We start from the raw sequence: 57,246 nt of genomic DNA, 5'->3' as shown, positions 1-57,246 counted from the left end.
AGGGCGCCTGCCCCGCCATGAGCCGGTCACCGATGGCCCGCAGCCCGGCGAGGTCGTGCACATCGCCGGGCAGGGCGGCCACTTCGGTCACCGCCACCTCGGGGTGGAGCGCGGTGAAGCGGTCGCGCGTGCGCTGCTCACGCGCGAGCACCCGCATGCGCTCGGCATGGAGGCGCAGAAGTCCCGCGGTGAGCTGACGGACGTCGACGTCCGGTGTGTCTGTCTGCTGTGCCGGTGTTTCCTGTGCCGGGTCGGCTGTGGGGGCAGCCTCGGATACGGACAGTGCGGCGGCGGTGGCGAGATCGTTCGGCTCGTGCTCGGGGTCGGGCTCGGGCTTGCGCTCGGTTCCGGTGGCCGGGGAGCCACCGTGTCCAGCCTTCCCGCCCCCCTGATCCACAATGCGCCCCTCGTCAAGATTTTCCGCGGCGGCCCGCGCCCGCTCGGCCGACAGCAGGGCGGCACCACTGCCGTGGACGCGGTTGAGGACGAGGCCGGCCAGCGGCATCTCCTCCGCGGCCAGCCGCTCCACGAAGTACGCGGCCTCGCGCAGCGCGTCCCGCTCCGGCGTCGCGACCACGAGGAAGGCCGTACCCGGGGCCTGGAGCAGCTTGTACGTGGCGTCCGCGCGGGTCCGGAACCCGCCGAACATCGTGTCCATCGCCGCCACGAACGTCTGCACGTCCTTGAGGAACTGACCTCCCAGCAGCTTCCCCAGGGTCCCCGTCATCATCGACATGCCGACGTTGAGGAACTTCATCCCGGCCCGGCCGCCCACCTTCGCCGGGGCCATGAGCAGCTTGATGAACTTCCCGTCGAGGAAGGACCCGAGCCGCTTCGGCGCGTCCAGGAAGTCCAGCGCGGACCGGGACGGCGGGGTGTCGACGACGATCAGGTCCCACTCGTCGCGGGCCCGGAGCTGGCCCAGCTTCTCCATCGCCATGTACTCCTGCGTACCGGCGAATCCGGCCGACAGGGACTGGTAGAAGGGGTTCTCCAGAATCGCCCGCGCCCGCTCGGGATCCGCATGCGCCTCGACGATCTCGTCGAAGGTCCGCTTCATGTCCAGCATCATGGCGTGCAGTTCGCCGCCGTCGGACCCCTTGATGCCCTCGACCTTGCGGGGCGTGTTGTCGAGGGAGTCGATGCCCATGGACTGGGCGAGCCGGCGCGCCGGGTCGATGGTGAGCACGACGACCCGCCGCCCCCGCTCCGCCGCCCGCACCCCGAGCGCCGCCGCCGTGGTCGTCTTCCCGACCCCGCCCGCGCCGCAGCAGACGATGATGCGCGTCCCGCGATCGTCGATCAGCGGGTCGAGCTCCAGAACCGGCGCACGATCGATCCCGCGCTCGGTGGCGGGACCCGGCTCGGCGCCGTGACCCGGCTCGGCGCCGTGACCCGGCTCGGTGGCGTGACCCGGTTCGGGGCCAGGGCCCGGTTCGGTGACGCCCGCGCCCGCGCCGGCGCCGCGGCCCGGCTCGGCGGCGCGACCCGGCTTGGTGGCGTGACCCGGCTCGGTGGCGTCCGCCCCAGCGCCGCGACCCGGCCCGGTGGTGCCCGCCCCGGCGCCGCTGCTCCCGGCGTCGGCCGGCTCGGCGCCCGCTTTCTTCGTCACGCGCCCACCCCTTGCTTCCGCAGTTCCTTCGCCAGCCGGTAGAGCCCGGCGATGTCCGCCCCGTCCCCGAGGAAGGGGAGTTCGTACGAGGGGACGCCGACGCCGTCCAGGACCGCGCGCTGCGTCCGCTCCAGCTCCACCCGCCGCGCGTGCTCGGCCGCCTGGCCGAGGAGCGGCTCGACCAGGGCGGTGCCGCCCGTGACGCCGACGGAGGCCAGGGTCCGCGCGATCGCCTCGCGGTGGTCGCCGGAGGCGGCCCGTACCGCCGCCTCGTCGAGGACGTGCGGGCGGACCATGTTCACCACGACCCTGCCCACCGGCAGCTCGGCGGCCCTCAGCTCCGCGATGCCGTCCGCGGTCTCCTGGACCGGCATCTCCTCCAGGAGGGTCACCAGGTGCACCGCCGTCTCCGGGGACTTGAGGACCCGCATGACGGCCTGCGCCTGGTTGTGTATCGGGCCGATCCTGGCCAGGCCCGCGACCTCGTCGTTCACGTTGAGGAAGCGGGTGATGCGGCCGGTGGGCGGCGCGTCCATGACCACGTGGTCATAGGTGGGGCGGCCGTCCTTCTCCCGGCGCCGGACCGCCTCGCACGCCTTGCCGGTCAGCAGCACGTCCCGGACGCCCGGCGCTATCGTCGTCGCGAAGTCGATCGCGCCGAGCTTCTTCAGGGCCCGCCCCGCCCCGCCCAGTTTGTAGAACATCTGGAGGTAGTCGAGGAGCGCGCGCTCGGCGTCGATCGCCAGCGCGAACACCTCACCGCCGCCCGGCGCGACGGCGATCTTGCGCTCCTCGTACGGAAGGGCTTCCGTCTCGAAGACCTGTGCGATGCCCTGCCTGCCTTCGACCTCGACGAGGAGGGTCCGCTTCCCCTCCGTCGCGAGGGCGAGGGCGAGGGCGGCGGCGACCGTCGTCTTACCGGTACCGCCCTTGCCGCTGACGACCTGGAGCCTGCTCACGTTGTCGAGCCTAACCACTGGCGGCCGCGCGCAATCAGCAGGCCGCCCCGGAGAAGCCACCTAGGGGCGGCCTCGGGGGAGCCGGGACGGGAGCCGGGGCGGCAGCGGATACAGTCGGCCCCATGACCAAGTGGGAGTACGTCACGGTGCCGCTTCTGGTGCACGCGACCAAGCAGATTCTGGACACCTGGGGCGAGGACGGCTGGGAGCTCGTCCAGGTCGTGCCCGGGCCGAACAACCCCGAGCAGCTCGTGGCCTACCTGAAGCGGGCCAAGTCGTGAGCGGGGCCGTCGAGGCGCGGATCGCCGAGCTCGGCCTGACCCTGCCCGAGGTCGTGCCGCCGCTCGCGTCCTACCAGCCGGCCGTGCAGTCCGGCGTGTACGTGTACACCTCGGGCCAGCTCCCGATGGTGGCGGGCAAGCTTCCCGTGACCGGCAAGGTCGGCGCCGAGGTCACGCCGGAGGAGGCCAAGGAGCTCGCCGCCACCTGCGCGCTCAACGCGCTCGCGGCCGTGAAGTCGGTCGCCGGTGACCTCGACCGCATCAAGCGCGTCGTGAAGGTCGTCGGCTTCGTCGCCTCCGCCGCCGACTTCACCGGCCAGCCCGCCGTCATCAACGGCGCCAGCGAGCTGCTCGGCGAGATCCTCGGCGAGAAGGGCGTGCACGCCCGCAGCGCCGTCGGCGTGGCCGTGCTGCCGCTCGACGCGCCGGTTGAGGTCGAGGTCCAGGTCGAGCTCGTCGAGGCCTGACATCCGGAACGGATGCGGAGAGCCGGTTTTCCACAGGCGTGGGAAACCGGCTCTCGTGCATTCCGATGCTTGCGCATAGCATCCGGCCATGTCGAATGGTCAGTCGAAGCAGTCGAACGGTCAGTGGTACCCGCCGGAGTGGCCCGACCGCATCCGGGCCCTCGCCGCCGGTGAGCTCACCCCGGTGACGCCCCGGCGCGCCGCCACCGTGCTGCTCCTGCGGGACGGGGCCGCGGGGCCCGACGTCCACATGCTGCGCCGCCGCACCTCGATGGCCTTCGCGGGCGGCGCGTACGCCTACCCGGGCGGCGGTGTCGACCCGCGCGACGAGCAGCCGGTGCGCTGGGCGGGCCCGTCCCTGGAGATGTGGGCGGACCGGCTCGGCCTCGACGACCCGGCGCAGGCGCAGGCCGTGGTCTGCGCCGCCGTGCGCGAGACCTTCGAGGAGGCGGGCGTGCTGCTCGCCGGGGAGACCGCGGACGGCGTCGTCGGCGACACGACCGGCGCGGACTGGGAGCGGGACCGGGAGGCGCTCGTCGCCCGGGAGCTGTCCTTCGCCGACTTCCTGGACCGGCGCGGGCTCGTCCTGCGCTCGGACCTCCTCGGCGCGTGGGCCCGCTGGATCACCCCCGAGTTCGAGCAGCGCCGGTACGACACCTGGTTCTTCGTGGCCGCGCTCCCGGCCGGGCAGCGCACCCGGGACGTCTCCGGGGAGGCGGACCGCACGGTCTGGATCCGCCCGGCACAGGCCGCGGCCGGCTACGACCGGGGCGAGCTGACGATGATGCCGCCGACGATCTCCACCCTGCGCACCCTGGAGCCGTACGGAACGGCCGCCGAGGCGCTGGCGGCGGCGGAGCGGCAGGACATGACCCCCGTCCTCGCGCAGGCGCGCCTGGAGGGCGACGAGCTGGTCCTGAGCTGGCCGGGGCACGAGGAGTTCACCAAGGTCATCCCCGCAGGGGCCACCGGAGCCACCGGGGCCACAGGGGGTGCGGCATGAGTGACGCCGCCGCCCTGCCCGGGCAGCCGCGCGGGCTCGTGGTCTCCGGGCCCGCGACCGAGCGCGCCGTGAACGTCCTGGCGCCGAACCCCTCCGCGATGACCCTCGACGGCACCAACACCTGGCTGCTCTCCGAGCCGGGCTCCGGCCTCGCGGTCGTCGTCGACCCGGGACCGCTCGACGAGGACCATCTGCGCCATGTGATCGACACCGCGGAGAAGCTCGGCAAGCGGGTCGCGCTGACCCTGCTGACCCACGGTCACCCGGACCACGCGGAGGGCGCGGGCCGGTTCGCGGAGCTGACCGGGACGGCCGTGCGGGCCCTCGACCCGGCGCTGCGCCTCGGCGACGAGGGCCTCGGCGCGGGGGACGTGGTGACGGTCGGCGGCTTGGAGCTGAGGGTCGTCCCGACCCCCGGGCACACCTCGGACTCGCTCTCCTTCCACCTGCCGGCCGACCGCGCGGTGCTGACGGGGGACACGATCCTGGGGCGCGGGACGACGATGGTCGCGCACCCGGACGGGCGGCTCGGCGACTATCTGGACTCGCTGCGGCGGCTGCGCTCGCTGACCGTCGACGACGGGGTGCACACGGTCCTGCCGGGGCACGGGCCGGTCCTGGAGGACGCGCAGGGGGCCGTGGAGTTCTACCTCGCGCACCGGGCGAGCCGGCTGGCGCAGGTCGAGACGGCGGTCGCGGCCGGGCACCGTACGGCGGCGGAGGTCGTCGCCCATGTGTACGCGGACGTGGACCGCTCGCTGTGGCCGGCGGCCGAGCTGTCCGTACGGGCGCAGCTGGAGTACCTGCGGGAGCGTGGTCTGGCCTAGGGGCTGCTCCGCCCCTGGTCCGCGGGGCGTCACGATCCTGTCCCGAGGGGGCCCCGGCCCTTGGGTGTTCCTGACCAATGTTTTACGCTCCGCTTACTTCTGGCCGTAGCTTTCGGGGGGAACGCCCGTGTTCGTCATCGCCATCCTGCTGGTCATAGCCGCAGTGGTGCTCTTCTTCGTCGGCCGCGCCAACGACTCCGCGGGGCTGAAGTTCGGCGCCCTGGGCGCGGTCCTGGCCGGCGTCTTCTCGCTGATCGTGAGCATGACGTACGTGATCAGCGCGTACGAGGTGGGCGTGCCGGTCGCCTTCGGCAAGGTGGGTTCGCCGATGACCTCGGGCATGCACATGAAGTCGCCGTTCACGGACGTCACGACCTTCTCCACCCGCCCGGTCGACCTCAACCTCTCCGACAAGGACGTGGTCGAGGTCCGCTCCTCGCAGGGCGGCGTCATGTACGCCGAGGTGACGGTGAAGTGGGCCGTCGACCAGGCCAAGGCCGTCGAGCTGTACAAGCTCGCGGGCAGCGAGGACGCCATCCAGCAGCGGCTCGTCTACCCCGACAGCCGCGAGATCGTCCGCAACGTCTTCGCCCACTACACGAGCGAGCAGGGCTACGCCTCCGACCGCGAGGGGATCAACGCCGAGATCGGCCGCCTCATCAAGGAGCGCCTGGCCCCGCGCGGCATCGACGTGACCACGGTCAACCTGCGCAACGTGAAGCCCTCGGACTCCCTCCAGGCCCAGATCGACCGCAAGATCCAGCAGGAGCAGGCCACCGAGCGGGCCCTGGAGGCCTCCCGCACGGCGAAGGCCGAGGCCGACCGGCGCCGCATCGAGGCGGAGGGCATCGCCCGCGCCAACAAGATCCTCAACGACTCGCTGACGGACAAGGTCCTGATGAACCAGTGCATCGACGCGTACCGGGAGGCCGCGGCGAAGAACCCGGTCTACGCGGTGCCCTGCGGGAGCGGCGGCTCCGCCCCGGTGATCGTGGACGGCTCGAAGCGCTGACCCCCGCCTCGCACACACGCGGAAGGCCGCCCCGGTCCGACGACCGGGGCGGCCTTCCGCGTATGCCTGGGTACTAGCGCGAGCGCTTCGCGAGGCGCTCCACGTCCAGCAGGATCACGGCGCGGGCCTCAAGGCGCAGCCAGCCGCGCTGGGCGAAGTCGGCGAGCGCCTTGTTGACCGTCTCGCGGGAGGCGCCGACCAGCTGGGCCAGCTCCTCCTGGGTGAGGTCGTGGACGACGTGGATGCCCTCCTCCGACTGCACGCCGAAGCGGCGCGACAGGTCGAGGAGCGCGCGGGCGACACGGCCCGGGACGTCGGAGAAGACCAGGTCGGACATCTGGTCGTTGGTCTTGCGCAGTCGGCGGGCGACGGCGCGCAGCAGCGCGGTGGCCACCTCGGGGCGGGCGTTCAGCCAGGGCTGGAGGTCGCCGTGGCCGAGGCCGAGCAGCTTGACCTCGGTCAGCGCGGTCGCCGTGGCGGTGCGCGGGCCCGGGTCGAAGAGGGACAGCTCGCCGATGAGCTCGCCGGGGCCGAGGACGGCCAGCATGTTCTCGCGGCCGTCGGGGGAGGTGCGGTGCAGCTTCACCTTGCCCTCGGTCACCACGTACAGGCGGTCGCCGGGGTCGCCCTCGTGGAAGAGCGCGTCGCCACGGGCGAGCGTCGCCTCACTCATCGAGGCGCGCAGCTCGGCAGCCTGCTCGTCATCGAGCGCCGCGAAGAGCGGGGCGCGCCGCAGAACGTCGTCCACGAGTTCTCTCCTACTGTCGACCTGCTCAAAGGACCTGGGTCCCATGATGCCGGACGCACAAAACAGTGCGATCAATCACAACAAGTTTGACGCACCGAGCCGCCCGGTCGTACGCCAGGTGCCCGATTGGGCTCCGATCGGCGGTGACCGGGGCGGATGTCGGTGTCGGCGCCTAGGCTGGCCGGGTGTCCAACTCGCCGGTGAGAGCGCAGGCCAAGGGGGCTGAAAGAGTGTCGGCCGAAGGTAATTCCGCTGTGGGCGAACACGGCGTGTCGAAACGGGCGAAAGCCGCAAAACGGAAGCCCGTGGGGCCGGTCGACCCCGCCGCGCCCAGCACGCCCGCCGCGCCCGCCAAGCCTTCGAAGGCCGCCGCAGCCGCGAAGCCCGCCGCGTCGGGCAAGGCTGCCGCCACCAAGCCCTCGAAGTCCGCCAAGCCCTCGAAGCCCGCCGCGGCCGCCAAGCCCGCCAAGCCCGAGTCGAGGCTCGCGATGGTCCGCCGGGCGCACCGGATCAACCGCGAACTGGCCGAGGTCTACCCGTACGCCCACCCGGAACTCGACTTCCGCAACTCCTTCGAGCTGCTCGTCGCCACGGTCCTCTCCGCCCAGACCACCGACCTGCGGGTCAACCAGACCACCCCCGCCCTCTTCGCGAAGTACCCCACCCCCGAGGACCTCGCCGCCGCCGTGCCCGAGGAGGTCGAGGAGCTGATCCGGCCGACCGGCTTCTTCCGCGCCAAGACCAAGTCGATCATGGGCTTGGCCGCCGCCCTCCGGGACGACTTCGGAGGCGAGGTCCCCGGCCGCCTGGAGGACCTCGTCAAGCTCCCCGGCGTCGGCCGCAAGACCGCCTTCGTCGTCCTCGGCAACGCCTTCGGGGTCCCCGGCATCACCGTCGACACCCACTTCATGCGCCTCGCCCGGCGCTGGCGCTGGACCGAGTCCGACGACCCGGTGAAGATCGAGGCCGAGGTCGCCGAGATCTTCCCGAAGAGCGAGTGGACGATGCTCTCGCACCGGGTGATCTTCCACGGCCGGCGGATCTGCCACGCCCGCAAGCCCGCCTGCGGCGCCTGCCCGATCACCCACCTCTGCCCCTCGTACGGAGAGGGCGAGACCGACCCCGAGAAGGCGAGGAAGCTGCTCAAGTACGAGAAGGGCGGCCTCCCCGGCCAGCGGCTCAACCCGCCGCCCGACTACCCCGGCCGCCCGGCGCTCCCCCTGGGCGGCGCCGCCGCGCCGGACGATGACGCCTGAACGCCGGCGACGAGCCCCGGGAGCGAACCCTGGGAACGAACCCCAGGGACGAACGCCGGGAGCGAACCCCGGGAACGAACCCGTCCACCGATCGCGTTGTGAACCACGGGGGTGCCTATGACGCGCACTGACGAAGACATCCACGGGCCCGGCCCGGCCGGCCTGCTCAGCCGCGACGGGCTGCCCGACTGGCTCGCGCCCGTCGACCGGGCCGCCCGCACGGTCCGGCCCGAGCAGCTGAGCCGCTTCCTGCCGCCCGAGAGCGGCGACGGCCGCCAGTCCGCCGTCCTCGTCCTCTTCAGCGAGGGCGAGCGCGGCCCCGAGCTGCTCCTCATGGAGCGCTCCGGCAGCCTCCGCTCGCACGCCGGACAGCCCTCCTTCCCCGGCGGCGCCCTCGACCCCGAGGACGGCGACCCGGCGGACGGCGGGCTGCTGCGCGCCGCCCTGCGCGAGGCCCAGGAGGAGACCGGCCTCGACCCGGCGGGCGTGCAGCTCTTCGGCGTGCTGCCCCGGCTCTACATCCCGGTCAGCGGCTTCGTCGTCACCCCGGTCCTCGGCTGGTGGCGCGAGCCCAGCCCGGTCGGCGTCGTCGACCCCGCCGAGACCGCCCGCGTCTTCACCGTCCCCGTGGCGGATCTCACGGACCCCGCGAACCGCGCGACCGCCGTGCACCCGCTCGGCCACGAGGGCCCCGCGTTCCTCGTCGCATCCGCTCTGGTCTGGGGTTTCACGGCCGGCGTCATCGACAAGCTGCTCCATTTCGCCGGCTGGGAGCGCCCCTGGGACCGGTCCAAGAAGGTCCCGCTCGACTGGCGGTCATGACAGGCTGGCTCCCGGGCCGGCCCTCGGGCGGACCGACCGACCCCGGGCGACCGGAAACGAATCTGCGAGGCTACTGACGGTGAACGTGCTGGACATCCTGTTGCTGCTCGCCGCCGTGTGGTTCGCGATCATCGGCTACCGCCAGGGATTCGTGGTCGGCATCCTGTCGGTGATCGGTTTCCTCGGCGGCGGTCTCGTCGCCGTCCTGCTGCTCCCGATCCTCTGGGACCAGCTGACGGACAACAGCGAGGTCTCGACCACGGCCACCGTCGTCTTCGTGATGGCGGTCATCGTCTGCGCCTCCATCGGCCAGGCCTTCACCACCCACCTCGGCAACAAACTGCGCCGCCACATCACCTGGTCACCGGCCCGCGCCCTGGACGCCACCGGCGGCGCCCTCGTCAACGTCGTCGCGATGCTGCTCGTGGCCTGGCTCATCGGCTCCGCCCTCGCCCGTACGTCGCTGCCCACCCTGGGCAAGGAGGTGCGGAACTCCAAGGTGCTGCTCGGCGTGGAGCAGGTGATGCCGGATCAGGCCTCCAGCTGGTTCGAGGACTTCAGCTCCACCCTGGCCCGCAGCGGCTTCCCCCAGGTCTTCAGCCCCTTCGCGAACGAGCCGATCACCCAGGTCACCCCGCCCGACCCGGCGCTCGCGGACAGCCCCGTCGCCGCCCGCGCGCAGCGCTCCATCGTGAAGGTCGTCGGCACCGCGCAGAGCTGCGGCAAGGTCCTCGAAGGCACCGGCTTCGTCTTCGCCGACCGCCGCGTCATGACCAACGCCCACGTCGTCGGAGGCGTCGACGAACCGACCGTCCAGATAGGCGGCGAGGGCAGGCTCTACGACGCCAAGGTCGTCCTCTACGACTGGCAGCGCGACATCGCCGTCCTGGACGTGCCGGGCCTCAGGGCCACTCCGCTGGCCTTCACCGACGAGGACGCCCGTAGCGGCGACGACGCGATCGTCGCCGGATTCCCGGAGAACGGCTCGTACGACGTCCGCTCGGCCCGCGTGCGGGGACGCATCAGCGCCAAGGGTCCCGACATCTACCACCGCGACGAGGTGCGCAGGGACGTCTACTCGCTGTACGCGACGGTCCGCCAGGGCAACTCCGGCGGCCCGCTCCTCACCGAGGACGGCGAGGTGTACGGCGTGATCTTCGCCCGCTCCCTCGACGACGCGAACACCGGATACGCCCTGACGGTCGACGAGATCCGCGAGGACATCGAGCGCGGCCGGACCGCCGACCAGCAGGTCGACACCCAGGGCTGCGCCCTCTGAGCCAGGCCTGACAGGGGCCCTACGCGGTGTCTCTGGGGTGCCGGAGCCGGGCCGAGACCCAGCGGGCCCGGCGGCGGAGGATACGGGAGATCCCCACCTGCCCCGCGCCCTGGTCCGGCGGGCCACCCCGCTCGCGGGAGCCCGGCCCCGTGGCCGAGCGGCGGTCGCGTGCTGTCGTGTCACCGTAGTCGTGCGTCCAGCCCATACCTCGACGTCTGCCCGGGGTCCGAGGTCGGTAACCGCTTCCGGGCCCGCCAATTGGAGTATGCGGGGGGCACATGGCCGTTCGACGGACGCCTGTACCCCGACGCGGCCGTGACAAAGGCTCAGCGGTCGGGCTCGGGATCCTTCAGCCAGCTGACGAGCTCCGTGGTGAAGGCCACCGGGTCCTCCTCGTGCGGGAAGTGCCCGAGGCCGTCGAAGAGCCGCCAGCGGTACGGCGCCTCCACGTACTCGCCGGACCCGGCGGCGCTGCGGGTCCGCATCACCGGATCCAGGGAGCCGTGCAGATGCAGCGTCGGCACCCGCACCGGCCGCTTCATGCGCCGGTTGAACTGGATGCCGTCCGGGCGGGCGAGCGACCGCACCATCCAGCGGTACGGCTCGATCGAGCAGTGCGCCGTCGACGGGACGCACATCGCCCGCCGGTACACCTCGACGGCCTCCTCGTCGACCGGCCTCGGCCCCGACCAGTCCCGGATCAGCTCACCCACGAGCGCCCCGTCGTCCGCGACGAGCTGACGCTCCGGCAGCCACGGCCGCTGGAAGCCCCACACGTGCGAGCCGGCCCGCGACTGGGCGAAGTCGGAGAGCATCGCCGAGCGCCAGCGGCGCGGGTGCGGCATCGAGGAGACCACGAGCCGGCGCACCAGTTTCGGCCGCATCACGGCGGCCGTCCAGGCGAGGTAGCCGCCCAGGTCGTGCCCGACGAGCGCCGCGTCCGGCTCGCCCAGGGAGCGGATGACGCCGGTGATGTCGAGCGCCAGGTTGGCGGGGTCGTAACCCCGCGGCGTACGGTCGCTGCCGCCGACCCCGCGCAGGTCCATCGCGACCGCCCGGAACCCGGCCTCGGCCAGGGCGGGCAGCTGGTGGCGCCAGGTCCACCAGAACTGCGGGAAGCCGTGCAGGAGCAGCACCAGCGGGCCGTCGCCCATCTCGGCGATGTGGAAGCGGGCGCCGTTGGCGGCCACGTCACGGTGCGTCCACGGCCCGTCGAGCCGTACGGGCCCGCCGTTGCCGCTGCTGCTCTCGGGGAGGGTCATACGGACGAGCGTCCCACAGCGGATGCCTTCTCAAGCGCCGGACGCTGCTCCGGACGGGGGTGCGGCTTCGCGTTCCCCATGATCGCCGCCGTCTGCTTGGCGGAGGCGATGGACCTCTCCGGCGGCTTGACCTTCTTGAACTTGGCGACGGCGATCGCTCCGAGGAGGCCCGCCAGCAGCACGTTGAACGCGAAGGACAGCAGGAAGCACCAGACGAGGTTCCAGCCCCCGTTGCCGTTGTGCCCGCCGGTCCAGGTGTTGATGGCGTACGCGAGCGCGAAGCTCAGCATCGGCAGCGAGAACAGCAGCACCACGAGGGCGCCGATGCCCATGATGCTGCCGAGCGCGCCGCGCTTGACGTCCTGCCGCAGTTCGGCCTTGGCCAGGGCGATCTCGTCGTGCACCAGCGCGGACATCTCGGCGGTCGCCGAGGCGACCAGCTGGCCGAGGCTGCGCTCGGTTCCGTCGAACGGGTCGCTCATCGCTGCTCCCTCTTCTCTTCTGCGGTCCGAGGTCCTCTTCTTGTGGTGCGAGTCCTCTTCTACGGTCCGAATCAGATCATGCCGGACGGTCGGCCTCGTCGCGCGATGCCCCCGCCAGTTGGGCGCGCTCCCGGTGCTCCGCGGCCTTCCGCTCGTAGATCTCGGCCATCCGCAGGTGGTACTCCGGGTTGTCCTGCTCGTAGATGTCGGGGATGCCGTCCTCGTCCTCGTCGCGCTCCTCGTCGGAGACGAGCGCCTGGTACTTCCGGACCCGCAGCTTCAGCAGGACGGAGGCGAGGACGGCCGCGATGAGCGAGCCGGTCAGGACGGCGGCCTTCACCTCGTCGGTCAGGACGGCGTCCCCGGCGAAGGCGAGTTCGCCGATGAGGAGGGAGACGGTGAAGCCGATCCCGGCGAGGGTGGCGACGGCGAACACGTCCGGCCAGCTCAGGTCCGGGTTGAGCTCCGCCCGAGTGAAGCGGGCGGCGAGCCAGGTGCCGCCGAAGATGCCGATCGCCTTGCCGACGACGAGACCGAGGACCACGCCGAGGGTGACCGGCTGGGTGAAGACGTCGTGGAGCGCGCCGCCGGAGACGCTCACACCGGCGGAGAAGAGCGCGAAGAGGGGCACGGCGAGACCGGCCGAGAGCGGCCGGACCAGGTGCTCGATGTGCTCGCCGGGGGAGTGCTCCTCGCCCTCCCTGGTGGTGCAGCGGAGCATCAGGCCCATGGCGACGCCGGCGATGGTGGCGTGGACGCCGCTGTTGTACATCAGGCCCCAGATGACCAGGGCCAGCGGCACGTACACGTACCAGCCGCGGACTTCCTTGCGGAGCAGCAGCCAGAAGACGACGAGTCCGGCGACGGCGCCGCCCAGCGCGGCGAAGTTCAGGTCGCTGGTGAAGAAGATCGCGATGATCAGGATCGCGAACAGGTCGTCGACGACGGCGAGGGTGAGCAGGAAGGCGCGCAGCGCGGACGGCAGCGAGGTGCCGATGACGGCGAGGACGGCGAGCGCGAAGGCGATGTCGGTCGCGGTGGGCACGGCCCAGCCGTCCATGGAGCCGCCGCCGACGGCGTTGACCAGGGCGTAGACGAGGGCGGGGGCCGCCATGCCGCAGAGCGCGGCGACGACGGGGAGCATGGCGGCCTTGGGGTCGCGCAGCTCGCCCGCGACCAGCTCGCGCTTGAGCTCGATGCCGGCGACGAAGAAGAAGACCGCGAGGAGGCCGTCCGCGGCCCAGTGCTGGACCGACAGGTCGAGGCCGAGGGCGGCGGGGCCTATGTGGAAGTCCCGTACGGCCTCGTAGCTGTCGCTGAGCGGGCTGTTCGCCCAGACGAGGGCGGCGACGGCGGCGAGGAGCAGCAGGACGCCGCCGACGGTCTCGGTGCGCAGCGCGTCGGCGAGGTAGCGGCGCTCGGGGAGGGAGAGCCGTCCGAGGAACTTGCGGTCGCTGGGGGCGGACACTGGGGGGACCTCCGGTCGGTGGGCAGGGCAGAGCACATGCCGACCAGACTTCCCGGCGCACCTAGGTCTTTCTGTCGCGTTCCTGACGCGATCCTTACTTTACCTAACGAGCTCGGGGTGTGTCCGGCGGGATTCACTTTAGGTGGGTAAGAGGCGTTTTGCCCTGCCCGTGGAAGCGCCCGTGCACACGGAAGCGCCCGCCCCGAGCGGTGGCTCGGGGCGGGCGCTTCCGTGTGCGGGAGGGGCTCAGTCCTCGCTGGGGGCGGCCGGCAGCTGGTTCTGGATGAGCGACATGACCGAGGAGTCGGTCAGGGTGGTGACGTCGCCCAGCTCGCGGTTCTCCGCGACGTCGCGCAGCAGACGGCGCATGATCTTGCCCGAGCGGGTCTTCGGCAGCTCCGCCACCGGCAGGATCCGCTTCGGCTTGGCGATCGGGCCGAGGGTCGCGCCGACGTGGTTGCGCAGCTCGGCGACCAGACCCTCGTCCTCGCTCGCCGTGCCCCGCAGGATGACGAAGGCGACGATCGCCTGACCGGTGGTCTCGTCGGCGGCGCCGACGACGGCCGCCTCGGCGACGGACGGGTGCGAGACGAGGGCCGACTCGACCTCGGTGGTCGAGATGTTGTGACCCGAGACGAGCATGACGTCGTCGACCCGGCCCAGCAGCCAGATGTCGCCGTCCTCGTCCTTCTTGGCGCCGTCACCGGCGAAGTACTTGCCCTCGAAGCGGGACCAGTACGTGTCGATGTAGCGCTGGTCGTCGCCCCAGATGGTGCGGAGCATCGACGGCCACGGCTCGGTGAGGACCAGGTAACCGCCGCCGCCGTTCGGGACCTCGTTCGCCTCGTCGTCCACGACGGTGGCGGAGATGCCCGGCAGCGGGCGCTGCGCGGAGCCCGGCTTGGTCTCGGTGACGCCCGGCAGCGGCGAGATCATCATCGCGCCGGTCTCGGTCTGCCACCAGGTGTCCACGATCGGGGTCTTGTTCGCGCCGATGTGCTCGCGGTACCAGACCCAGGCCTCGGGGTTGATCGGCTCGCCGACCGAGCCCAGCACGCGGAGGCTGGAGAGGTCGAACTTCGCGGGGATGTCGTCTCCCCACTTCATGAACGTGCGGATCGCGGTGGGCGCCGTGTAGAGGATCGTGACGCCGTACTTCTGCACGATCTCCCAGAACCGGCCCTGGTGCGGGGTGTCCGGGGTGCCCTCGTACATGACCTGCGTCGCGCCGTTGGCCAGCGGGCCGTAGACGATGTACGAGTGTCCGGTGACCCAGCCGATGTCGGCGGTGCACCAGTAGACGTCGCTCTCCGGCTTGAGGTCGAAGACGGCGTGGTGGGTGTAGGCGGCCTGGGTGAGGTAGCCGCCGGAGGTGTGCAGGATGCCCTTCGGCTTCCCCGTGGTGCCCGAGGTGTACAGGATGAAGAGCGGGTGCTCCGCCGGGAACGCCTCCGGGGTGTGCTCGGTGGACTGGCGGGCGACGATGTCGTCCCACCAGACGTCCCGGCCCTCGGTGAAGGCGGTGTCCTGGCCCGTACGGCGGACCACGAGGACGTGCTCGACCTGCGGGCACTTGGCGACGGCCTCGTCGATGGCCGGCTTGAGGGCGCTCGGCTTGCCGCGGCGGTAGCCGCCGTCGGCGGTGACGACCAGCTTGGCGTCGGCGTCCTGGATGCGGGAGGCCACGGCGTCGGCCGAGAAGCCGCCGAAGACCACCGAGTGGGCGGCGCCGACACGGGCGCAGGCCAGCATCGTGATGGCCGCCTCGGGGATCATCGGCAGGTAGACGGCGACCCGGTCGCCCTTGCGGACGCCCAGCTCGGTCAGGGCGTTGGCGGCCTTCGAGACCTCGTCCTTGAGCTCGGCGTAGGTGAGGGCGCGGCTGTCGCCGGGCTCGCCCTCGAAGTGGATGGCGACCCGGTCGCCGTGGCCGGCCTCGACGTGCCGGTCGACGCAGTTGTACGCCACGTTCAGCTCACCGTCGGCGAACCACTTGGCGAACGGCGGGTTCGACCAGTCGAGGGTCTCGGTCGGCTCGGTGGCCCAGCTGAGACGCCTGGCCTGCTCGGCCCAGAAACCCAGCCTGTCCGCCTTGGCCTGCTCGTACGCCTCCGCCGTCACATTGGCGTCCGCGGCCAGCTCGGTGGGCGGCGCGAACCGCCGCTCTTCCTTGAGCAGGTTGGCCAAGGATTCGTTGCTCACGACATCTCCCTTTCCCAGGGCGTCCTCTGTGCGTATGTGTCCCGCGTCATAGCTCATCAGTCAGACGGCCGGGTGACAAGAGCCTCCAGGGAATTGGTTTAGACCTGTGAGCGGCTTGACGCGAAGTGGCCCCTTCTTCCCGAGCGGTGGGAGAAGGGGCCACACAGTCTCACGGCCGGAGCGGCCGGAAGGTTCAGGACGCGCGTGCCGTTTCGAGCTGGTCCGTCGGCACGACCTGGGTGAAGACGTCGTCGTAGCTGTGCACCTCGTCCGTCCCGGAGAGCAGGTACGCCTGCGCCTCGCCCACGTGGAAGTACACGCCGTGCAGCGTGAGCGTGCCCTCGGCCAGTCGGCGCGCGACCGACTCGTACGCCCTCAGGTGCTCCAGTTGCTGGACCACATTGGTCAGGCAGAGCTGCTCGACCGCGTCGGCCGGCAGGCGCCCGGAGATCCGGGCCCAGGCATGGCGTCGACTCGCCATCCGCTCCAGGCTGGGTCTGCCGTGGCGCAGCCAGCGGCGGAGCGGGGTCGGCGGGTCGTCCGGGCTGCCGCTCAGCAGGGCCTGCATCGCACCGCAGCCGGAGTGGCCGCAGACGGTGATCGACGAGACCCGCAGCACCTCCACCGCGTACTCGATCGCCGCCGCCACCGAGTCGTCCCCGCTCTCCTCGCCGGGGAGCGGGACGAGGTTGCCCACGTTGCGCACGGTGAAGAGGTCGCCGGGGCCGCTGGAGGTGATCATGCTGGTGACGAGCCGGGAGTCGGCGCAGGTCAGGAAGAGCTGCGAGGGCCGCTGCCCCTCCCGGGCGAGCCGCGCGAGCTCCTCCCGCACCAGTGGGGCGGTGTTCCGCTGGAACTTCCCGATGCCGCTCGCCAGGTGAAGCCCCGTCGTCGGTCTGCTCGTCTCCGGTCCGCTCGCCTCCGCTCCGGTCGTCTCCGGCCCGGTCGTCGCCGGCCCGTTCTCCGAGGGCTGCGCCTCCCCGCACTGGTGGTTGTGCCAGGGCGTCCAGGGTCGGCAGCAGGGGTGCGCGGCGGAGGCGGTGACGGGGGCGGGCTCGGCGATCCGGACACCGGTGGGGCCGGTCGTCTCGACCGTCCCGCCGTGGGCGAGGTGCCCGGTGGTCCAGTCGCTCAGCGCCTCGTAGGCGGCGTGGTCCATGAAGGACCCGTCGAGCTCGACCACCACGTCGGAGCCCTGCGGCAGCTGGTGCAGGGCCCGGCTGAGCCGGGGCACGGCGAGGAAGGTCAGCTGGCCACGGACGCGCAGCAGTTGGCGCCCGTCCCGCTCCTCGCGGGTGATCCGGGTGCGGGCCAGCCGGTGCAGGGCGACCGCGATGGCCACGGCGATGCCGAGGGCGACGCCCTCCAGGATGCCGACGAGGACGACACCGGCCAGCGTCACCGCGTAGACGACGACCTCGCGGTGGCGCGTCACCGTACGGATGTGGGTGATGCTCACCATCTGGATGCCGACCACCATGACGAGCGCGGCGAGCGCGGCCAGCGGGATCAGGTCGAGCACCGGCACGAGCAGCAGGGCCGCGAGCACGATCCACAGGCCGTGCAGCATGGTCGAGGCGCGGCTCACCGCGCCCGCCGAGACGTTGGCGACGCTGCGGACCGCGACCCCGGCGACCGGGAGGCCGCCGAGCGCCCCGGAGACCACGTTGGCCGCGCCCTGTCCGGCGAGCTCGCGGTCGAGGCGGGAGCGGGGGACGCCCTTGCCGTGGTCCGCCCGGGTGGCGACCAGCTTGTCGACCGCCACGGCCGACAGCAGTGACTGCACGCTGGTGACGAGGGTGATCGTGAGCACGCCCGCCGCGATGCCGAGGACCGGGCCCTCGGGCAGGCCGGGCAGCGCGTGACTGCTCCAGGACGGCAGGTCCACGCGGGGCACGGCGAGTCCGGCGAAGGCGGCCACGGCCGTCGCCCCGGCCACCGCGACGAGCGCGGCCGGAACCTTCCGTACGAGCCGTCCCGCGCGGCCCGGCAACCGGGGCCAGCACAGCAGCACGGCCACGGTGAGGGCGCTGATGGTCAGCGTGGCCGGGTGCGCGCGCGCCAACTGGGCGGGCAGACCGAGGGCGTTGTCGACGGCGGAGCTCTGCGGGGTGCCGCCGAGCACGATGTGGAGCTGGGCGAGGGCGATGGTGACGCCGATGCCGGCCAGCATGCCGTGCACGATCGCGGGCGAGACGGCGAGTGCCGAGCGGGCCACGCGCAGGGCCGACAGGGCGAGTTGGGTGAGGCCGGCGAGGACGGTGATGGCGCAGGTGGTGCGCCAGCCGTACCGCTGGATGAGCTCGGCGGTCACGACGGTGAGTCCGGCGGCGGGGCCGCTCACCTGGAGCGGGGAGCCGCCGAACCGGCCGGCGACGAGGCCGCCGACGGCGGCGGCGACCAGGCCGGACTGGAGCGGGGCTCCGGTGGCGAGCGCGATGCCGAGGGAGAGCGGCAGCGCGATCAGGAAGACGGCGACGGACGCGGAGAGGTCGGCGCCGGCGAGGGGGAAGCGGAAGCGGCGCGGCCCCTCCGGCGGGCTGTGGGGCCGCTGGATCCGGGGTCGGCTGGTCGTGCGGGCAGGGGCGTAGAGGGTCATTCCCGTCTCCTCCGGGGCAGCGCGGTCGCGGCTCGTGCGGGGTGCAGCGGCGGGATTCCCGGCGAGGCCCCCAGAACAGGGGATCAACGCTCGGTAAATGGATCGTAATGGAGAGTAAAGACTGCGGCATTATTTTCAGGGCAAACAGGGCAATAATTCACCGGTTCCGGTGACAGAGCGTGCGTAAACCGGCTTGTCGTTGACGCCCTCCGGTCCTCGTGGTGCGACGTTGGCGCCGCTTGTAGGGAAATCCGAGGATCTGAGGAAAGGTGCGCGGATGTCAGCCGCCCGCAGAACGACCACTGTCCGGAGGAAGGCGCTCACCGTCGGCGCCCTGACCCTCACCCTCGCCGCCGGCCTCGCAGGCTGCTCGGACTCCGGCGGCACCACCACGAAGGGCGCACCGGGCGGTGCGGCCGCGGGCGCCAGGAAGGGCCCGGCCGCGGCCCCGCAGAGCGCACCCCGGCTGATCGGCGACGGTTCGACCGCCTTCACCGGCGCCCAGCCCCACCAGCCCGTCTGGCACAGGCTCAAGCCCGGCGAGACCCCGCCGCAGTTCGTGGTCTTCTCGTGGGACGGCGCGGGCGAGGACAGCCAGAAGCTGTTCTCCCACTTCCGCGCGGTCGGCAGGAAGTACGACGCCAAGATGACGTACTTCCTCAGCGGCGTGTACCTCCTGCCGGAGGAGAAGAAGGAGCTCTACGACCCGCCGCAGCACAGCGCCGGCCGCTCCGACATCGGCTTCAACGACGTCGAGGGCATCCGCGCCACCGTCCGCGAACTGCGCGGCGCGTGGCAGGAGGGCAACGAGATCGGCACCCACTTCAACGGCCACTTCTGCGGCCCCGACGGCGGCGTCGGGAACTGGTCCGTCGAGGAGTGGAAGAGCGAGATCAACCAGGCCAAGTCCTTCGTCAAGAACTGGCGGACGAACGCCGGCCTGCGCGCCGAGCAGCCACTGCCCTTCGACTACGACAAGGAACTCGTCGGCGCCCGCACCCCCTGCCTGGAGGGCCGGAAGAACTTCGTCGAGGCCGCGTCGCAGATGGGCTTCCGCTATGACACCAGCGGCGTCAACGACCAGATCTGGCCCAAGAAGGACCAGGGCCTGTGGGACCTGTCGATGCAGCTCGTGCCCGTCCCGGGCCGCGCCTTCCAGACGCTCTCCATGGACTACAACTTCCTGGTGAACCAGTCCCCGGGCACGACCCAGGGCGACCCGTCGCAGCGCGAGTACTGGGGCGACCAGATGCGGGACGGCCTGGTGCAGGCCTTCGACCGCTCCTACAAGGGCAACCGTGCGCCGCTCATCATCGGCAACCACTTCGAGTCCTGGAACGGCGGCGTCTACATGCGGGCCGTCGAGGAGACCATCGCCACCGTCTGCGTGCAGAAGGACGTCAAGTGCGTCTCCTTCCGCCAGCTCGCCGACTGGCTCGACGCCCAGGACCCCGAAGTCATCGCCAAGATGCGCACGTTGAAGGTCGGCGAGGCCCCGCAGGGCGGCTGGCAGGCCTTCCTGTCGGCCCGGCCGCCCGCCGCCCCGGCGGGCGGGCGGCACTGAGCCTTCTCTCCCGTACGAACCCGGGGTCGACCCGCGTCGCCAGGCCGACCCCGGTTCCTCCCGCCCCGGTTCCTCTCGCCCCGCCCCGCCCCTCCGCCCCGCCCGGTGCCCTCAGCCGAACTGCGGCACGGCGAGCGCCTCGTCCAGGACGAACCCGGGGTCGACCTGCGCCGCCAGATCGGCCCCGGTCTTGGCGTTGCCCCAGCTCTCCGCGTTGCGCAGGTGGAAGTGGACCATCTGGCGCGTGTAGCGCTCCCAGTCGCGGTGGGCGTACGAGTCGTCCGCCGCGTCCTGGAGGGCCTGGAGCGCCATGCGGTTCTCCGCCTCCAGAAGCTCGAAGCGCGGCGGACGGCCCTTCTCCATCGCGCGGACCCAGTCCGAGTGCCCCACCGTCACGAGCAGGTCCTCGCCCACCTCCTCGCGCAGGAAGTCGAGGTCGTCCTGCCCCTGCACCTTGTTGCCGACGACCTTCAGCGCCACGCCGAAGTCCCGCGCGTACTCCTTGTACTGGCGGTAGACCGAGACGCCCTTGCGGGTCGGCTCGGCGACCAGGAAGGTCATGTCGAAGCGGGTGAAGAGACCGGAGGCGAACGAGTCCGAACCCGCCGTCATGTCGACGACCACGTACTCGTCGGCCCCGTCGACCAGGTGGTTGAGGCAGAGCTCCACCGCGCCGACCTTCGAGTGGTAGCAGGAGACCCCGAGGTCCGACTCCGTGAAGGGGCCGGTCGCCATCAGCCGGATCTCGCCGTCGTCGAGCCGGACCGTACGCGCGCACGCCTCGTACACCGGGTTGTCCTCGCGGACCCTCAGCAGCCGCGAACCCTCCCCGGGCGGCGTCGTCTTGATCATCGTGTCGGCGGAGGCGATCCGCGGATTGCTGCCCCGCAGGTACTCCTTGATGAGCGGCAGGTGCGCACCCATCGCGGGCAGCGCGGCGGCCTCCGCCTCGGGCAGGCCGAGCGCGGCGCCCAGGTGCTGGTTGATGTCGGCGTCGACGGCGACGACCGGTGCTTCGTTGGCGGCGAGGTGGCGGATGAAGAGCGAGGACAGCGTGGTCTTGCCGCTGCCGCCCTTCCCCACGAAAGCGATCTTCATGTTCACCTAGCGTAGTGGCACGCTAGCTCCTCGTGGTCAAGGTGCGTGAAGAAGACCACTCCATCGTGGGGCGGGCCCCTGAGGCGCGTAGCCTCCCTACTTATGAGTACGCACGCCTCTGACCCCTTGGCCGCGCTCGGCTCCCTGCCGGGCGTCGCCGAAGCGGTGGACTCCGTACGCAAGGCCGTCGACCGGGTCTACGGCCACCGCGTGATGCGCCGCCGCAGCAACGAGATCTCCTCCGAGGCGGCCCTGCGCGGCGCGCGCGGCTCGGCCGCCCTGTCCGGGGCCGACTGGGCCCTGGAAGAGGTCCGCCGGCGCACCGACTTCAGCGCCGACGCCGAGGCCCGCACGGTCGGCGCCGCCCTGCGCCTCGGCGCCGAGGCCGGGCAGCTGCTCTCCATCTGGCGCCAGTCGCCGCTGCGCGTGCTCGCCCGGCTCCACCTGGTCGCGGCCGGGGACGCGGGCGTCCCGGGAGGCACGGGCCCCGGCGACTCCGTGGGCCGCCCCCGGCTGGACGGTGAGACGGTCGACGAACCGCTGGTCGACGCCCCGCTGCCGACGCCCGCAGAGGTCGCGGGACGGCTCGACGGGCTCGCCGAGCTGATCGTCGCCGGCAGCGAGGCCCCGGCGCTCGTGACGGCTGCTGTGGTCCACGGCGAGCTGCTCGCGCTGCGCCCGTTCACCTCGTACAACGGTCTGGTCGCACGGGCGGCGGAGCGGATCACGCTGGTCGGCAGCGGTCTCGACCCCAAGGCGATCTGCCCGGCCGAGGTCGGCCACGCGGAGCAGGGCCGGGCCGCGTACCTCGCCGCGTTCGAGGGGTACCTCTCGGGCACCCCGGACGGCGTGGGTGCCTGGATCGCGCACTGCGGCCGCTCGGTCGAGCTGGGAGTCCGTGAGTCGACGGCCGTCTGCGAAGCCCTCCAGCGCGGCGCCGCCTGAGAAGCCGGGCCCTTCGGGGGATCGGGGCTTTGGGGCCTCGGGCCCTTGGGTTGGGGCCTCGGACCTCGGGCTTTGGGGAAGGGCCTGAGCCGGGAGGGGTCTGGGCCGGGCCGAGGCCGGGGATACGGGCCGGGCCGGGGCCGGGGATACGGCCCGGGTTCGAAATGGGTTGCGGCGGCACCAATCCTGGTACCGCCGCTGGCACGTCCACCCAGTTACCAAGCGTCCTCGATATGTGCCCATCAGGCCGGGAACTTTGCCCGTGGCCTGGTGCGGCTGGCCCGTAATCGACGGGTCGACGTCGCGTGGGTGCCCGGTTTCAGTGCTTAGGTCCGTGGGGCCTTCATGCTCAACAGGTGATCCTCTCGGATGTCCTCGGTCTCGCGGGCCTGATTCCTTTCTACTCCTGTCCGGGTGGAAGCGAAAGTGGTGGATCCGCTTCTCGGCCAATCGTTCAAATCCGGGCAAATTCCCCGGCGAGCCGCTGGGTGAGGGCGGACTGCCGGCGCCGGGCCGCGTACCAGACGAGTCCGGCCCCGACGGCTGCCGCTCCCACCGCCGCCGCGGCGACCAGCGTGGGGCGGGGCGGCATCCGGAACTCCGGCAGTCGCTGCTTGAGACGCACCGGCTTTTCGAAGGCGAGCACGGGCCATTCCCGCGCCACGGCCTCACGGCGCAGCGTCCGGTCGGGATTGACCGCGTACGGATGGCCGACGGCTTCCAGCATGGGGATGTCGGTCGCCGAATCGCTGTACGCGTAGCAGCGCGAGAGGTCGTAGCCCTCCGACTCCGCGAGCTCCCGGACAGCCTCCGCCTTCGTCGGCCCGTAGGCGTAGTACTCCACTTCCCCGGTGAAGCACCCGTCCTCGCCGACCACCATCCGGGTGGCGACGACCCGGTCGGCGCCGAGCATCTCGCCGATCGGCTCGACGACCTCGGCACCGGAGGTCGAGACGATCACGACGTCGCGGCCGGCGGCGTGGTGTTCCTCGATGAGGGACGCCGCTTCGTCGTAGATGATCGGGTCGATCAGATCGTGGAGGGTCTCGGCGACGAGCTCCTTCACCTGGGCGACGTTCCAGCCTTTGCAGAGCGCGGAAAGATATTCACGCATCCGCTCCATCTGGTCGTGATCGGCTCCGCCCACCAGGAAGACGAACTGGATGTAGGCCGTCCGCAGGGCGGCGCGGCGGCTGATCAGTCCGCCCCGGTAGAAGGACTTGCTGAAGGTCAGCGTCGATGACTTCGCAATGACCGTCTTGTCCAGGTCAAAGAAGGCGGCTGTGCGCGGCAAGGAGTGGTTTTCCACGAGCCCGAGCATAGGTGCCCGCCATTCGGCGTACGCTGGGGCGCGTGGGTTTGCCTGAGAAGGCTCTCGGGTACACCATGGAAGTCACGGATCGTTCGCGACCGTGCTAACCCGGTCCGGCTCCTCCCCCCCCGAGTCGGCCGGAGAGACGACCCCCGCTCTCCCCCCCGGCGGGGGTCGTCGCATGTCCGGAGCCGTTTTGGCTCTGCGTGCCATCGGCTGCTCCCTTCCTTACGCGTATCGGTCATGAGCTGATCGAGGCCCCGCCCGCCCCTCGATTCATCACTCACAGTAATCGGTGGGCTGCGTTCCGGACAGTCCCCGGAGGGGTGGTGGAGTTATTCACAGCCCCCCGCTTATCCACAGTTTTTCGGCAAGATCGGCACGATTTCCGGGACGGCCCCACGGTGATTCCTGTCGCGAAGTTCGCGGACGGCAGGAATCACGAGAGGGGTGTGCGCCATGGAGACTTCCAGGACTTCCGGGACGGGGGGTACGACCCGCGGTCCGGCGGCGTGGGCACGGGGCCTGAGGGGACCGGAGCCGCGGGAGACCGGGGCGCGGGGAGCGGGCTCGCCGGCGGGGGACGGACCGCGCCGGGCCGGGCCGCTGATCGTCACCGAGGACCTCGGGCTGCTCGACGACCTCCTGCGGCTGTGCGCCGCGGCCGGGGTCGAGCCCGAGGTCCACCACCGGGTGCCGGAGCGGCGGGCGAGCTGGACCGATCCACCGCTCGTCCTGGTCGGCGACGACGCCGCGGCCCGCTGTCGGGGAGCGGTGCGCCGGCCGGGGACCCTCCTCGTCGGCCGTGACCGGGACGATCCGGAGCTGTGGCGGCTGGCGGTCGAGATCGGCGCGGAGAGCGTGCTGAACCTCCCGGGCGCCGAGAGCGTCCTCGTCGACCGCCTGGCCGACGCGGCCGAGGGCGCGGACCGGCCGGCACTGACGGTCGGCGTCGTCGGCGGCCGGGGCGGCGCGGGAGCCTCCACCCTGGCGTGCGGTCTCGCGCTGGCCGCCGCGAGGGCCGGGCACCGCACGCTGCTCGTCGACGGCGACCCGCTGGGAGGAGGGCTCGACGTGTTGCTCGGCGGTGAGCGCGAGGAGGGCAGACGATGGCCCGACTTCGCCGCCTCCAAGGGCCGACTGGCCGGCGGAGCCCTGGAGGAGTCCCTGCCGTCGGTGCGCGGGGTCCGGGTGCTCAGCTGGGGCCGGGAGCCGGCCGCGCCGGTGCCGCCCGAGGCCGTGCGGTCCGTGCTCGCCGCCGCGCGCCGCCGGGGCGGGGCCGTCGTGGTCGACCTGCCGCGCGGGACCGATTCTTCGGTCACCGAGGCCCTGGCCCAGCTCGACCTCGGACTGCTCGTCGTCCCCGGGGAGTTGAGGGCCCTCGCGGCCGCCCACCGGATGGTCTCGACGATCGGCCCGGCCGTGCGCGACCTGCGCGCCGTGGTCCGCGGGCCGTACGCGTCGGGGCTCGACGAGCGATGGGTCGCCGACGCGCTGCGGCTGGCCCTCGCCGGTGAACTCCCTTACGACCCGGGGATCGTGGCCGACCAGGACGCGGGGGTGCCGCCGGGAGCCGAGCCCCGGGGTCCCCTCGGCCGGTTCTGCACCGCCTTCTGGGAGCGCGCCGGCGGTGCGGCATGACCGGGGCAGGGGGCGCGTCCCGGGCCGAGGGCGGCGGGGCGGGGCTCCTCGACGCCGTGCGGCAGCGGCTCGCGGCGAGCGGGGCCGAGCCCACCCCGGCGCGCGTGGCGGCGGCGCTGCGGGCCCAGGGCAGGCTGCTCGGCGACGCGGAAGTGCTCGGCGCGGCCGAGGAGCTGAGGTGCGAGCTGATCGGCACCGGTCCGCTGGAGCCGCTGCTCGCCGATCCGGCGGTCACCGACGTCCTGGTCTCCGCACCCGACCGGGTGTGGGTGGACAGGGGCACCGGTCTGGAACGGGCCCCGGTGTCCTTCCCCGACGCCGCCGCCGTCCGCCGGCTCGCGCAGCGGCTCGCCGCGGTGGCCGGGCGCAGGCTCGACGATGCCCGGCCCTGGGTCGACGCCCGGCTCCCCGACGGCACCCGGATGCATGCGGTACTGCCGCCGGTCGCGGTCGGCTCGACCTGCCTGTCACTGCGGGTGGTCCGCCCGCGCGCCTTCTCCCTGGAGGAACTGGTCGCGGCGGGCACCGTCCCGCCGGACGGCGCCCCGATCCTCCGGGCCCTGATCGACGCCCGCGTGTCGTACCTCGTCAGCGGCGGCACCGGGACGGGCAAGACCACGCTCCTCGCCTCGCTCCTCGGGCTCGTGGGGGAGCGGGAGCGGATCGTGATCGCCGAGGACTCGGCGGAACTGCGGCCGGACCACCCGCACGTGGTGCGCCTGGAGGCGCGCCCGGCGAACCAGGAGGGCGCCGGGCTCGTCACCTTGCGGGACCTGGTCCGCCAGGCGCTCCGGATGCGCCCCGACCGGCTGGTGGTCGGCGAGGTCAGAGGCGGCGAGGCGGTGGACCTGCTGGCCGCTCTCAACACGGGCCACGAAGGCGGTTGCGGAACCGTCCATGCCAATACGGCGGCGGACGTGCCCGCGCGGCTCGAAGCCCTGGGAACGGCGGCCGGACTCGACCGGGCCGCCCTGCACAGCCAGCTGGGCGCGGGCCTGTCGATCGTGCTGCACGTCGTACGGAACCGGGACGGGCGGCGGCGGATCGCCGAGGCACACGTCCTGGAGCGGGACCGGGACGGCCTGGTCCGGACGGTGCCCGCGTTGCGGTGGGGCGCGGCCGGGTTCGAGCGGGAGCGGGGCTGGGAGCGGCTGAGGGCATTGATCGGAGGGGGAGCGCGGTGACAGTGGAACTGGTCCAGGTGAGGGGCGTGGCACACGGGGCGGCGACGCTCTGCGCGGTGCTCGCCCTGTGGTGGGCGGCCGAGCGGCGGCGCGGTGCGGGGCGGGCGCGGGCGGTGCTCGCCGGTGGAGCGCCCGGCGGGCGAGGCGGCGATGAGTGGCCGGCGGCGGTCGCGCGGTGGTGGGCCGTGCTGAAGGAGCGGCGCGCATGGCTGTGCCTGCCGGTGGCGGGGGTTCTCGCCCTCCTCGGCGAGTCACCGCTGCCGCTGGTGGCGGGGGCGCTCGCGGTGCCCCTCGTGGGGCGGCGACTGAGGGCCGCCGGGCGCCGAAAGGAACGGGAAGCGCGGGCCGAGCGGGTGGTGGCCCTGTGCGGGGCGGTCGTCGGGGAGCTGAGGGCCGGCTGGCAGCCCGCGCAGGCGCTGTCCTTCGCGGCCCGCGAGACGGGCGCGCTCGGCGCCGCGGAGGCACCGGTCCTCGCAGCGGCCCGGTTCGGCGGGGACGTGCCCGAGGCACTGCGGCGGGCGGCCCGGCAGGACGGCGCCGACGGGCTCGCGGGCATGGCGGCCTGCTGGCAGGTGGCCGTGGACGGAGGCGCGGGCCTGGCTGCCGGACTCGACCGGCTGGAGGCCGCCCTGCGGGACCACCGCGAGCAGCGCGACCGCCTACGGGCCGAACTGGCCGGCGCCTGGGCCACGGTGACCGTCCTCGCACTGCTCCCGGCGGCCGGACTCGCCCTCGGCGCCGCCCTGGGCGCCGACCCGCTGCGGGTGCTGCTGCACACGCCGGCCGGCCTGGGCTGCCTGGCCGTGGGCGGGGCGCTGGAAGCGGCCGGACTGTGGTGGGCCGCGCGGATCGTACGAGGAGGGGAACGGGCATGACACCGGACGTCGTTCGGGTGGTGGGCCTCCTGGCCCTGGCGGTGGTCGTGTGCGCGCAGGGCGCCCTGGAGGTGCTGCGCGGGCTGCGGGCGCGCCGGACACGACGGCGAGCGGGAGGCCTTCTCCCGAGCCCGGAACCACGCCTCCGGAAGGCCCGAGGCGCGCTGCCGCCGTGGATGGGGCTCTGGTTGCCGCCTCTCGCGGGAGTCGGCATCGGCTGGGTGCTGTTCGGCGGGATCGGCGGCTTGTGCGCCGGGGCCCTGACAGCCGCAGGGATGAGATGGCGGGCTACGAGGAAGGCCGTGCCGTCCACCGGCGACGAGGAGGCGGCGCACCATCTTCCGCTCGCCGCAGATCTGTTGGCGGCCTGCGCCGCCTCCGGAGCCGGGCCCGGAGCGGCGGCTGAGGCGGTGGGCCGGTCGCTCGGCGGACCGCTCGGCGAACGCCTGGCCCGCACGGCCGCGGAACTGCGGCTCGGCGGCGAACCGGCCGAGGTGTGGGGGAGGTTCGGTGCGATACCGGGCGCCGAAGGACTGGCCCGCTGCATGGAGCGGGCCGGTTCCTCGGGAGCGCCGGCGGCGGAGGCCGTCGCCAGGCACGCGACCGCCCTCCGCGCCACCCGCGCCCGCGCCGCGGCGGCCCGGGCACGCCGGGCCCAGGTCCTGATCAGCGCGCCCGTGGGGCTCTGTTTCCTTCCCGCCTTCCTGGCGGTGGGGGTGGCCCCGGTGGTGATCGGCCTCGCGGCGGGGCTGCTGGACGGATGAAGCACGACGGATGAAGCACGACGGATGAACACGACTGGCGACAAGAGCGAACACACGACAGGCCCGGCAGGGCCGGACGAGGAGGTCGGTATGGCGGTCAAGGTGTGGCTGCGCGGTTGGTGGGCGGCACGACGGGCGGCCGCGCGACGCGACGCGGGGATGACGACGTCCGAGTACGCGGTGGGGACGATCGCCGCGGCGGCGTTCGCCGCCGTGCTCTACAAGATCGTGACCAGCGGGGCGGTCTCTGGAGCCTTGGAGTCGGTGATCGGGAAGGCTCTCGATGCGCCGTTCTGACCGGGGGTTCGTGACGGTGGAGGCGGCGATGGTCCTGCCCGTCCTCGCCCTGTTCACGGTGACCCTGCTCTGGGCGCTGGCCGCGGCCGCCGCGCAGATCCGGTGCGTGGACGCGGCACGGGCGGGGGCGAGGGCGGCGGCCCGCTCGGAACCGGTGACCTCCGCCGAGGCGGCCGCCCGGGCCGCCGCGCCCGAGGGGGCCCGGGTGTCGGTGGCGAGGGAGGGCGACCTGTGGCGGGTGACGGTGGAAGCGGCGGCCCCGGGCCCCCGGGGCATGGGAGTCACCCTGAGAGCCGGCGCGGCGGCCCTCGCCGAGGACGCGGTGGCCGGGGGAGCGCCATGACGGCCCCCGAACGCCGGGCCGCCACCCCCGGCCGTATCCGCCCGGGGCACCGGGACTCCGGTCGGAGAGCCGTTCGGCCGGTGGGCTGGGGTGCCGGTCGGTGGGCGGCCTGGGCTGTGGGCCGGAGAGTGGCTCAGCGGGCCGGCGGGGGTGGGGACCGTGGGGCGGCGACCGTGTGGGCGGCGTTCGCGGCGTGCGCGTTGTGCGTGGTGTTCGGGGCGGTGCTGGTGCTGGGGCAGGCCGTGGCGGCCAGGCACCGGGCCGGTGGGGCCGCCGACCTGGCCGCCCTCGCCGCCGCCGACCGGGCCCTGTGGGGTGAGGCCGTGGCATGCGACGCGGCCTCCCGGGTGGCCGTCGCGCAGGGCGCCGAGCTGGCACGGTGCGTGGTGCGGGACGGGATCGCGGAGGTGACCGCCAGGAGCGTGCACGGGCCGTACCGGCCGGAGGTCAGGTCGCGGGCGGGTCCTCCGGGGCAGCCTCCGCCGCCGGAGACGGCTCCGGGGCAGGGCCCCGGGTCGACTCCTGAGACGGGTTCTGAGAGGGGCCCGGGGATGGCTCCGGGGCTTCCTTCAGGAGTTCCGTGAGGAGGCGGACGGCGCCGCGTTTGTGGAGCGGATCGTTGCCGTTGCCGCACTTCGGGGACTGGATGCAGGAGGGGCAGCCCGCCTCGCACTCGCAGGAGGCGATGGCCTCCCGGGTGGCCGTCAGCCAGGCGCGGGCGGTGTGGAAGGCGCGTTCGGCGAAGCCCGCGCCTCCCGGGTGCCCGTCGTACACGAAGACGGTGGGCAGCAGGGTGTCGGGGTGGAGGGGTACGGAGACGCCGCCGATGTCCCAGCGGTCGCAGGTGGCGAAGAGCGGCAGCATGCCGATGGAGGCGTGCTCGGCGGCGTGCAGGGCGCCGCCGAGGATCTCGGGGGTGATCCGGGCGGCGTCGAGCTGGTCCTCGGTGACCGTCCACCACACGGCCCGGGTGCGCAGGGTGCGGGGCGGCAGGTCGAGCTTGGTCTCGCCGAGCACCTCCCCGGTGATCAGACGGCGGCGGAGGAAGGAGACGACCTGGTTGGTGACCTCGACGGAGCCGTAGCAGAGGCGGCCGGCTCCCCAGGGGATCTCGATGTCGGTGTCGAGGACGGAGATGGAGGTGGTGTCGCGGGCGGTGGTGGAGTACGGGGGGACGGCCTCCTCGACGAGGGCCACGGAGTCCTTGAGGTCGAGCTCCCGCACCAGATAGGTGCGGCCCTGGTGGAGGTGGACGGCGCCCTCGTGGACGGCGGTGTGGGAGGCGGCCTCGTCGACCGTGCCGAGGAGGCGGCCGGTGCCGGCCTCCACGATCCGGACGGGGCTGCCGCCGCCGCCCCGGATGTCGGTGAGGTCGGCGGCCCGTTCGCGGCGGGTCCAGTACCAGCCGGTGGAGCGGCGGCGCAGCAGCCCGGCGCCTTCCAGCTGGGGCAGCAGGTCCGGTGCGGCCGGGCCGAAGAGGGCCAGGTCCGGTTCGGTCAGCGGGAGCTCCGCGGCGGCGGCGCACAGATGGGGGGCGAGGACGTAGGGGTTGTCGGGGTCCAGGACGGTCGTCTCGACCGGCTGCTCGAAGATCGCCTCCGGGTGGTGGACGAGGAAGGTGTCCAGCGGGTCGTCCCGGGCGACCAGGATCGCGAGGGCGCCCTCGCCCGAGCGGCCGGCGCGGCCCGCCTGCTGCCACAGGGAGGCCCGGGTGCCGGGGTAGCCGGCGATCAGGACGGCGTCCAGGCCGGAGACGTCCACGCCCAGTTCCAGGGCGGTCGTGGCGGCCAGCCCGAGGAGCTCGCCGGAGTGCAGGGCCCGCTCCAGGGCGCGGCGCTCCTCGGGCAGGTAGCCGCCCCGGTAGGCGGCGACGCGGCCGGCGAGCGCGCGGTCGGTCTCGGCCAGCCGTTCCTGGGCGATCACCGAGATCAGCTCGGCGCCGCGCCGGGAGCGGACGAAGGCGACCGAGCGGACGCCCTGCCGGGTCAGGTCGGTCAGCAGGTCGGCGGTCTCGGCGGTGGCGGTGCGGCGGACGGGCGCGCCGCGCTCGCCGTGCAGCTCGGTCAGCGGCGGCTCCCACAGGGCGAAGACCAGTTCGCCGCGCGGGGAGGCGTCGTCGGAGACCTCGGTGACCGGCAGGCCGGTGAGGCGGCCGGCGGCCAGGGCGGGTTCGGCGGAGGTGGCCGAGGCGAGGAGGAAGACGGGTTCGGAGCCGTACCGGGCGCAGATCCGGCGCAGACGGCGCAGCACCTGGGCGACGTGGGAGCCGAAGACGCCCCGGTAGGTGTGGCACTCGTCGATCACGACGTAGCGCAGGGAGCGCAGGAAGGAGGACCACCTGGGGTGGGAGGGGAGTATGCCCCGGTGCAGCATGTCGGGGTTGGTGAGCACGTGGTTCGCGTACTGCCGGACCCATTCGCGCTCCTCGACGGGCGTGTCGCCGTCGTAGACGGCGGGGCGGATCCGGTTGCCGAGCGGGGCGGCCAGTTCCCGTACGGCGCGCCGCTGGTCGGCGGCGAGGGCCTTGGTGGGCGCCAGGTAGAGGGCGGTGGCGCCGCGGCCGTTCGGGGCCTCCGAGCCGTCCAGGAGGGTGCTGAGGACCGGGGCGAGGTAGGCGAGCGACTTGCCCGAGGCGGTGCCCGTGGCGATCACCACGGACTCGCCGTCCAGGGCGTGCTCGGCGGCCTCCGCCTGGTGCGCCCAGGGGTGCTCGATGCCGGCCGCCTGGATCGCCGCGATCACCTCGGGGCGGATGCGGTGCGGCCAGACGGCATGGCGGCCCTCCCGGGCGGGCATGTGCTCCGTATGGGTGATGCGCGCGGACCGGCTCTCGCCCGAGGAGAGCCGGTCGAGGACCGTGCCGGGAGAGGGGCGGCTGCCCGTTTCCCCGGCCGGACGACGGGGGCGGTGATTCTTGGCCATCGGCACCGAGTGTGTCACTGCCATGACGGACAATGCTTCCAAGGCGTCGTGCATGGCTGCTGGTAAGTGATTGAATGCCATCGCGGCTGGCGTTCCGTTCCTCGGCTCCGCCCCGGAGGCCCGAGGGGACGATCGCCCGATAGCAAGGTGCTGGAGGATCCGTGGACCTGTCCCTGTCGACTCGCAATGTGTCCGGCTCTGCCGGCGACCGTACGGTCGTCGAGGTCGGTGGCGAGATTGATGTGTATACCGCGCCGAAGCTGCGCGAGCAGCTGGTCGAGTTGGTGAACGACGGCAGCTACCACCTGGTCGTCGACATGGAGGGCGTGGACTTCCTCGACTCCACCGGCCTCGGCGTGCTCGTCGGCGGCCTGAAGCGCGTGCGCGCGCACGAGGGCTCGCTGCGTCTGGTCTGCAACCAGGAGCGCATTCTCAAGATTTTCCGGATCACGGGTCTCACCAAGGTGTTCCCGATCCACACCTCGGTCGACGAGGCCGTCAACGCCGTCGACTGAGCCCAGGGGGTTCGTATGGCCACCGTTGAACTCCGCTTCAGCGCCCAGCCCGAGCACGTCCGCACGGCCCGCCTGGTGGCGGCCGCGGTCGCGCGCCGGGCGGGTGTGGACGAGGCCGTCCTCGACGAGGTGCGTCTCGCTGTCGGTGAGGCCTGTTCCCGCGCGGTCGGGCTGCACCGCAGCAACGACGTCACGACCCCCATCCGGGTCGTCCTGACCGAGGAGGAGAAGACGTTCTCCATCGAGGTCGGCGACGAGGTGCCGGGTGCGGGGGTGGCGGCGGCCGATGCCGCCGGTGTCCCCGGCGCGCGGGCCGCGGCCCCGGCCGAGGACTTCGACGACGCCGGCGGCGAGGACGAGATGGGGCTCGCGGTGATCCGCGGGCTCGTCGACGACGTCGAGGTGAGCGCCGGCGAGGACGGCGGCACCATCCGGATGAGCTGGCCGGTGACCTCGGCGGACATCCTGTCCTGAGCCCTACAAGCACGAGCCGTACCTGTATGGGCCGTATCCGTACGAGCCGTGCACGTACGAAGAGAAGAGGCCCCGCGGTGCGGGGCCTCTTCCGTTGTGTCAGGCGTCCTCGCCCACGAACGGCGCATCCCCGTATGTGCCGGTTTGTCTCCCTATGATCCGTCCATGTACCCCACATCTCTCGCCGCGGCGGTGCTCACGAGCGGGAACCGGACGATCGTGTTCGTCGTCGCGGCCGTCGCCCTCGCCGCGCTGGTCGTCGCGCGGCTCCTCGTCCGCCAGGTGCTCGCGGCCGGTGAGGGCACCGAGAGGATGAAGGAGATCGCCGCCGCCGTGCAGGAGGGTGCCAACGCCTACCTCGCCCGGCAGCTGCGGACCCTCGCCGTCTTCGCGGCCGCCGTGTTCTTCCTGCTGATGCTGCTGCCCGCCGACAACTGGTCGCAGCGTGCCGGACGTTCCCTGTTCTTCCTGGTCGGGGCCCTGTTCTCGGCGGTCACCGGCTACCTCGGCATGCGGCTCGCCGTCCGGGCCAACGTGCGGGTCGCCGCCGCGGCCAGGGAGGCCACCCCGGCACCCGGCGAACCCGAGAAGGACCTGAACGAGGTCGCACACCGGGCCATGCGGATCGCGTTCCGTACGGGCGGGGTCGTCGGCATGTGCACGGTCGGCCTCGGACTGCTCGGGGCCGCCTGCGTCGTCCTCGTCTACGCCGCCGACGCACCCAAGGTCCTGGAGGGGTTCGGCCTGGGCGCCGCGCTCATCGCCATGTTCATGCGGGTGGGCGGCGGCATCTTCACCAAGGCCGCCGACGTCGGCGCCGACCTCGTCGGCAAGGTCGAACAGGGCATCCCCGAGGACGACCCGCGCAACGCCGCCACCATCGCCGACAACGTGGGCGACAACGTCGGCGACTGCGCCGGCATGGCCGCCGACCTCTTCGAGTCGTACGCCGTGACCCTGGTCGCCGCGCTCATCCTCGGCAAGGCGGCCTTCGGAGACCACGGGCTCGCGTTCCCCCTGATGGTGCCGGCGATCGGCGTGGTCACCGCCGTGATCGGCATCCTCACGGTCGCCCCGAGGCGCGCCGACCGCGGCGGGATGAGCGCGATCAACCGCGGATTCCTGGTCTCGGCGGTGATCTCGCTGGCGCTCGTCGCCGTCGCCGCGTTCGCGTACCTGCCGTCCTCGTACGCCGAGCTCGAAGGCGTCACCGAGCCGGGCATCCACCGCCACGGCGGCGACCCGCGGGTCCTCGCCCTGGTCGCGGTCGCCCTCGGCATCGTCCTCGCCGCCCTCATCCAGCAGCTCACCGGCTACTTCACCGAGACGAGCCGGCGACCGGTCAGGGACATCGGGAAGTCCTCGCTCACCGGCCCGGCGACGGTCGTCCTCGCGGGCGTGGCACTCGGCATGGAGTCCGCCGTCTACACGGCCCTGCTGATCGGGCTCACCGTCTACGGGGCGTTCCTGCTCGGCGGCGCCTCGATCACGTTGGCGCTGTTCGCGGTGGCCCTCGCGGGGACGGGGCTGCTCACCACCGTCGGCGTGATCGTCGCCATGGACACCTTCGGTCCGGTCGCCGACAACGCCCAGGGCATCGCGGAGATGTCCGGGGACGTCACGGGGGCGGGCGCGCAGGTCCTCACCGACCTCGACGCCGTCGGCAACACCACGAAGGCCATCACCAAGGGCATCGCGATCGCCACCGCCGTCCTCGCGGCCTCCGCGCTCTTCGGCTCGTACCGGGACGCCATCGCGACCGCGATCACCGACGTCGGGGAAGCCGGGAAGGCAGGGAAGTTCAGCGAGGCGACGCTCTCCATGGACATCTCCCAGCCCAACAACCTCTTCGGGCTGATCCTCGGCGCGTCCGTCGTCTTCCTCTTCTCCGGGCTCGCGATCAACGCCGTCTCCCGGTCCGCCGGATCGGTCGTCTACGAAGTCCGGCGGCAGTTCCTCGAACACCCCGGGATCATGAACTTCACCGAGAAACCGGAGTACGGGCGGGTCGTCGACATCTGCACCAAGGACGCGCTGCGGGAACTCGCCACGCCCGGACTGCTCGCCGTGATGGCCCCGATCGCGGTCGGCTTCGCGCTCGGTGTCGGCCCGCTCGGCGCGTACCTCGCCGGGGCGATCGGAGCGGGCGCGCTGATGGCGGTCTTCCTCGCCAACTCCGGTGGCGCCTGGGACAACGCGAAGAAGCTGGTCGAGGACGGCCACCACGGCGGCAAGGGCAGCGAGGCGCACGAGGCGACCGTGATCGGGGACACGGTCGGCGACCCGTTCAAGGACACGGCGGGCCCGGCGATCAACCCGCTCCTGAAGGTGATGAACCTGGTCGCGCTGCTCATCGCCCCGGCGGTCGTGCGGTTCAGCTACGGCGTCGACGCGAGCGCCGGACTGCGGGCGGCGGTCGCGGCGGTCGCGCTCCTCGTGGTGGTCGCCGCGGTCCGGGTCTCCAAGAGGCGTTCGGTGGCCGTGTCCTGACGTGGCGTCCGTCTCATTTCCGGCTGTTTCCGGGGTGGTCGGGCCGATCATCGCTTGGTTCAAAAGGTGGCAATGTAGGAGGAACCTGTCGTACGAAAGGTGGAAGTAGCCCGTTCGGCGTGTATGTTCCGGGGCCGAGAGCCTTGGAAGGGACCGATCCGTTGAACAAGAAGCTTGCGGCCGCACTGTCCGGCGGCGCGGTACTGGTGCTCGCGCTGTCGGGATGCAGCTCCGACGAGGGCGACAAGGTGGGTGACTGGGCGAAGACCTTCTGCGACCAGGCCAAGCCCCAGATCCAGAAGCGGGCCGACGCCCACCAGATCATCATCTCGACCGCCGCCGACAGCAAGCCGGCCGAGATCCAGGCCGCCGACTCCAAGGCGTTCCAGGACATCGCGAACGCCGACCGCGCCCTCGCGAAGGCCGTCGAGGCCGCCGGCGCCCCGCCCGTCGAGAACGGCGAGAAGGTCAAGCAGGACGCGATCAAGGAGCTCAACGCCACCGCGGTGGCCTACGAGGGGCTCAAGAAGCAGGTCGACGCGCTGGACCCGACGAACCAGCAGAAGTTCGCGGACGGCCTCCAGGGCGTCGCCGACGGCCTGACCAAGATCGAGAAGATGGACCAGAACGCCCTGTCCAAGCTGGAGGACGGCGAGCTGGGCCAGGCGATGGCCAAGCAGCCCGGCTGCCAGAAGCCCACGGCCTCGGTCCCGCCGAAGGCGACCGCCTCCCCGAACGCCGGCTCCGACACCGGCTCCGGCTCCTCGGCCCCGAGCACGAAGCCGTCCGCCAAGCCGTCCGCCGAGCCGGCCAAGAAGTCCGAGTCCCCCAAGACCGGGGAGTAGGACCCGGCCGACCGGCCCGTCGACGGCGGCGACCAGCCCCGGCGACGGGCGGGGCGCGGCCCGGTGACGGGCGGGGCGCGGCCCGGTGACGGGCGGGGCGCGGCCCGGTGACGGGCGGAGAACGGCCCTGGTGACGATGGTGAGCGGCCTCGGTGACGGCGGCGCGCGGCCCGGTGGCGGCGGTGATCGGGCGCCCGTCGCCGGGTCGCCCGCCCGGATGTCGGTGGTGGCCGTCACAATGGAGCGGTGAGTACGACCAGCCTGTCTTCCCGCCTCCCGGTGCCCGCGCACGCCGCCCGTCTGCGCGAGGCACTGCTCGCCGCCGACTTCACCGCCGACGGCCTGCTCGACCTGCTCGGCGCCCCGGCCTACGCGGCGCTCGCCCGCAGCGAGACCGTGCCCGCCCTGCGCGCCACCCGCGGCGACTCCCCGCTGGAGACCCTCGTCCGGCTCTTCCTGCTCCAGGAGCCCGTCGCGGCCGACCGCGCCGCCGCCGCGCTCCCGCTCGACGAGGCCCTCGCCGACGGCTGGGCGGTCCGCGAGGACGGCACCGTGCGCGCCACGGTCGACGTCCGGCCGTACGGCGGACCGGACGGCGAGGACTGGTTCATCGTCTCCGACCTGGGCTGCGCCGTCGGCGGCGCCGGCGGCATCGGGAAGAAGGACGAAGGGGTCGTCCTCGGCGTCGGCGGCGCCTCCACCACCCTCGCCGGCATCACGGTCCGCACGCCGGTCTCCTCCGCGCTCGACCTCGGCACCGGCTCCGGCATCCAGGCACTGCACGCCGCCCAGCACGCCACCCTGGTCACCGCCACCGACCTCAACCCGCGCGCCCTGGACTTCACCCGGCTCACCCTCGCCCTCTCCGGGGCCCGGGAGGCCGAGCTGCTGACCGGCTCGCTCTTCGAGCCCGTCGACGGCGACACGTACGACCTGATCGTCTCCAACCCGCCGTTCGTGATCTCCCCCGGCGCCGGCCTCACCTACCGGGACGGCGGGATGAGCGGCGACGACCTGTGCCGCACGCTCGTGCGGCAGGCCGGGGAGCGGCTCAACGACGGCGGATACGCCCAGTTCCTCGCCAACTGGCAGCACGTCGAGGGCGAGGAGTGGCAGGAGCGGCTGCGGTCCTGGGTGCCGCGCGGCTGCGACGCCTGGATCGTGCAGCGCGAGGTCCAGGACATCACCCAGTACACGGAGCTGTGGCTGCGCGACAGCGGCGACCACCGCGGCGACCCGGCCGCCTACCGGGCGGCGTACGACCGCTGGCTGGACGAGTTCGAGGCGAGCAAGACCCGAGCCGTGGGATTCGGCTGGATCACGATCCGGCGGAGCGAGGCCGTGGCCTCCGGCGCCGTCGAGCCCTCGATCGTCGTCGAGGAATGGCCGCACCCCGTCGAGCAGCCCCTCGGCCCCACCGTCCGCGCCCACTTCGAGCGCCAGGACTACCTGCGCCGCCACGACGACGCCGCGCTCCTCGCCGACAGCTTCACCCTCGCGCCCGAGGTCGTGCAGGAGCAGGTCGGACTGCCGGGCGCCGAAGACCCCGAGCACGTGGTGCTCCGGCAGAACCGGGGCATGCGCCGCGCCACCAAGGTCGACCACGTCGGCGCCGGGTTCGCCGGCGTCTGCGACGGCACGCTCAGCGCGGGCCGCATCCTCGACGCGATCGGGCAGCTGATGGGCGAGGACCCGGTCGTACTGCGGGACCGCACCCCGCAGGCGATCCGGCTGCTCGTCGAGGAGGGCTTCCTGATCCCCGGCTCCCTGCTGCCGGAGACGGAGCCGTCCGGGGCCGAAGGGAGCGGTGCTTGATACGGATCGAACTGGACGAGGCCTCGCTCGGGGCGACCCGGATCGCGATCAGCCCGCTGCGCGACGCGTTCTGCGCGATGCACCTCGCACAGCCCCACCGGCACCCCTCCTGGCCGTACCAGGAGTGGGTCGGGCAGGCGCGCGAGGTGTGGCGCGAGGACGACCGGCTCCGCCCGCTGTGGGACCTGTTCGTCCGGGAGCGGCACGAGGTCTCCGACTTCCTGCTGCCCCGGCCCTTCGGCACGGTCCACGTGCACGAGGAGCTCGCCGCGCTGCGGGCCACCGACCCGGAGTTCGTCCGCGCCCAGGTGGAGGTCTGCTACCCCGGCATGGCCGACGCGCCCTTCCTCCAGCCGTACCTGAAGGACCCGGAGGCGGCCTGCGCGGCGCTCGCCGACGCGTACGCCGCCTACTGGGAGGGCGCGATCGAGCCCTACTGGCCGACGATGCGCCGACTCGTCGAGGACGAAGTCCTCGTCCGCGCCAGGACGTTCGCCACCGAGGGCGTCGACGCGCTGTTCGAGGGCCTGGAGAGCCGGGGCCGGTGGCAGCCGCCCGTACTCGAACTGACCAAGCACATCGACACCGCGTACGCGCCCGGGGAGCGGCGCCTCGTCCTCGTGCCGCTCGTCTTCGCGGAGGGCTGCCGGCTCTACTCGACCGACGACCCCGAGGTCTTCGCGCTCTCCTTCCAGGCCCGGGGTGCCGCCGCGCTGCGCGAACCCGTCGAGCCCGTCGCCGAGGACCGGCTCGGGCTCATGCTCGGCCGGGGCCGGGCGGCGGTCCTGCGGGAACTGGGCGGACCCCTGACCACGGCCGGCCTCGCCGACCGGCTCGGCCTCGCGCCCAGCACCGTCTCCGAGCACCTGTCGGTGCTCTCGGAAGCCGGAGTCGTCACCCGTCACCGCGTCGGACGCTCGGTGTACTACCAGCTGACGGACACGGGCCGTTCGCTGCTCGCGCTCCTCGCCGGACAGGACGTCCTCACCGCCGTGGCCTGACGAGACCACCGCCGCGGCCCGACGATTCGGGGCCTCCCGAATCGATGGCCCGGCCCTTCCGCCCGCTCGTACCGTCCGGCGCATGCTCGCAATCGAGGCGGACGCGCTGCGCCGCACCTACACCAGCAGGACCGGATGGCCGAGGTCCCGGCGGACCGGGACCGAGGCCGTGCGCGGGGTCACCTTCGAGGTGGCGCCGGGAGAGCTGTTCGGCCTGCTCGGGCCCAACGGCGCGGGGAAGACCACCACCATCAAGATGCTCAACACCCTGCTGCTGCCGACCTCCGGCACGGCCCGGGTGTTCGGCCACGACGTGGCTCGCGACCCCGTCGCCGTACGCCGCAGGATCGGATACGTCTTCGGCGGCGACCGGGGCCTGTACGACCGGCTCTCCGCACTCGACAACCTCCGCTACTTCGCCGAGCTGTACGGCGTCCCCGCCCGCGACCAGAGACGCCGCATCGCCGAACTCCTCGACCTCGTCGGCCTCGCGGGCCGGGAGAAGGAACGCGTCGAGGGCTACTCGCGCGGCATGAGGCAGCGCCTCCACATCGCCCGCGGCCTCCTCCACCGCCCCGACGTCCTCTTCCTCGACGAGCCGTCCATCGGCGTCGACCCCGTCGCCGCCCGCGACCTGCGCCGCACCGTCGCCGACCTGGCAGCCGTCGGCACCACCATCCTGCTCACCACCCACTACATGGCCGAGGCCGACGAACTCTGCGACCGCATCGCCGTCATCGCCGGCGGCCGGATCCGCGCCCTCGGCACCCCCGACAGCCTCAAGTCCCGCGTCGGGGACCGGGACGTCCTCGACATCGAGGCGTACGGGGCGGGCGAAGAGGCCCTCGACCGGATCCGGCGGGTGCCCGGCGTACGGGGCGTGTCCGCCGAGGACCGGGGCACGGTCCAGACCGTCAGCGTCCAGACGGACCGCGGCGCCGAGCTGCACGCCCCCGTCCTGGCCGCCCTCGACGGCGTCCGGATCGGACGGGTCGTCAGCCGCGAACCCTCCCTGGAGGACGCCTACATCGCGATCGTGGAGGAGACGGCACGGACGGAGCAGCCCGTATGACCCGCGTCCCGCGCCTGATCGCGGTCGGGATACGCACCCACGTCTCGTACATGTCGCGCTCCCCGATCGAGATCACCTTCGCCGTCCTCGTCCCCCTCGTCTACGCCACCCTCGCCGTCTACCTGTTCCGCGCCGCCGGCGACCCCGACCGGCTGCTCACCGCCTCCGTCGGCGCCGGACTCATGGGCATCTGGGGCTCGGTCCTCTTCGGCTCGGGCGGCGCCGTGCAGAACCAGCGCTGGCTGGGCACCCTGGAGACCCTCGTCGCCGCGCCGACCCCGCTCGCGCTCGTGCTCCTGCCGATCACCCTCGCGACCGCCGTCATCGGCACGTACGCGATGGGGGCCACCGTCCTGTGGGGCGTCCTGCTCTTCGACGTGCCGCTCGACTTCGCGCACCCGCTGCTGTTCCTGGTCGCCGTCCCGGTGTGCGTGCTCTCGCTCGGCATGACGGGGCTCCTCCTCGCGGTGACCTTCGTCCTGCTCCGCAACGCCAACGCCCTCGCCAACCCGCTCGACACGCCGGTCTGGCTGCTGTCCGGGCTCCTCGTGCCGATCGACGTCCTGCCCGCCTGGACGCATCCGCTGTCCTGGGCGCTGCCCATGACCTGGGGCGCGCGGGCCGTGCACGCGGCGACCTCCGGCGGAGAGGTCGTCACGCCCCTGCTCACCGCCCTCGCCCTCGGCTCCGCATACGCCCTCGCCGCCGTCCTCGTCCTCGGCCGGGTGGAGCGCCGGGCCCGCGCCGCCGCCACCCTCGCCCTCGCCTGAAAGGCCACCGTCGGATGTTCCGCTTCCGGTGCCGACTCCTCGGCTTCCGCTTCCACGCCTCCTCCCGGCTGCTCGTGGTCGGCGGGGCGATCTCGTACCGCGCCCTGTTCAACTGGACGACCCCGCCCATGTTCATCGGAACACTGCTGGTCGGACCGCTCCTCCAGGTTTTCTTCTTCGTCTTCCTGGGCAGGGAACTCGGTGTCGCCGACGATCGTTTCCACCTCGTGGGCAACGCCGTCCTCGCAGCTTCCGCCTCCTGCGTGTACGGCGGCACGATGGCCGTCGCCAACGAGCGCCGGTACGGCACCCTCGGGGCCGTCCTGCTCTCGCCCCGGCGCCGGGTCCCGCTCTGGCTCGGACGAGCCCTCCCGTACGTCCTCAACGGGCTGTTCGTCAGTGCCTTCGTGCTCACCACCGCCGCGCTCGTCCTCGGGTTGCCCGTGCCCGCCGGGGCGCTCCCCGGGCTCGGTGTGGTGCTGCTCGCCGCGGCGGTCGCCTGCTCGGCCTTCGGGCTCGCGCTCGGGGCGCTCGGGCTGCGTTTCCGCGACGTGTTCCTGGTGTCGAACGTCGCCAGCTCGGTGCTGCTGCTCCTGACCGGTGCCGCCGTGCCGAGGGAGACGCTGCCCGCGTGGATGCGGGTCGCCGGCGAGCTGCTGCCGCTCACGCACGCGGCGGACGCGGCGCGCGGGCTGAGCGCGGGCACCGGCCTGGACGGACGCCTGCTCGGGGCCGAGCTCGGGGTCGGCGCCGGGTGGGGGCTGCTCGCCGTCGTCCTCCTCGCGGCCTTCGAGCGGGGGAGCCGGCGCCGGGCCACGCTCGACACGATGTGACGGCGGCGCGCTCGACGACGACGCGAAGGGGCGACGGCGCGATCCACGACGGCGTGAGGGGGCGACGGCGCGCTCGACGACGGCGCGAGGGCGCGACGGCGCGATCGACGAGGGCGCGAGGGACGACGCGAGGGGAGGGAGGGGTGGGGGCGGGGCGGGGGGAGGCCCCCCGAGGCCCCCCGGGGGGCGGGCCACTACCGGCCATCTTCGTGAAACCGTCCGGGCCGGCCCGCTCCGTTCACCCGGAGTTCGCGCTCCCGATGCCCGGGGGTGTCAGCCTCGGCCGTGCGGGGGGCGAACGCCGCACGTGAACGGGGACGGGGGACGGGCATGGAGAGCGGGCCGGCGATCTTCGCGGGGGCGGCGTTCACGCTGTTCGGAGGCGCGCTGCTGCTGTGGACCACCGTGCGGACGCTGCACCGTGAGCCCGTCGCGCACGGGGTCGCCCCGCGCACGGCGGTCGCCCTGACGAGTCTCTCCGGCGCCGTCTTCCTGGCCCTCGGCCTCTGGTGCTTCGGCCGCCTCTGATCACCTCCGCCGGCTCCGTCCGCGACCCCTCCGGCGACGGTGCCCGCCGGGACACCCGCCCCGCCCGTCCGGGAGTCCGGGCGGCAGGAATGCCAGGACTCGGGTTACCGTTCGAGTGGCCGTTGCGGGCTTTTGCCGTTTGACACGGGGGCGGGTTGTACCGTCACACTCCGCAGCGACGGGAGCGTCACCGTCCGTGCCGCTGCCGTGCGTGCCAGTGCCGTACGCGCCTAGAGAGTGTCGATCCGGAGAGAAGAGCGAAGTTGTCCCCGACCAGCGAGACCGCACACGGCGGCCGCCGACTCGTCATCGTCGAGTCGCCTGCCAAGGCGAAGACGATCAAGGGCTACCTCGGCCCCGGCTACGTCGTCGAGGCGAGTGTCGGGCACATCCGCGACCTCCCCTCCGGCGCCGCCGAGGTGCCGGAGAAGTACACCGGCGAGGTGCGCCGCCTCGGGGTCGACGTCGAGCATGACTTCCAGCCCATCTATGTCGTCAACGCCGACAAGAAGGCGCAGGTCAGGAAGCTCAAGGAGCTGCTCGCCGAGTCCGACGAGCTCTTCCTCGCCACCGATGAGGACCGCGAGGGCGAGGCCATCGCGTGGCACCTCCAGGAAGTCCTGAAGCCCAAGGTCCCGGTCCACCGGATGGTCTTCCACGAGATCACCAAGGACGCGATCCGCGAGGCCGTCGCCAACCCGCGCGAGCTGAACCAGCGCATGGTCGACGCCCAGGAGACCCGCCGCATCCTCGACCGCCTGTACGGCTACGAGGTCTCGCCGGTCCTGTGGAAGAAGGTCATGCCGAAGCTGTCGGCGGGCCGCGTGCAGTCCGTCGCCACCCGTCTCGTCGTCGAGCGGGAGCGCGAGCGCATCGCCTTCCGCTCCGCCGAGTACTGGGACCTCACCGGCACCTTCGGCACCGGCCGCGCCGGTGACGCCTCCGACCCGTCGCAGCTGGTCGCGCGCCTCGCGACGGTCGACGGCAGGCGCGTCGCGCAGGGCCGTGACTTCGGTGCCGACGGGCAGCTGAAGACCGCGAACGTGCTGCACCTGGACGAGGCGAACGCGCGGGCGCTCGCCGCCGCGCTCGCCGAGACCGCGTTCTCGGTGCGCTCGGTCGAGTCGAAGCCGTACCGCCGCTCCCCGTACGCCCCCTTCCGGACCACCACCCTCCAGCAGGAGGCGAGCCGCAAGCTGGGCTTCGGTGCGAAGGCGACCATGCAGGTGGCGCAGAAGCTGTACGAGAACGGCTTCATCACCTACATGCGTACGGACTCCACGATCCTCTCCGACACCGCCGTGGCGGCGGCGCGGGCGCAGGTCACGCAGCTGTACGGCGCCGACTACCTGCCGGAGAAGCCGCGCGTCTACGCGGGCAAGGTCAAGAACGCGCAGGAGGCGCACGAGGCGATCCGGCCTTCGGGTGATCGTTTCCGCACTCCGGCGGAGACCGGCCTCACGGGCGACCAGTTCAAGCTGTACGAGCTGATCTGGAAGCGGACCGTCGCCTCCCAGATGAAGGACGCGACCGGCAACTCGGTCACGGTGAAGATCGGCGGCCGGGCGGCCGACGGCCGGGACGCCGAGTTCAGCGCGTCCGGCAAGACGATCACCTTCCACGGCTTCATGAAGGCGTACGTGGAGGGGGCCGACGACCCGAACGCGGAGCTCGACGACCGCGAGCGGCGCCTGCCGCAGGTCGCCGAGGGCGACGCGCTGACCGCCGACGAGATCACGGCGGACGGCCACGCGACCAAGCCGCCGGCCCGCTACACCGAGGCCTCGCTGGTCAAGGAGCTGGAAGAGCGCGAGATCGGCCGCCCGTCGACGTACGCCTCGATCATCGGCACCATCCTCGACCGCGGCTACGTCTTCAAGAAGGGCACGGCGCTCGTCCCGTCCTTCCTGAGCTTCGCCGTCGTCAACCTCCTGGAGAAGCACTTCGGGCGGCTCGTCGACTACGACTTCACGGCCAGGATGGAGGACGACCTCGACCGCATCGCGCGCGGTGAGGCCCAGTCCGTGCCGTGGCTGAAGCGCTTCTACTTCGGTGAGGGCGAGTCCGGCGGTACGGGCGGCGCGGCGGACGCCGGGAACGGCGACGGCGACCACCTCGGTGGTCTGAAGGAGCTCGTCACCGACCTCGGCGCGATCGACGCGCGCGAGATCTCCTCCTTCCCCGTCGGCAACGGCATCGTGCTCCGCGTCGGCCGCTACGGCCCGTACGTCGAGCGCGGCGAGAAGGAGCAGGAGGGCCACCAGCGGGCCGACGTGCCCGACGACATGGCGCCCGACGAGCTGACCGTCGAGCTCGCCGAGGAGCTGCTCGCCAAGCCGAGCGGCGACTTCGAGCTGGGCACGGACCCGGTCAGCGGCCACCAGATCGTCGCCAAGGACGGCCGCTACGGCCCGTACGTGACGGAGATCCTGCCCGAGGGCACCCCGAAGACCGGCAAGAACGCGGTGAAGCCGCGCACGGCCTCCCTCTTCAAGTCGATGGCCCTGGACACGGTCACCCTGGAGGACGCGCTCCGCCTGATGTCGCTGCCGCGGGTCGTGGGCACGGACGCCGAGGGCGTCGAGATCACCGCGCAGAACGGCCGCTACGGCCCGTACCTGAAGAAGGGCACGGACTCGCGGTCGCTGACGGACGAGGAGCAGCTCTTCACGATCACCCTCGAAGAGGCCCTCGCGATCTACGCGCAGCCGAAGCAGCGGGGCCGGGCCGCGGCCAAGCCGCCGCTGAAGGAGCTGGGCACCGACCCGGTCAGCGAGAAGCCCGTGGTCGTCAAGGACGGGCGGTTCGGCCCGTACGTGACGGACGGCGAGACGAACGCCACCCTGCGCACCGGCGACAGCGTGGAGACGATCACGCCGGAGCGCGGTTACGAGCTGCTCGCCGAGAAGCGGGCCAAGGGTCCGGCGAAGAAGGCCGCCAAGAAGGCCCCGGCCAAGAAGACCGCGGCGAAGAAGACGACGGCGGCGGCGAAGAAGACCACGGCCGTCAAGAAGACCGCCGCGAAGAAGACGACGACGGCGAAGACGGCCACGGCGAAGAAGACCGCCGCCAAGAAGACGGCGGCGGCCAAGCCCGAGTGACCCGGGTAGGGGGGTGGGAGCGGTGCTCCCGCCCCCCTACGTTTGTTCGGGCACGGGCCGCGGGGAGCAAGGTCGTCCGGATAGGGTGGACGGATGACGCGAGCAGAGCAGCCAGACCGCCTGGGCGATGCGGAGCAGCCGGACCGCCTGGGTGATTCCGACGCCGCACTCGTCGCGGATTCCCGGGAGCGCGCCGTACGCGCCCTCCTGCGCCATCAGCCGCTGCGCCGGCTGTGGAGCGCCCACGTCGTCGGCGGCACCGCCGACGCCCTCGCCCTCCTCGTCCTCGTCCTCCTCGGCCTCCAGGCCGCGGTCGCCGAGGGCGCGCTCGGGGGCGGCTACCGGGGGGCCGCGTTCGCGGTGGCGGCCGTCGTCGGCGCCCGCCTCCTCGCCTCGGTCCTCTTCGGGGCCGTGCTCCTCGGGCCGCTGACCGCGCTCACCGGGCCGTCCGGTCCGCTCGACCGGCGCTGGACCATGATCGGCGCCGACGGGCTGCGGATCGCGCTGCTGATCATCGCGCCGCTGTGGATCGACTGGACCCCCGGCAGCGCCCTCTGGTACCTGCTCGGCACCGTCTTCGTCACCGGCGCGGCCGAACGCCTGTGGACCATCGGCCGCGAGGGCGCGGCGCCCGCGCTGCTGCCCGCCCCGCCGCTGGAGGGCGCCGCCGTACGGCCGCTGCCCGACCACCTCGGGGCGCTGCGCCGGCTGTCCCAGCGGACCTCCTTCCTGGTCGTGCCCGCCGCGGCCGCCGTCCTGCTCGTCGCCACCCTCGTCGGCAACCTGCTGGGTGCCGGGATCGACTGGTTCTCGCAGCACCAGGCGGCCCTCGGCTCGTACGTCGCCGCCGGACTGTTCGCCGCCTCCGTCACCGTCCTGTACGCGATGGCGCTGCCCGGCGGGCAGACGCCCCGGCCCCGCTCGCCCCTGGAGGGCCTGCGCCGGCCGACGCGGAAGACCGACGCGGACGAGGGCAGGGGCCGCACCGGTGTCCTGCCGCTGCTCGTCCTCGCCTCCGCCACCGTCGCCGGGGCGATCGCCGCGGCCGCGTCCCTCGCGGTGCTCGACGCGTACGACCTGGGCGGTGGGCCCGTCACGTACGCCCTGCTGATCCTGGCGCTGAGCGGCGCGACGGCCGTCGGCATCCGCACGGCGGGCTCCGTCCTGCCGGTGCTGTCCCGGCGCCGGCTGCTCGCGCTCGCGATCGCCGTCACCGGTGTCGCGCTGATCGCGATGGGCCTGGTCCCGGACACGGCGACCGTGCTGTTCCTCGCGGTCCTCGCCGGGTACGCGGCCGGGGTGGCCGCGAACACCGGCCACACCCTGATCGACCAGGAGACCGAGGAGCCCCGCCGGGCCCGGACCACCGAGCACCTCCAGGCCACCGCGCGCGTCGCCATGGGCCTCGGGGCGCTCGCCGCCCCGCTGCTCGCCGCCGCGATCGGGCCGCACCGGCTCGCCTCCGGCGACTTCGTCTTCGCGCACGGCGGGGCCGCCTTCACGCTCGCCCTCGCCGGCGCCCTGCTGCTTCCGGTGGCCGCGCTGGTCCTCGCGAAGACCGACGACCGGGCGGGCGTCCCGCTCCGCCGCGACCTGCGCGACGCGCTGCGCGGCTCCGACCCGGTCCAGGCGCCGTCCCCGACCGGTTTCTTCATCGCCCTGGAGGGCGGCGACGGCGCCGGGAAGTCCACGCAGGTCCAGGCGCTCGCCGAGTGGATCCGCGCCAAGGGCCACGAGGTCGTCGTCACCCGCGAGCCGGGTGCCACGCCGATCGGCAAGCGGCTCCGCTCGATCCTCCTCGACGTGTCGTCGGCGGGGCTCTCGAACCGGGCCGAGGCCCTGCTGTACGCGGCCGACCGCGCCGAGCACGTCGACTCGCTGGTCCGTCCGGCCCTGGAGCGGGGCGCGATCGTCCTCTCCGACCGGTACATCGACTCGTCCGTGGCCTACCAGGGCGCGGGCCGCGACCTGTCCCCGACGGAGATCGCCCGCATCTCGCGCTGGGCGACGGACGGTCTCGTGCCGCACCTGACGGTGGTCCTGGACGTCTCCCCGGAGACCGCGCGGGAACGGTTCACCGAGGCGCCGGACCGGCTGGAGTCCGAGCCGCCGGAGTTCCACGCGCGCGTACGGGCCGGATTCCTCGCCCTCGCCGCCGCCGACCCCAGCCGCTACCTCGTCGTCGACGCCGGCCAGGAGCCGGAGGCCGTCACCACCGTCGTGCGCCACCGGCTCGACCGGATGCTGCCGCTCTCCGAGGCCGAGGTGAAGGCCGCCGAGGAGGCCCGCCGGAAGGCCGAGGAAGAAGCCCGGCGCCTGGCGGAGGAAGAGGCCGCCCGCAAGGCCGAGGAGGAGCGCCTGGAGCGCGAGCGGCAGGAGCAGCTCGCGAAGCTCCGCGCCGAGGAGGAGGAGCGCAAGCGGCGCGAGGAGGAAGAGGCGCGCCGCCTGGAGGCCGAGCGGAAGGCCGAGGAGGAGCGCCGCCGGGCCGAGGAGGAGCGGCTCGCCGCCGAGGAGGAGGCCCGTCGCCTCGCGGCCGAGGAGAAGGCCCGCCAGGAGGAGGCCGAGCGGCTCCGCAAGGAGGCCGAGGAGGAGGCCCGGCTGCGGGCCGAGGCCGAGGAACGCCGCCTGGAGAAGCAGCGCAAGGCCGAGGAGGCCCTGCTCCGCGCCGAGGAGGCCCGCCGGATGGCCGAGGCCGCCGCGGCCGCGAAGGCCGCGGAGGAGGCAGCGGCGAGGGCCGCCGCCGAGAAGATCGCCGCCGAGGCCGCCGCGAAGGCGGCCGCGGAGCGTGCGGAGGCCGAGCGCGCCGCCGCGGAGCTCGCCGCCGCCCGGCGTGCGGAGGCCGCGAAGGCGGCCCGGGAGAAGGCCGCCCGGGAGCGGGACGCGGCGGAGAAGGCCGCGGCCGAGCGGACGGCGACCGCCGAGCGCGCGGCGGCGGAGCACGCCGCTCGTTCCGTCCAGGAGTCGGCGAGCGAGGTCACCGTGCCGACGCCGGTCGTGAAGCCGGACGCGCCGACGGTCTCCCCGGAGGAGGTCACCGTCGAGACGCCGGTCGTGCGGCCCGAGGAGGAGACCGCCGTCATGCCGCAGATCCGTGACCCCCGGGCCGTCGACGAGACCGCCGTGCTGCCTTCCGTACGGGACCCCCGGGCGTCCGCCCCGGCCGACCGGGTGCCGCAGGGCATCTTCCGGGACGAGCGCGACGGGCGTGACGGCCGTGACGAGCCGCACGGTGCGAACGACCGGACCCGGGAGCTGCCGCAGCTCGACGAGAACGGCCGGCCGCGCCGCCGCTCCGACTGGGCCGAGGAGACCCCGCTCGACGACCTCCCGACCCTCGCGGACGAGCTGTTCGGCCCGCACGACGACGAGGACGGGGGCCCGCGCCGCCGCCGCTGAGCCCCACGGGGGTGGAGCCAGCTCCACCCCCACTCCGGCAGCCTGCCCCATACCGCTGTGACCTGCGCTTTTCTAGCGTTCCCGGTATGACGACGACAGCAGTGACGGAGAACGGCGCCGCCCTCGCCCTGGCCGGGGTGAGCCGTACGTACGGAGGCGGGGCGCCCGCGCTCGACCGGGTCGACCTGGTCGTGCCGCGCGGGCGGCTCCTGGCCGTGATGGGCCGCTCGGGGTCCGGCAAGTCCACCCTGCTGCGCTGCGCGGCCGGGCTCGAACGGCCGACGGCCGGGCGGGTACGGATCGGGGGCACCGACCTCGCGAGCCTGAGGGCGGCCGGGCTGACCCGGCTCCGGAGGGACCGGATCGGCTTCGTCTTCCAGTCGCTCAACCTCGTCTCCGCCCTGAACGTGCGCGAGAACGTCATCCTGCCGCTGCTCCTCGCCGGGGCCCGCGAGGGCCGGGAGCTCGACGCCCGCGCTTTGGCCGGCCTCGACGCGGTCGGGCTCGCCGACCGGGCCGAGGACCGGCCCGAGAACCTCTCCGGCGGCCAGCGGCAGCGGGTGGCGATCGCCCGCGCCCTGGTCAACGAGCCCGAGGTCGTCTTCGCCGACGAGCCGACCGCCGCCCTCGACCCCGTCACGGCGGCCGGGGTCCTCGCCCTGCTGAGGCGCGCGGTCGACGAGCGGGGACGCACGGTCGTCCTCGTCACCCACGACCCGACCGCCGCCACCTGGGCGGACGAGGCCGTGTTCCTGGAGCGGGGCCGGATCGCGGGCCGCCTCGACCGTCCGGACGAGGCGGGGGTACGGGAGATGCTCGGCGGTTGCGGCGAGGCGGGGCGGCACCTGGCGGTGGCGCGATGAGCCGGAGCGGAGAACTGCCCGTGCGCCGGGGCGGAGAACCGCCCGTGCGCCGTTTCGGGAACCCCGCCGTGCGGTTGCTCGCCGCGCGCTCGCTGCGGGCCCACCGCAAGGCGTGGGCCGCCGTGTTCGTGGCCGTCGCCGTCACCTCCGCGCTGCTCGGTGCCCTGGCGCTCGCGCTCGGCTCGGTCGGGCTCGGCCACGCGCGCGTGGAGCGGTACGCCGCCGCGCCCGTCGTCGTCGCCGGGGACCAGGAGGTCCGCTGGACGGCCACGCCGTGGGGCAGCGAGCCGAGGACCGAGACGGCGGGCCTGACCGAGCGGGTACGGGTCCCCGAGGCGGCCGTCGCCGTCCTGCGGGCCGTGCCGGGGGTGCGGGAAGCGGTCCCGGACGACACCTTCGTCGTACGGGAAGGGGCCGCGCGGGAGGAGGCCGCGCGGGAAGGGACCGCGGGGGAAGGGGCCGCGCACGCGCACGCGTACCCCGGGCGTTCCTGGGAGGCGGCCCGGCTCGCCCCGTACCGGCTGACCGGCGGGCGGGAGCCCCGGCGGGACGGGGAGGCCGTCGTGGGCGCGGGCCTCGGCGCCGCCGTCGGGGACACCGTCGCCGGCCGCGAGGTCGTCGGCGTGGCCGAGGGACCGGACGCGCTGTACGTCACGGCGGGGGAGGCGCGGCGGCTCGCCGGGCACCCCGGTGCCGTCGACGCCGTCGGGGTCCTCGCCGAGCCCGGCGTCCCCGTGGACACCCTCCACGCGCGCGTACGGGTCGCCCTGGACGGGGCCGGGCTGAAGGACACCGCCGCCGGGCGGCCGCTGCGGGCCCTCACCGGGGACGGCCGGGGCGGCGCCGAGCACCTCGGCGCGCGGCCCGCGCGCGCGGATCTCCTCGAACTCCTCGCCGCCGTCGCCGCGAACCTCGTCCTGGTCGCCGTACTCGTCCTCGCCTCGCTCGTCGCGCAGGCCCTCCAGCAGCGCGCCGCCGAGCGGGAACTGCTGCTCTCGGCCGGCGCGACGCCCCGGCAGGTGCGGGGAGCGGCGGGCCGGGAGGTGACCCGTGTGGCGGGGGCGGCGGCGCTGCTCGGCGCCCTCGCGTCCGGGCCGGTGTTCCTGGCGCTGTGGTCGGCGCTGCGGGCCCGTGCCGGAGTCGTACCGGAGGGACTCGAACTGCCCACCCCGCCCTGGCTGTTCGCCGCCGCCCTCGCCGTCGCCGCCCTCGTGGTGGGCCTCACCCGCTTCGTGGTCCTCTTCGCGGTCCGCCGGCCGGGGCGCCCGGGGAAGGGCGGTGGCCGCCGTGTCGCCGGGATCGTGCTGCTCGTGCTCGGCGCGGGCGCGGCAGGGACGGCCTCGCTCCAGGGCGGCGACGCGGCCGCCGCCGCTGCCGGGGCGGCCGTGCTGACCCTGGTCGCCGGGTGCGCGCTGCTCGGGCCGTGGATCGCGGGGGCCGCGATGGCGGTCCTGGACCGGCCGTTCCGGCGGTGGGGCGGGGCGTCCGGGCGGCTCACGGCCGCCGGTGCGGCCGCGCACTCGCGCCGGCTCGGGGCCGCGCTCGTCCCCGTCGTCCTCGTCACCGCGTTCGCGCTGGTGCAGCTCTCGGCGGGCGCCACCGTGGAGCGGGCCGCGGCAGCGCAGGCGCGGGCCGCGACCACCGCCGACCTCGCGTTCACCGGCACGACGGCGGAGCGCGTGCGGAGGCTCCCGGGAGTGCGGGCGGCCACGGACGTGCTGCGTTCCTCGGTGGTCCTGGCCCGCACGGAGGCCGGAACGCCGCGCCTCGACCGGCTCCCGGTCCTCGGCGTGGACGCCGACGGGCTCGCGGGCACGCTCGACCCGGGCGTCGTCGCCGGCGACCTGTCCGGACTCGGCCGGCCCGGCACGGTCGCGGTGGGCGCGGACATGGCCGAGTCCCTTGAGGTGAAGCCCGGTTCGACGGTGGAGCTGCGGCTCGGAGACGGGACGCCGAAGCACCTGGAGGTGGTCGCGGTGTACGAACGGTCCCTCGCCCTCGGCGAGTTCCTGCTGCCGAAGACCGAACTGGCCCCGCACACCAGCGATCCGTACCCCGCGCGCGTGCTGGCGGCGAGCACGCACGGAACCTCCCCCGTCGTCCCCGAGGCGGTGACCCCTCCCGGGGCCGAGCTGAACGCGCTCGTCTCCGGCGGGATCGTCGCCGCGATCGGCGGGCTCACCCTCCTCTCCGTCCTGAGCACCCTCGCCCTGATCGGCGCCGGGCGGCGCGGCGAGCTGGAACTCCTGCGGCAGGTCGGCGCCTCGGCCGGTCAGCTGCGCCGGATGCTCGGCCTGGAGGCGGGCTTCCTGACCGCGACCGGCCTCCTCGTGGGGCTCGTGGTGGGCGCGCTGCCGCTGGCCGCGTTCGCCCGGGCGTTCACCGGCGGGCTGCCGTACCTGCCGCCCGCGCAGGCCGGCACGATCGCGGGCGTCGTGCTCGTCACGGTCGTCGCGGGGGTGTTCCTGCCGGTCGCCGTACGGAGGGGACCTACGCGTTGAGGTAGGCCAGGACGGCGAGGACCCGGCGGTGGCCGCCGCTGTCGGTCGGCGGCAGGCCGAGCTTCAGGAAGACGTTCCCGATGTGCTTGTGCACGGCCCGCTCGGTGATCACCATCGAGCGGGCGATCGTGCCGTTGTCGTGCCCCTGGGCCATCAGGGCGAGGGCCTCGCGCTCGCGGGGCGTGAGGGAGTCCAGCGGGTCGTCGCGGCGGCGGGCCATCAGTTCGGTGACGACCTCCGGGTCCAGGGCCGTACCGCCGGACGCGACCCGTTCCAGGGCGTCCAGGAACTCGTCCACCCGGCCCACCCGGTCCTTCAGGAGGTAGCCGACCCCGCGCGCGCCGCCGCCGAGGAGCTCGGCCGCGTACGTCTCCTCCACGTACTGCGAGAGCACGAGCACCGGCAGCTCCGGGAGCCGCTCGCGGGCCGCGAGCGCCGCCCGCAGCCCCTCGTCGCGGAAGCCGGGCGGCAGCCGCACGTCGAGGACGGCCACGTCCGGCCGGTGCTCCAGGAGCAGCGGCAGGATCTCGGGGCCGGTGGCCGCGACCCCGGCGACCTCGTGGCCGGACGAGGTCAGCAGCAGGACCAGGCCCTCCCTGAGGAGGGCGTTGTCCTCGGCGATCACCACACGCACGGAAGCTCCACTTCGATCACGGTCGGGCCCCCTTCGGGGCTGGTCAGTCGTACGGTGCCGTCGAGCGCGGCGACCCGCCGCCGCATGCCGGTCAGACCGGAGCCGCCGCCCTCGCCCGCCTCGGCCCCGCCGCGGCCCTCGTCCCGCACGCGCACGCGTAGGGCGGCCGGTTCACGGGCGAGGGAGACGGAGGCGCGGGCGGCACCGCTGTGCTTCGCGGCGTTCGTGAGCGCCTCGGCGACCACGAAGTACGCGGCGGCCTCGACGGCGGCGGGGGCGCGGGGGCCGTCCTGCGCGTGGTCGCCGAGGCCGGTCACCGAGACCGCCGTCTCCAGGCCGCTGCTCGCGGCGAGCGCCCGTACCGCCCCGGTCAGGCCGCGGTCGGTGAGGATCGGCGGGTGGATGCCGCGCACCACGTGCCGCAGCTCGGCCAGCGCCTCCTCGGCCTGCGTCTGGGCGTCGTCGAGGAGCTTGCGCGCGGTCGCGGGGTCGGAGTCGTACGCGCGCCTCGCGAGGCCGATCCGCATGGACAGCGCCACCAGACGGGCCTGCGCGCCGTCGTGGAGGTCGCGCTCGATCCGGCGCAGCTCGGCGCCGTGCGCGGCGACCGCGCCCGCCCGGGTGGCCGTGAGCTCCTCGATGCGGGCGGCGAGGGCGGCGTCCCGGACCGCCGACGGGGCCGGCGTGAGCAGCGCGCGCGACCAGTCGGTCGCCAGGCGCGCGAGCCGGCCGATCAGCGGCAGCAGCACCGGCCGCCGTCCCGCGAGCCCGGTCCAGACGCCGTCGACCAGGAGCGCGGGCACCGCGAGGACCAGCGAGAGGTACCAGAGGACCAGGCCGTACAGCAGCTGCGCGGCGGCCCAGAGCAGGTCCTGCCGGGTCCCCGGGTCGCCGACCGCGGTCCGCACGCGCGCGGGGAGCGGGCCTTCGAGCGGCAGGTACGCCTCCGGGACGGCCGTCCCGGTCCACGCGGCCGTCCGGCGCCGCTCCCAGCCGGCGAGGCGGCGCAGCAGCAGCACGCTCTCGGGGAGCACCCCGGCGCCGATGACCGTGAGGGTGAGGAGGGCGGTGAAGAGGACGACGCCCGCCATCAGGTAGCAGAGGAGGGAGACCGCGGCGCCGACCGTGAGGTGGCGCCACGCCCTGACCGCTTCCTTGATCACCTCGCGCATGGAGCCAGGGTAGGCGGCGGTTCCGGGGCAGGCGGTGGAGCGGGCTACACCATCGCTCCGGGAGCGGGCACGGCTGTGCGGGGGCCCGGCGGGGACGAGCATCGAGGAGTGCTCGGGAGCGACCCGAGAACGACCGAGAACCCATCCACCGCACGGAGGCATCCCATGCGCGCCCTTCTCTGGCTCCTGCTCGCCGCGAGCGTCCTGGCCAACGTCTTCATCAGCTCCTTCGCCGGCTGGACCGGAGCCCTCCAGGTCGTCGGGAGCGTCTGCACCGGCGCGGTCCTGCTCGGCTCGGCGGCCGGGCTGTGGCTGACCAGGCCGCGCGGCGGGGCGTGAGCGGTCGTCCACAGCCCGGCGGGGCGCGGGGCGAGCGGTGGTCCACAGCCTGGGGAGAGCTCGGGGCGAGCGGGTTTTTTCCACAGCCCGGGCGGGGCCCGGGGCGGTGGTTGTCCACAGCCCGGCGGGGGTTGTCAGAGCGCTGCCCCACAATGGAGGACGTACCTGAGGAGGGGCAGACATGGCCGTATGGGACGACCTGGTCGGACAGAGCCGGGTCGAGGAGCAGCTCTCCGCCGCCGCGCGCGACGCCGACGCGCTCGTGACCGCCCACGCCGCCGGAGAGCCGGCCCCCGAGGCCTCCAAGATGACCCACGCCTGGCTCTTCACCGGCCCTCCCGGGTCCGGCAGGGCGACCGCGGCGCGCGCCTTCGCCGCCGCGCTGCAGTGCGTGAGCCCCGACCGGGCGCTCGGCGGGGCCCCCGGCTGCGGCTTCTGCGACGGCTGCCACACGACCCTCGTCGGCACCCACGCGGACGTCGAGATCGTCCGTACGGACCTGCTGTCCATCGGCGTGAAGGAGACCCGCGACCTCGTCCGGCGCGCCCAGCTGTCCCCGGCGGGCGGCCGCTGGCAGGTCATCGTCCTGGAGGACGCGGACCGGCTCACCGAGGGCGCGGGGAACGTGCTCCTGAAGGCCGTCGAGGAGCCCGCGCCGCGCACGGTCTGGCTGCTCTGCGCGCCCTCCCTGGAGGACGTGCTGCCCACCATCCGCTCCCGCTGCCGCCACCTGACGCTGCGCACCCCGCCGGTGGAGGCCGTCGCCGACGTGCTCGTACGGCGCGACGGCATCGAGCCGGAGGCCGCGCAGGCCGCCGCCCGCGCCACCCAGGGCCACATCGACCGGGCCCGGCGGCTCGCCACCGACGAGCGGGCCCGCGCGCGCCGGTCCGTCGTCCTCAAGCTGCCGCTGCGGGTCGACGACGTCGGCGGCTGCCTCAAGGCGGCCCAGGAGCTGGTCGACGCGGCCGCGGAGGACGCGAAGCAGGTCGCGGAGGAGATCGACGTCAAGGAGACCGAGGAGCTGAAGGCGGCCCTCGGCGCGGCGCAGGGCGGACGGATGCCGCGCGGCACCGCCGGGGCGATGAAGGAGCTGGAGGAGCGGCAGAAGCGGCGCAGGACGCGGACGCAGCGCGACAGCCTGGACCTCGCGCTCACCGACCTGACCGGCTTCTACCGCGACGTCCTGGCCCTCCAGCTCCGCTCCCGCTCGGCCCTGGCGAACACGGACGTGCGGGACGCGCTGGAGCGGATCGCCCGCGACACCACCCCCGAGCGCACCCTCCGCCGCATCGAGGCGGTCCTCGCCTGCCGCAAGGCCCTCGACCGGAACGTGGCACCCCTGCTCGCGGTGGAGGCGATGACGATGGCGCTGAGAGGCTAGAGCCCGCCCCGGCCGGACCCGACGGGCGATTGGACACGATCCGTACCGGTCCGGATACGCTCCGGGAATGGACTCCAGGCGCTTGCTCCGTACGTCCGCCACGGCCCTCGCGGCCGCCGGGCTGATCCTCTCCGGCTGCTCGGGCGGGAGCGACGCCGCCGCGCCCCGGACGACCGCGCCGGCGTCCGGCTCCGCCGCCGCTCCCTCGTCCGAGGCGCCGAAGCTGAAGAAGTACTACGGCCAGAAGCTGAAGTGGCGGGACTGCGGCGTCGAGGGCTTCCAGTGCGCCACCCTGCGCGCCCCGCTCGACTACGCGAAGCCGGACGGGGAGGAGGTCGAGCTCGCGGTCTCCCGGGTCCGGGCCACCGGCCCCGGCAAGCGGCTCGGCTCGCTCCTGGTCAACCCGGGCGGCCCCGGCGGCTCCGCCGTCGGCTACCTCCAGGGGTACGCGGGCATCGGCTACCCGGCGCCCGTCCGCGCCCGCTACGACATGGTGGCCGTCGACCCGCGCGGCGTGGCCCGCAGCGAGCCCGTGGAGTGCCTGAGCGGCCCGCAGATGGACACGTACACGCAGGTCGACCAGACCCCCGACGACCCGGCGGAGGTCAACGCGCTCAGCGCGGCCTTCAAGGACTTCGCGGCGGGCTGCGAGAAGAAGTCCGGGCGGATCCTGGGCCACGTCTCCACCGTCGAGACGGCCCGTGACATGGACGTCCTGCGGGCGGTGCTCGGCGACGAGAGGCTCACGTACGTGGGGGCGTCGTACGGCACCTTCCTCGGCGCCACCTACGCCGAGCTCTTCCCCGCCCGGGTCGGCCGGCTCGTCCTCGACGGGGCGATGGACCCCTCGCTCTCCGCGCTCGACCTCAACCGGGACCAGACCGGCGGCTTCGAGACCTCCTTCCGCGCCTTCGCCGCCGACTGCGTCCGCAGGAAGGGCTGCCCCCTGGGCACCGGGTCGGTCGCCGAGGCCGGGACGGCGCTGAAGAAGTTCTTCCGCGACGTGGACGCCAAGCCGGTGCCCACGGGCGAGAGCCGCGCGCTCGGCGAGTCCCTCGCCACCACCGGAGTGATCGCCGCCATGTACGACGAGGGCGCCTGGCCCCAGCTGCGCGAGGCCCTCGCCCAGGCGATCGGCGGGGACGGCTCCGGCCTCCTCACGCTGGCCGACAGCTACTACGAGCGCGAGGCGGACGGCTCGTACGCCAACCTCATGTTCGCGAACTCCGCCGTGAACTGCCTGGACCTCCCGCCCGCCTACCAGGGCCCCGCCGACGTGGAGAAGGCCGTCCCGTCCTTCGAGAAGGCCTCCCCGGTCTTCGGCGCGGGCCTCGCCTGGGCCGCCCTCAACTGCACCCACTGGCCCACCCCGCCCACCGGCCGCCCGCACCGCATCACCGCCGAGGGCGCCGCCCCGATCCTCGTCGTCGGCACCACCCGCGACCCGGCCACCCCGTACCACTGGGCCCAGTCCCTCGCCGGGCAGCTCTCCTCCGGCACCCTGCTGACCTACGAGGGCGACGGCCACACCGCGTACGGCCGGGGCAGCGACTGCATCGACACCGCCATCAACACCTACCTCCTCGAAGGCACCCCTCCCGCGGACGGAAAGCGCTGCTCGTAGGCCTGATCCGGGGGTGGTCGGAGCACCTCCGGAAACTGTGTAGACTTGGCGACGCTGCGGCACCCACCATGGGAACACGCAGCGGTGCCGCCTTAGCTCAGTTGGCCAGAGCAACGCACTCGTAATGCGTAGGTCTCGGGTTCGAATCCCGAAGGCGGCTCAGAGAAACCCCAGGTCACATTTCCCGTGACCTGGGGTTTTCTGTTGCTCGGCCTTGCGCTGGAGGGGGACGGGCTTCGCGGTGGCCTCGGCGGCGCCGTGTCGGAGATCGTGCGGCCGGATCGGCGGGAGCCGATCGGGGCCATGACCGGGACGAGATCCCGAAGGTGCTCAAGCACGCCTGCGCCGCCGCCACCCAGGACATCGCGAAGGAATGATTCCTGGAGTTCTGCGAGACGCGGGGAAAAAGTATCCGGCGATCGTGCGGTTGCGGGAGAACGCCTGGGGCGAGTTCGTTCTCTTTCTTCGATTCGACATCGAAACAAGGCGAGTCGTATGCACGGCGAACGCCATCGAGTCGGTGAACGCGCATACGGGGCAGGGGCGTTGGCGGGAGATGCGCGGACTGAGCCGGGTAATCAGGGCTTGTAATCGTGTGGGGGTGGGTCAGCGGGGTGTGTCGTTGTGGATGAGCTTGTTGCGGATGTTGGGGGGTGGGGGGTGCT

Annotated in this window: 47 protein-coding genes, 1 tRNA gene and 2 pseudogenes (1 of these 50 only partly in view); 36 read left to right on the top strand and 14 right to left on the bottom strand. The window is 73.5% G+C overall.

Annotated features, from left to right (window positions below):
- Together ACH4TP_RS17685 and ACH4TP_RS17680 are read right to left on the bottom strand one after the other, a co-directional pair.
- A protein-coding gene (locus tag ACH4TP_RS17685) for an ArsA family ATPase (protein WP_398181709.1) crosses the window boundary here: on the bottom strand, window positions 1-1,339 show its 5' portion. The gene continues 8 nt to the left of window position 1, outside the view; the window shows 1,339 of its 1,347 coding nt (coding positions 1-1,339); the start codon lies at window positions 1,337-1,339; its stop codon lies off the left edge, out of view.
- 269 nt (window positions 1,340-1,608) lie between these two features.
- The gene (locus ACH4TP_RS17680) at window positions 1,609-2,571 is read right to left on the bottom strand and encodes an ArsA family ATPase (protein ID WP_389223072.1); all 963 of its coding nucleotides are present in this window, start codon (window positions 2,569-2,571) and stop codon (window positions 1,609-1,611) included.
- Window positions 2,572-2,693: 122 nt separating this feature from the next.
- Between ACH4TP_RS17680 and ACH4TP_RS17675 the strand changes: the two genes are divergently transcribed.
- The 5 genes from ACH4TP_RS17675 to ACH4TP_RS17655 all read left to right on the top strand — a co-directional run bounded on the left by ACH4TP_RS17675 (window position 2,694) and on the right by ACH4TP_RS17655 (window position 6,161).
- Entirely contained in the window at window positions 2,694-2,852 is a 159-nt protein-coding gene (locus tag ACH4TP_RS17675; RefSeq protein WP_015034547.1) for a DUF4177 domain-containing protein, read from the top strand.
- Window positions 2,849-3,319 (top strand): RidA family protein, encoded by a 471-nt coding sequence (locus ACH4TP_RS17670; RefSeq protein WP_351177150.1) that lies wholly within the window; start codon window positions 2,849-2,851, stop codon window positions 3,317-3,319. The genes ACH4TP_RS17675 and ACH4TP_RS17670 overlap by 4 nt, the downstream gene beginning before the upstream one ends.
- An 88-nt stretch (window positions 3,320-3,407) precedes the next feature.
- Window positions 3,408-4,322 carry an NUDIX hydrolase gene (locus ACH4TP_RS17665; RefSeq protein WP_398438472.1) on the top strand — a complete coding sequence of 305 codons (915 nt, stop codon included), beginning with the start codon at window positions 3,408-3,410 and terminating at the stop codon, window positions 4,320-4,322.
- Window positions 4,319-5,149: an MBL fold metallo-hydrolase gene (locus tag ACH4TP_RS17660; RefSeq protein WP_398181588.1), complete on the top strand. Its 831-nt coding sequence runs from the start codon at window positions 4,319-4,321 to the stop codon at window positions 5,147-5,149. Before ACH4TP_RS17665 ends, ACH4TP_RS17660 begins: the two co-directional genes overlap by 4 nt.
- Before the next feature lie 127 nt (window positions 5,150-5,276).
- Entirely contained in the window at window positions 5,277-6,161 is an 885-nt protein-coding gene (locus tag ACH4TP_RS17655) for a prohibitin family protein (RefSeq protein ID WP_389223080.1), read from the top strand.
- Window positions 6,162-6,234: 73 nt separating this feature from the next.
- Here the strand turns inward: ACH4TP_RS17655 and ACH4TP_RS17650 are convergent, their stop codons facing one another.
- Window positions 6,235-6,909 (bottom strand): Crp/Fnr family transcriptional regulator, encoded by a 675-nt coding sequence (locus tag ACH4TP_RS17650; RefSeq protein WP_015034542.1) that lies wholly within the window; start codon window positions 6,907-6,909, stop codon window positions 6,235-6,237.
- A 305-nt stretch (window positions 6,910-7,214) separates the two neighbouring features.
- Between ACH4TP_RS17650 and nth the strand changes: the two genes are divergently transcribed.
- The 3 genes from nth to ACH4TP_RS17635 all read left to right on the top strand — a co-directional run bounded on the left by nth (window position 7,215) and on the right by ACH4TP_RS17635 (window position 10,266).
- Window positions 7,215-8,165 carry an endonuclease III gene (gene nth, locus ACH4TP_RS17645; protein ID WP_398438471.1) on the top strand — a complete coding sequence of 317 codons (951 nt, stop codon included), beginning with the start codon at window positions 7,215-7,217 and terminating at the stop codon, window positions 8,163-8,165.
- 117 nt (window positions 8,166-8,282) lie between these two features.
- Entirely contained in the window at window positions 8,283-8,987 is a 705-nt protein-coding gene (locus ACH4TP_RS17640; RefSeq protein WP_398438470.1) for an NUDIX hydrolase, read from the top strand.
- Between the two features lie 79 nt (window positions 8,988-9,066).
- Window positions 9,067-10,266, top strand: coding sequence for a MarP family serine protease (locus ACH4TP_RS17635; RefSeq protein ID WP_398181596.1), 1,200 nt, complete (start codon window positions 9,067-9,069; stop codon window positions 10,264-10,266).
- A 19-nt stretch (window positions 10,267-10,285) separates the two neighbouring features.
- Here ACH4TP_RS17635 and ACH4TP_RS17630 read toward each other — a convergent pair whose 3' ends face one another.
- From ACH4TP_RS17630 to ACH4TP_RS17605, 6 genes are all read right to left on the bottom strand, one after another.
- Window positions 10,286-10,471 carry a hypothetical protein gene (locus ACH4TP_RS17630; RefSeq protein WP_389223092.1) on the bottom strand — a complete coding sequence of 62 codons (186 nt, stop codon included), beginning with the start codon at window positions 10,469-10,471 and terminating at the stop codon, window positions 10,286-10,288.
- 121 nt (window positions 10,472-10,592) lie between these two features.
- The gene (locus ACH4TP_RS17625) at window positions 10,593-11,528 is read right to left on the bottom strand and encodes an alpha/beta fold hydrolase (protein WP_389223095.1); all 936 of its coding nucleotides are present in this window, start codon (window positions 11,526-11,528) and stop codon (window positions 10,593-10,595) included.
- The gene (locus ACH4TP_RS17620; protein WP_389223098.1) at window positions 11,525-12,010 is read right to left on the bottom strand and encodes a phage holin family protein; all 486 of its coding nucleotides are present in this window, start codon (window positions 12,008-12,010) and stop codon (window positions 11,525-11,527) included. Before ACH4TP_RS17620 ends, ACH4TP_RS17625 begins: the two co-directional genes overlap by 4 nt.
- Window positions 12,011-12,086: 76 nt before the next feature.
- Window positions 12,087-13,478: a Na+/H+ antiporter NhaA gene (gene nhaA / locus ACH4TP_RS17615; RefSeq protein ID WP_389223101.1), complete on the bottom strand. Its 1,392-nt coding sequence runs from the start codon at window positions 13,476-13,478 to the stop codon at window positions 12,087-12,089.
- A 246-nt stretch (window positions 13,479-13,724) separates the two neighbouring features.
- Entirely contained in the window at window positions 13,725-15,680 is a 1,956-nt protein-coding gene (gene acs, locus ACH4TP_RS17610) for an acetate--CoA ligase (RefSeq protein WP_398181601.1), read from the bottom strand.
- A gap of 193 nt (window positions 15,681-15,873) precedes the next feature.
- On the bottom strand, window positions 15,874-18,279 hold the full coding sequence (locus tag ACH4TP_RS17605; RefSeq protein ID WP_398181604.1) for a SulP family inorganic anion transporter: 2,406 nt from the start codon (window positions 18,277-18,279) through the stop codon (window positions 15,874-15,876).
- 277 nt (window positions 18,280-18,556) lie between these two features.
- Between ACH4TP_RS17605 and ACH4TP_RS17600 the strand changes: the two genes are divergently transcribed.
- Window positions 18,557-19,843, top strand: coding sequence for a hypothetical protein (locus ACH4TP_RS17600; protein ID WP_398438469.1), 1,287 nt, complete (start codon window positions 18,557-18,559; stop codon window positions 19,841-19,843).
- 111 nt (window positions 19,844-19,954) lie between these two features.
- On the opposite strand, the gene ACH4TP_RS17595 is transcribed toward ACH4TP_RS17600, so the two are convergent.
- On the bottom strand, window positions 19,955-20,941 hold the full coding sequence (locus ACH4TP_RS17595) for an ATP-binding protein (RefSeq protein ID WP_398181610.1): 987 nt from the start codon (window positions 20,939-20,941) through the stop codon (window positions 19,955-19,957).
- A gap of 102 nt (window positions 20,942-21,043) precedes the next feature.
- Between ACH4TP_RS17595 and ACH4TP_RS17590 the strand changes: the two genes are divergently transcribed.
- Window positions 21,044-21,886, top strand: coding sequence for an oxidoreductase (locus tag ACH4TP_RS17590; RefSeq protein WP_398181613.1), 843 nt, complete (start codon window positions 21,044-21,046; stop codon window positions 21,884-21,886).
- A gap of 454 nt (window positions 21,887-22,340) precedes the next feature.
- On the opposite strand, the gene ACH4TP_RS17585 is transcribed toward ACH4TP_RS17590, so the two are convergent.
- Window positions 22,341-23,207, bottom strand: coding sequence for an HAD family hydrolase (locus ACH4TP_RS17585; protein ID WP_398438468.1), 867 nt, complete (start codon window positions 23,205-23,207; stop codon window positions 22,341-22,343).
- A 450-nt stretch (window positions 23,208-23,657) separates the two neighbouring features.
- Here ACH4TP_RS17585 and ssd point away from each other — a divergent pair, with 450 nt between their 5' ends.
- The 7 genes and pseudogenes from ssd to ACH4TP_RS17550 form a co-directional block, all read left to right on the top strand.
- Window positions 23,658-24,839: a septum site-determining protein Ssd gene (gene ssd, locus ACH4TP_RS17580; protein ID WP_398438467.1), complete on the top strand. Its 1,182-nt coding sequence runs from the start codon at window positions 23,658-23,660 to the stop codon at window positions 24,837-24,839.
- Window positions 24,836-26,023 (top strand): TadA family conjugal transfer-associated ATPase, encoded by a 1,188-nt coding sequence (locus ACH4TP_RS17575; protein WP_398438466.1) that lies wholly within the window; start codon window positions 24,836-24,838, stop codon window positions 26,021-26,023. The genes ssd and ACH4TP_RS17575 overlap by 4 nt, the downstream gene beginning before the upstream one ends.
- Entirely contained in the window at window positions 26,020-26,898 is an 879-nt protein-coding gene (locus ACH4TP_RS17570) for a type II secretion system F family protein (protein WP_398181622.1), read from the top strand. The genes ACH4TP_RS17575 and ACH4TP_RS17570 overlap by 4 nt, the downstream gene beginning before the upstream one ends.
- Window positions 26,895-27,662, top strand: coding sequence for a type II secretion system F family protein (locus tag ACH4TP_RS17565; RefSeq protein WP_398438465.1), 768 nt, complete (start codon window positions 26,895-26,897; stop codon window positions 27,660-27,662). Before ACH4TP_RS17570 ends, ACH4TP_RS17565 begins: the two co-directional genes overlap by 4 nt.
- Window positions 27,663-27,752: 90 nt before the next feature.
- A complete protein-coding gene (locus ACH4TP_RS17560; protein ID WP_389223131.1) occupies window positions 27,753-27,959 on the top strand; it encodes a DUF4244 domain-containing protein in 207 nt (68 codons plus the stop codon).
- Window positions 27,946-28,302: a TadE family type IV pilus minor pilin gene (locus ACH4TP_RS17555; protein ID WP_389223134.1), complete on the top strand. Its 357-nt coding sequence runs from the start codon at window positions 27,946-27,948 to the stop codon at window positions 28,300-28,302. The genes ACH4TP_RS17560 and ACH4TP_RS17555 overlap by 14 nt, the downstream gene beginning before the upstream one ends.
- Window positions 28,299-28,709, top strand: a pseudogene (locus ACH4TP_RS17550) (Rv3654c family TadE-like protein); the annotation flags it as partial. The gene ACH4TP_RS17555 and the pseudogene ACH4TP_RS17550, both read left to right, overlap by 4 nt.
- A gap of 40 nt (window positions 28,710-28,749) precedes the next feature.
- Here the strand turns inward: ACH4TP_RS17550 and ACH4TP_RS17545 are convergent.
- A complete protein-coding gene (locus ACH4TP_RS17545; protein WP_398438464.1) occupies window positions 28,750-31,305 on the bottom strand; it encodes a DEAD/DEAH box helicase in 2,556 nt (851 codons plus the stop codon).
- A gap of 80 nt (window positions 31,306-31,385) precedes the next feature.
- Here ACH4TP_RS17545 and ACH4TP_RS17540 point away from each other — a divergent pair, with 80 nt between their 5' ends.
- The 14 genes from ACH4TP_RS17540 to ACH4TP_RS17475 all read left to right on the top strand — a co-directional run bounded on the left by ACH4TP_RS17540 (window position 31,386) and on the right by ACH4TP_RS17475 (window position 51,428).
- Window positions 31,386-31,739, top strand: coding sequence for an STAS domain-containing protein (locus tag ACH4TP_RS17540; protein WP_389223140.1), 354 nt, complete (start codon window positions 31,386-31,388; stop codon window positions 31,737-31,739).
- Window positions 31,740-31,754: 15 nt separating this feature from the next.
- Window positions 31,755-32,213 (top strand): ATP-binding protein, encoded by a 459-nt coding sequence (locus ACH4TP_RS17535; protein WP_389223143.1) that lies wholly within the window; start codon window positions 31,755-31,757, stop codon window positions 32,211-32,213.
- 165 nt (window positions 32,214-32,378) lie between these two features.
- Window positions 32,379-34,703: a sodium-translocating pyrophosphatase gene (locus tag ACH4TP_RS17530; protein WP_398181632.1), complete on the top strand. Its 2,325-nt coding sequence runs from the start codon at window positions 32,379-32,381 to the stop codon at window positions 34,701-34,703.
- Between the two features lie 161 nt (window positions 34,704-34,864).
- Complete coding sequence (locus tag ACH4TP_RS17525) at window positions 34,865-35,548, top strand: small secreted protein (protein ID WP_398181635.1); 684 nt, start codon at window positions 34,865-34,867, stop codon at window positions 35,546-35,548.
- Window positions 35,549-35,794: 246 nt separating this feature from the next.
- Window positions 35,795-37,363, top strand: coding sequence for a methyltransferase (locus ACH4TP_RS17520; RefSeq protein ID WP_389223152.1), 1,569 nt, complete (start codon window positions 35,795-35,797; stop codon window positions 37,361-37,363).
- On the top strand, window positions 37,360-38,364 hold the full coding sequence (locus ACH4TP_RS17515) for an ArsR/SmtB family transcription factor (protein WP_389223155.1): 1,005 nt from the start codon (window positions 37,360-37,362) through the stop codon (window positions 38,362-38,364). Before ACH4TP_RS17520 ends, ACH4TP_RS17515 begins: the two co-directional genes overlap by 4 nt.
- A gap of 82 nt (window positions 38,365-38,446) precedes the next feature.
- Window positions 38,447-39,436, top strand: a complete 990-nt coding sequence (locus ACH4TP_RS17510; RefSeq protein WP_389223158.1) for an ATP-binding cassette domain-containing protein — start codon at window positions 38,447-38,449, stop codon at window positions 39,434-39,436.
- A complete protein-coding gene (locus tag ACH4TP_RS17505; protein ID WP_398438463.1) occupies window positions 39,433-40,206 on the top strand; it encodes an ABC transporter permease in 774 nt (257 codons plus the stop codon). Before ACH4TP_RS17510 ends, ACH4TP_RS17505 begins: the two co-directional genes overlap by 4 nt.
- Window positions 40,207-40,220: 14 nt before the next feature.
- The gene (locus ACH4TP_RS17500; protein WP_389223163.1) at window positions 40,221-41,039 is read left to right on the top strand and encodes an ABC transporter permease; all 819 of its coding nucleotides are present in this window, start codon (window positions 40,221-40,223) and stop codon (window positions 41,037-41,039) included.
- A 330-nt stretch (window positions 41,040-41,369) separates the two neighbouring features.
- Entirely contained in the window at window positions 41,370-41,567 is a 198-nt protein-coding gene (locus ACH4TP_RS17495; RefSeq protein ID WP_389223166.1) for a hypothetical protein, read from the top strand.
- A gap of 263 nt (window positions 41,568-41,830) precedes the next feature.
- A complete protein-coding gene (gene topA, locus ACH4TP_RS17490; protein ID WP_389223169.1) occupies window positions 41,831-44,668 on the top strand; it encodes a type I DNA topoisomerase in 2,838 nt (945 codons plus the stop codon).
- A gap of 93 nt (window positions 44,669-44,761) precedes the next feature.
- Window positions 44,762-48,064 (top strand): dTMP kinase, encoded by a 3,303-nt coding sequence (gene tmk / locus ACH4TP_RS17485; RefSeq protein ID WP_398438462.1) that lies wholly within the window; start codon window positions 44,762-44,764, stop codon window positions 48,062-48,064.
- Window positions 48,065-48,150: 86 nt separating this feature from the next.
- Complete coding sequence (locus ACH4TP_RS17480) at window positions 48,151-48,927, top strand: ABC transporter ATP-binding protein (protein WP_389223175.1); 777 nt, start codon at window positions 48,151-48,153, stop codon at window positions 48,925-48,927.
- A 44-nt stretch (window positions 48,928-48,971) separates the two neighbouring features.
- Window positions 48,972-51,428 carry an FtsX-like permease family protein gene (locus tag ACH4TP_RS17475; RefSeq protein ID WP_398438461.1) on the top strand — a complete coding sequence of 819 codons (2,457 nt, stop codon included), beginning with the start codon at window positions 48,972-48,974 and terminating at the stop codon, window positions 51,426-51,428.
- Here the strand turns inward: ACH4TP_RS17475 and ACH4TP_RS17470 are convergent.
- Together ACH4TP_RS17470 and ACH4TP_RS17465 are read right to left on the bottom strand one after the other, a co-directional pair.
- Complete coding sequence (locus ACH4TP_RS17470) at window positions 51,418-52,062, bottom strand: response regulator (protein WP_389223181.1); 645 nt, start codon at window positions 52,060-52,062, stop codon at window positions 51,418-51,420. The two genes, ACH4TP_RS17475 and ACH4TP_RS17470, sit on opposite strands and share 11 nt — an antisense overlap.
- Window positions 52,050-53,234: a histidine kinase gene (locus tag ACH4TP_RS17465; RefSeq protein ID WP_398181661.1), complete on the bottom strand. Its 1,185-nt coding sequence runs from the start codon at window positions 53,232-53,234 to the stop codon at window positions 52,050-52,052. The genes ACH4TP_RS17470 and ACH4TP_RS17465 overlap by 13 nt, the downstream gene beginning before the upstream one ends.
- Before the next feature lie 165 nt (window positions 53,235-53,399).
- On the opposite strand from ACH4TP_RS17465, the gene ACH4TP_RS17460 reads away from it, so the two are divergent.
- The 5 genes and pseudogenes from ACH4TP_RS17460 to ACH4TP_RS17440 all read left to right on the top strand — a co-directional run.
- On the top strand, window positions 53,400-53,573 hold the full coding sequence (locus ACH4TP_RS17460; protein ID WP_398181664.1) for a hypothetical protein: 174 nt from the start codon (window positions 53,400-53,402) through the stop codon (window positions 53,571-53,573).
- Window positions 53,574-53,754: 181 nt separating this feature from the next.
- Window positions 53,755-54,957, top strand: a complete 1,203-nt coding sequence (locus tag ACH4TP_RS17455; RefSeq protein ID WP_389223190.1) for a DNA polymerase III subunit delta' — start codon at window positions 53,755-53,757, stop codon at window positions 54,955-54,957.
- Window positions 54,958-55,024: 67 nt separating this feature from the next.
- A complete protein-coding gene (locus ACH4TP_RS17450) occupies window positions 55,025-56,581 on the top strand; it encodes an alpha/beta hydrolase (protein WP_398438460.1) in 1,557 nt (518 codons plus the stop codon).
- Window positions 56,582-56,667: 86 nt separating this feature from the next.
- A tRNA-Thr gene (locus tag ACH4TP_RS17445) sits at window positions 56,668-56,741 on the top strand.
- Window positions 56,742-56,987: 246 nt separating this feature from the next.
- A pseudogene (locus tag ACH4TP_RS17440) lies at window positions 56,988-57,110 on the top strand (transposase); the annotation flags it as partial.
- Window positions 57,111-57,246: the final 136 nt, after the last annotated feature.

It is taken from the genome of Streptomyces sp. NPDC021012, from assembly GCF_044333355.1.
Taxonomy (GTDB): domain Bacteria; phylum Actinomycetota; class Actinomycetes; order Streptomycetales; family Streptomycetaceae; genus Streptomyces.
The sequence above is the reverse complement of the archived record's forward strand: the minus strand, read 5'-3'. Positions and strand labels throughout refer to the sequence as shown.

Coding starts and splice junctions, on each gene's coding strand:
- ACH4TP_RS17505 (WP_398438463.1), top strand. CDS start 39,433: ATGACCCGCGTCCCGCGCCTGATCGCGGTCGGGATACGCACCCACGTC.
- ACH4TP_RS17675 (WP_015034547.1), top strand. CDS start 2,694: ATGACCAAGTGGGAGTACGTCACGGTGCCGCTTCTGGTGCACGCGACC.
- ACH4TP_RS17600 (WP_398438469.1), top strand. CDS start 18,557: ATGTCAGCCGCCCGCAGAACGACCACTGTCCGGAGGAAGGCGCTCACC.
- ACH4TP_RS17665 (WP_398438472.1), top strand. CDS start 3,408: ATGTCGAATGGTCAGTCGAAGCAGTCGAACGGTCAGTGGTACCCGCCG.
- ACH4TP_RS17660 (WP_398181588.1), top strand. CDS start 4,319: ATGAGTGACGCCGCCGCCCTGCCCGGGCAGCCGCGCGGGCTCGTGGTC.
- ACH4TP_RS17500 (WP_389223163.1), top strand. CDS start 40,221: ATGTTCCGCTTCCGGTGCCGACTCCTCGGCTTCCGCTTCCACGCCTCC.
- ACH4TP_RS17545 (WP_398438464.1), bottom strand. CDS start 31,305: ATGGCATTCAATCACTTACCAGCAGCCATGCACGACGCCTTGGAAGCA.
- ACH4TP_RS17585 (WP_398438468.1), bottom strand. CDS start 23,207: ATGCTCGGGCTCGTGGAAAACCACTCCTTGCCGCGCACAGCCGCCTTC.
- ACH4TP_RS17465 (WP_398181661.1), bottom strand. CDS start 53,234: ATGCGCGAGGTGATCAAGGAAGCGGTCAGGGCGTGGCGCCACCTCACG.
- ACH4TP_RS17450 (WP_398438460.1), top strand. CDS start 55,025: ATGGACTCCAGGCGCTTGCTCCGTACGTCCGCCACGGCCCTCGCGGCC.
- ACH4TP_RS17480 (WP_389223175.1), top strand. CDS start 48,151: ATGACGACGACAGCAGTGACGGAGAACGGCGCCGCCCTCGCCCTGGCC.
- ACH4TP_RS17530 (WP_398181632.1), top strand. CDS start 32,379: ATGTACCCCACATCTCTCGCCGCGGCGGTGCTCACGAGCGGGAACCGG.
- ACH4TP_RS17565 (WP_398438465.1), top strand. CDS start 26,895: ATGACACCGGACGTCGTTCGGGTGGTGGGCCTCCTGGCCCTGGCGGTG.
- ACH4TP_RS17535 (WP_389223143.1), top strand. CDS start 31,755: ATGGCCACCGTTGAACTCCGCTTCAGCGCCCAGCCCGAGCACGTCCGC.
- ACH4TP_RS17560 (WP_389223131.1), top strand. CDS start 27,753: ATGGCGGTCAAGGTGTGGCTGCGCGGTTGGTGGGCGGCACGACGGGCG.
- ACH4TP_RS17575 (WP_398438466.1), top strand. CDS start 24,836: ATGACCGGGGCAGGGGGCGCGTCCCGGGCCGAGGGCGGCGGGGCGGGG.
- tmk (WP_398438462.1), top strand. CDS start 44,762: ATGACGCGAGCAGAGCAGCCAGACCGCCTGGGCGATGCGGAGCAGCCG.
- ssd (WP_398438467.1), top strand. CDS start 23,658: ATGGAGACTTCCAGGACTTCCGGGACGGGGGGTACGACCCGCGGTCCG.
- ACH4TP_RS17625 (WP_389223095.1), bottom strand. CDS start 11,528: ATGACCCTCCCCGAGAGCAGCAGCGGCAACGGCGGGCCCGTACGGCTC.
- ACH4TP_RS17495 (WP_389223166.1), top strand. CDS start 41,370: ATGGAGAGCGGGCCGGCGATCTTCGCGGGGGCGGCGTTCACGCTGTTC.
- ACH4TP_RS17455 (WP_389223190.1), top strand. CDS start 53,755: ATGGCCGTATGGGACGACCTGGTCGGACAGAGCCGGGTCGAGGAGCAG.
- ACH4TP_RS17620 (WP_389223098.1), bottom strand. CDS start 12,010: ATGAGCGACCCGTTCGACGGAACCGAGCGCAGCCTCGGCCAGCTGGTC.
- ACH4TP_RS17460 (WP_398181664.1), top strand. CDS start 53,400: ATGCGCGCCCTTCTCTGGCTCCTGCTCGCCGCGAGCGTCCTGGCCAAC.
- ACH4TP_RS17595 (WP_398181610.1), bottom strand. CDS start 20,941: ATGAAGATCGCTTTCGTGGGGAAGGGCGGCAGCGGCAAGACCACGCTG.
- ACH4TP_RS17510 (WP_389223158.1), top strand. CDS start 38,447: ATGCTCGCAATCGAGGCGGACGCGCTGCGCCGCACCTACACCAGCAGG.
- ACH4TP_RS17630 (WP_389223092.1), bottom strand. CDS start 10,471: ATGGGCTGGACGCACGACTACGGTGACACGACAGCACGCGACCGCCGC.
- ACH4TP_RS17555 (WP_389223134.1), top strand. CDS start 27,946: ATGCGCCGTTCTGACCGGGGGTTCGTGACGGTGGAGGCGGCGATGGTC.
- ACH4TP_RS17640 (WP_398438470.1), top strand. CDS start 8,283: ATGACGCGCACTGACGAAGACATCCACGGGCCCGGCCCGGCCGGCCTG.
- ACH4TP_RS17605 (WP_398181604.1), bottom strand. CDS start 18,279: ATGACCCTCTACGCCCCTGCCCGCACGACCAGCCGACCCCGGATCCAG.
- ACH4TP_RS17590 (WP_398181613.1), top strand. CDS start 21,044: ATGAGTACGCACGCCTCTGACCCCTTGGCCGCGCTCGGCTCCCTGCCG.